General features: G+C 62.5%; 46 protein-coding genes, 1 tRNA gene and 1 pseudogene. 22 read left to right on the forward strand and 26 right to left on the reverse strand.

Annotation, left to right across the window (positions count from 1 at the left end; genetic code table 11):
* Nucleotides 1-272 precede the first annotated feature (272 nt).
* From AC57B6_RS21905 to AC57B6_RS21940, 8 genes are all read right to left on the reverse strand, one after another.
* The gene (locus AC57B6_RS21905; protein WP_030100026.1) at nucleotides 273-1,580 is read right to left on the reverse strand and encodes a solute carrier family 23 protein; all 1,308 of its coding nucleotides are present in this window, start codon (nucleotides 1,578-1,580) and stop codon (nucleotides 273-275) included.
* A 207-nt stretch (nucleotides 1,581-1,787) separates the two neighbouring features.
* Nucleotides 1,788-3,353: a methyl-accepting chemotaxis protein gene (locus AC57B6_RS21910; RefSeq protein ID WP_496422097.1), complete on the reverse strand. Its 1,566-nt coding sequence runs from the start codon at nucleotides 3,351-3,353 to the stop codon at nucleotides 1,788-1,790.
* A gap of 421 nt (nucleotides 3,354-3,774) precedes the next feature.
* Nucleotides 3,775-4,389 (reverse strand): DUF2239 family protein, encoded by a 615-nt coding sequence (locus tag AC57B6_RS21915; protein ID WP_496422098.1) that lies wholly within the window; start codon nucleotides 4,387-4,389, stop codon nucleotides 3,775-3,777.
* A 181-nt stretch (nucleotides 4,390-4,570) separates the two neighbouring features.
* Nucleotides 4,571-6,082, reverse strand: a complete 1,512-nt coding sequence (locus tag AC57B6_RS21920; protein ID WP_183798710.1) for a sensor domain-containing diguanylate cyclase — start codon at nucleotides 6,080-6,082, stop codon at nucleotides 4,571-4,573.
* Between the two features lie 206 nt (nucleotides 6,083-6,288).
* A complete protein-coding gene (locus AC57B6_RS21925) occupies nucleotides 6,289-6,990 on the reverse strand; it encodes an NAD(P)H-binding protein (RefSeq protein WP_028197800.1) in 702 nt (233 codons plus the stop codon).
* The gene (locus AC57B6_RS21930) at nucleotides 6,987-7,157 is read right to left on the reverse strand and encodes a hypothetical protein (RefSeq protein WP_496422099.1); all 171 of its coding nucleotides are present in this window, start codon (nucleotides 7,155-7,157) and stop codon (nucleotides 6,987-6,989) included. Before AC57B6_RS21930 ends, AC57B6_RS21925 begins: the two co-directional genes overlap by 4 nt.
* 46 nt (nucleotides 7,158-7,203) lie before the next feature.
* Entirely contained in the window at nucleotides 7,204-8,079 is an 876-nt protein-coding gene (locus AC57B6_RS21935; protein WP_028197799.1) for an SDR family NAD(P)-dependent oxidoreductase, read from the reverse strand.
* Nucleotides 8,080-8,144: 65 nt separating this feature from the next.
* On the reverse strand, nucleotides 8,145-8,717 hold the full coding sequence (locus AC57B6_RS21940; RefSeq protein ID WP_030100030.1) for a TetR/AcrR family transcriptional regulator: 573 nt from the start codon (nucleotides 8,715-8,717) through the stop codon (nucleotides 8,145-8,147).
* Nucleotides 8,718-9,179: 462 nt separating this feature from the next.
* Here AC57B6_RS21940 and AC57B6_RS21945 point away from each other — a divergent pair, with 462 nt between their 5' ends.
* Nucleotides 9,180-10,910 carry a methyl-accepting chemotaxis protein gene (locus AC57B6_RS21945; protein WP_178369078.1) on the forward strand — a complete coding sequence of 577 codons (1,731 nt, stop codon included), beginning with the start codon at nucleotides 9,180-9,182 and terminating at the stop codon, nucleotides 10,908-10,910.
* Nucleotides 10,911-10,997: 87 nt separating this feature from the next.
* Here AC57B6_RS21945 and AC57B6_RS21950 read toward each other — a convergent pair whose 3' ends face one another.
* On the reverse strand, nucleotides 10,998-13,208 hold the full coding sequence (locus tag AC57B6_RS21950) for a xanthine dehydrogenase family protein molybdopterin-binding subunit (RefSeq protein ID WP_496422100.1): 2,211 nt from the start codon (nucleotides 13,206-13,208) through the stop codon (nucleotides 10,998-11,000).
* A 2-nt stretch (nucleotides 13,209-13,210) separates the two neighbouring features.
* Nucleotides 13,211-13,672 (reverse strand): (2Fe-2S)-binding protein, encoded by a 462-nt coding sequence (locus tag AC57B6_RS21955; RefSeq protein WP_028197795.1) that lies wholly within the window; start codon nucleotides 13,670-13,672, stop codon nucleotides 13,211-13,213.
* 186 nt (nucleotides 13,673-13,858) lie between these two features.
* Between AC57B6_RS21955 and AC57B6_RS21960 the strand changes: the two genes are divergently transcribed.
* The gene (locus AC57B6_RS21960) at nucleotides 13,859-14,803 is read left to right on the forward strand and encodes an AraC family transcriptional regulator (protein WP_042275680.1); all 945 of its coding nucleotides are present in this window, start codon (nucleotides 13,859-13,861) and stop codon (nucleotides 14,801-14,803) included.
* Nucleotides 14,804-14,880: 77 nt separating this feature from the next.
* On the opposite strand, the gene AC57B6_RS21965 is transcribed toward AC57B6_RS21960, so the two are convergent.
* The 5 genes from AC57B6_RS21965 to AC57B6_RS21985 form a co-directional block, all read right to left on the reverse strand.
* Nucleotides 14,881-14,956: transfer RNA gene (locus tag AC57B6_RS21965), tRNA-Ala, on the reverse strand.
* A gap of 88 nt (nucleotides 14,957-15,044) precedes the next feature.
* Nucleotides 15,045-15,395 carry a c-type cytochrome gene (locus AC57B6_RS21970; RefSeq protein WP_496422101.1) on the reverse strand — a complete coding sequence of 117 codons (351 nt, stop codon included), beginning with the start codon at nucleotides 15,393-15,395 and terminating at the stop codon, nucleotides 15,045-15,047.
* Complete coding sequence (locus AC57B6_RS21975; protein WP_028197792.1) at nucleotides 15,392-16,183, reverse strand: BON domain-containing protein; 792 nt, start codon at nucleotides 16,181-16,183, stop codon at nucleotides 15,392-15,394. Before AC57B6_RS21975 ends, AC57B6_RS21970 begins: the two co-directional genes overlap by 4 nt.
* 26 nt (nucleotides 16,184-16,209) lie before the next feature.
* Nucleotides 16,210-16,797 carry a phosphoheptose isomerase gene (locus AC57B6_RS21980; protein ID WP_496422102.1) on the reverse strand — a complete coding sequence of 196 codons (588 nt, stop codon included), beginning with the start codon at nucleotides 16,795-16,797 and terminating at the stop codon, nucleotides 16,210-16,212.
* Between the two features lie 146 nt (nucleotides 16,798-16,943).
* The gene (locus tag AC57B6_RS21985) at nucleotides 16,944-17,387 is read right to left on the reverse strand and encodes a YraN family protein (RefSeq protein ID WP_496422103.1); all 444 of its coding nucleotides are present in this window, start codon (nucleotides 17,385-17,387) and stop codon (nucleotides 16,944-16,946) included.
* Between AC57B6_RS21985 and rsmI the strand changes: the two genes are divergently transcribed.
* Nucleotides 17,386-18,264 carry a 16S rRNA (cytidine(1402)-2'-O)-methyltransferase gene (gene rsmI / locus AC57B6_RS21990; protein WP_030100036.1) on the forward strand — a complete coding sequence of 293 codons (879 nt, stop codon included), beginning with the start codon at nucleotides 17,386-17,388 and terminating at the stop codon, nucleotides 18,262-18,264. The two genes, AC57B6_RS21985 and rsmI, sit on opposite strands and share 2 nt — an antisense overlap.
* Nucleotides 18,265-18,475: 211 nt before the next feature.
* Here the strand turns inward: rsmI and AC57B6_RS21995 are convergent, their stop codons facing one another.
* Nucleotides 18,476-19,078: a septal ring lytic transglycosylase RlpA family protein gene (locus tag AC57B6_RS21995; RefSeq protein ID WP_496422104.1), complete on the reverse strand. Its 603-nt coding sequence runs from the start codon at nucleotides 19,076-19,078 to the stop codon at nucleotides 18,476-18,478.
* A 638-nt stretch (nucleotides 19,079-19,716) separates the two neighbouring features.
* Here AC57B6_RS21995 and AC57B6_RS22000 point away from each other — a divergent pair.
* The 3 genes from AC57B6_RS22000 to AC57B6_RS22010 all read left to right on the forward strand — a co-directional run bounded on the left by AC57B6_RS22000 (nucleotide 19,717) and on the right by AC57B6_RS22010 (nucleotide 21,536).
* Nucleotides 19,717-20,361 (forward strand): MBL fold metallo-hydrolase, encoded by a 645-nt coding sequence (locus AC57B6_RS22000; protein WP_028197787.1) that lies wholly within the window; start codon nucleotides 19,717-19,719, stop codon nucleotides 20,359-20,361.
* Nucleotides 20,358-20,987 (forward strand): 3'-5' exonuclease family protein, encoded by a 630-nt coding sequence (locus tag AC57B6_RS22005; protein WP_028197786.1) that lies wholly within the window; start codon nucleotides 20,358-20,360, stop codon nucleotides 20,985-20,987. The genes AC57B6_RS22000 and AC57B6_RS22005 overlap by 4 nt, the downstream gene beginning before the upstream one ends.
* Before the next feature lie 90 nt (nucleotides 20,988-21,077).
* Nucleotides 21,078-21,536, forward strand: coding sequence for an Lrp/AsnC family transcriptional regulator (locus tag AC57B6_RS22010; protein WP_012431468.1), 459 nt, complete (start codon nucleotides 21,078-21,080; stop codon nucleotides 21,534-21,536).
* Between the two features lie 57 nt (nucleotides 21,537-21,593).
* Here AC57B6_RS22010 and AC57B6_RS22015 read toward each other — a convergent pair whose 3' ends face one another.
* The 3 genes from AC57B6_RS22015 to AC57B6_RS22025 form a co-directional block, all read right to left on the reverse strand.
* Nucleotides 21,594-22,838, reverse strand: coding sequence for a cation diffusion facilitator family transporter (locus tag AC57B6_RS22015; protein ID WP_183798729.1), 1,245 nt, complete (start codon nucleotides 22,836-22,838; stop codon nucleotides 21,594-21,596).
* A 257-nt stretch (nucleotides 22,839-23,095) separates the two neighbouring features.
* Complete coding sequence (locus tag AC57B6_RS22020) at nucleotides 23,096-23,398, reverse strand: H-NS histone family protein (protein WP_028197784.1); 303 nt, start codon at nucleotides 23,396-23,398, stop codon at nucleotides 23,096-23,098.
* 397 nt (nucleotides 23,399-23,795) lie between these two features.
* Nucleotides 23,796-24,458: a HugZ family pyridoxamine 5'-phosphate oxidase gene (locus AC57B6_RS22025; RefSeq protein WP_496422105.1), complete on the reverse strand. Its 663-nt coding sequence runs from the start codon at nucleotides 24,456-24,458 to the stop codon at nucleotides 23,796-23,798.
* 131 nt (nucleotides 24,459-24,589) lie between these two features.
* On the opposite strand from AC57B6_RS22025, the gene AC57B6_RS22030 reads away from it, so the two are divergent.
* Together AC57B6_RS22030 and AC57B6_RS22035 are read left to right on the forward strand one after the other, a co-directional pair.
* Nucleotides 24,590-25,801, forward strand: coding sequence for an MFS transporter (locus AC57B6_RS22030; RefSeq protein WP_496422106.1), 1,212 nt, complete (start codon nucleotides 24,590-24,592; stop codon nucleotides 25,799-25,801).
* A 257-nt stretch (nucleotides 25,802-26,058) separates the two neighbouring features.
* Nucleotides 26,059-27,660, forward strand: a complete 1,602-nt coding sequence (locus AC57B6_RS22035) for a collagen-like triple helix repeat-containing protein (RefSeq protein ID WP_496422107.1) — start codon at nucleotides 26,059-26,061, stop codon at nucleotides 27,658-27,660.
* A gap of 93 nt (nucleotides 27,661-27,753) precedes the next feature.
* On the opposite strand, the gene AC57B6_RS22040 is transcribed toward AC57B6_RS22035, so the two are convergent.
* The 3 genes and pseudogenes from AC57B6_RS22040 to AC57B6_RS22050 all read right to left on the reverse strand — a co-directional run.
* Nucleotides 27,754-28,770 carry a cupin-like domain-containing protein gene (locus AC57B6_RS22040; protein WP_281662663.1) on the reverse strand — a complete coding sequence of 339 codons (1,017 nt, stop codon included), beginning with the start codon at nucleotides 28,768-28,770 and terminating at the stop codon, nucleotides 27,754-27,756.
* Nucleotides 28,771-28,911: 141 nt separating this feature from the next.
* Entirely contained in the window at nucleotides 28,912-30,057 is a 1,146-nt protein-coding gene (locus AC57B6_RS22045; protein WP_028197779.1) for a branched-chain amino acid ABC transporter substrate-binding protein, read from the reverse strand.
* 433 nt (nucleotides 30,058-30,490) lie between these two features.
* Nucleotides 30,491-30,741: pseudogene (locus tag AC57B6_RS22050) on the reverse strand (nitronate monooxygenase); the annotation flags it as partial.
* 67 nt (nucleotides 30,742-30,808) lie between these two features.
* On the opposite strand from AC57B6_RS22050, the gene AC57B6_RS22055 reads away from it, so the two are divergent.
* From AC57B6_RS22055 to AC57B6_RS22065, 3 genes are all read left to right on the forward strand, one after another.
* Nucleotides 30,809-30,964, forward strand: a complete 156-nt coding sequence (locus AC57B6_RS22055) for a hypothetical protein (RefSeq protein WP_496422108.1) — start codon at nucleotides 30,809-30,811, stop codon at nucleotides 30,962-30,964.
* Nucleotides 30,961-31,659 carry a dienelactone hydrolase family protein gene (locus AC57B6_RS22060; RefSeq protein ID WP_106352105.1) on the forward strand — a complete coding sequence of 233 codons (699 nt, stop codon included), beginning with the start codon at nucleotides 30,961-30,963 and terminating at the stop codon, nucleotides 31,657-31,659. The genes AC57B6_RS22055 and AC57B6_RS22060 overlap by 4 nt, the downstream gene beginning before the upstream one ends.
* 85 nt (nucleotides 31,660-31,744) lie before the next feature.
* Entirely contained in the window at nucleotides 31,745-33,265 is a 1,521-nt protein-coding gene (locus tag AC57B6_RS22065) for an amidase (RefSeq protein ID WP_046567097.1), read from the forward strand.
* Between the two features lie 200 nt (nucleotides 33,266-33,465).
* On the opposite strand, the gene AC57B6_RS22070 is transcribed toward AC57B6_RS22065, so the two are convergent.
* The 3 genes from AC57B6_RS22070 to AC57B6_RS22080 all read right to left on the reverse strand — a co-directional run bounded on the left by AC57B6_RS22070 (nucleotide 33,466) and on the right by AC57B6_RS22080 (nucleotide 36,499).
* Entirely contained in the window at nucleotides 33,466-33,777 is a 312-nt protein-coding gene (locus AC57B6_RS22070) for a high-potential iron-sulfur protein (protein ID WP_028197776.1), read from the reverse strand.
* A gap of 201 nt (nucleotides 33,778-33,978) precedes the next feature.
* Nucleotides 33,979-35,085 carry an NAD(P)/FAD-dependent oxidoreductase gene (locus tag AC57B6_RS22075; RefSeq protein ID WP_028197775.1) on the reverse strand — a complete coding sequence of 369 codons (1,107 nt, stop codon included), beginning with the start codon at nucleotides 35,083-35,085 and terminating at the stop codon, nucleotides 33,979-33,981.
* Between the two features lie 436 nt (nucleotides 35,086-35,521).
* Entirely contained in the window at nucleotides 35,522-36,499 is a 978-nt protein-coding gene (locus AC57B6_RS22080; RefSeq protein WP_028197774.1) for an AAA family ATPase, read from the reverse strand.
* A gap of 268 nt (nucleotides 36,500-36,767) precedes the next feature.
* On the opposite strand from AC57B6_RS22080, the gene AC57B6_RS22085 reads away from it, so the two are divergent.
* Both AC57B6_RS22085 and AC57B6_RS22090 read left to right on the forward strand, forming a co-directional pair.
* Entirely contained in the window at nucleotides 36,768-37,271 is a 504-nt protein-coding gene (locus tag AC57B6_RS22085; protein ID WP_030100047.1) for a hypothetical protein, read from the forward strand.
* Between the two features lie 104 nt (nucleotides 37,272-37,375).
* Nucleotides 37,376-38,173 carry an endonuclease/exonuclease/phosphatase family protein gene (locus AC57B6_RS22090; RefSeq protein ID WP_106352107.1) on the forward strand — a complete coding sequence of 266 codons (798 nt, stop codon included), beginning with the start codon at nucleotides 37,376-37,378 and terminating at the stop codon, nucleotides 38,171-38,173.
* 13 nt (nucleotides 38,174-38,186) lie between these two features.
* Here AC57B6_RS22090 and AC57B6_RS22095 read toward each other — a convergent pair whose 3' ends face one another.
* Entirely contained in the window at nucleotides 38,187-39,176 is a 990-nt protein-coding gene (locus tag AC57B6_RS22095) for an aldose 1-epimerase (protein ID WP_496422109.1), read from the reverse strand.
* A 339-nt stretch (nucleotides 39,177-39,515) separates the two neighbouring features.
* On the opposite strand from AC57B6_RS22095, the gene AC57B6_RS22100 reads away from it, so the two are divergent.
* From AC57B6_RS22100 to bcaP, 9 genes are all read left to right on the forward strand, one after another.
* Nucleotides 39,516-40,568 carry a LacI family DNA-binding transcriptional regulator gene (locus AC57B6_RS22100; RefSeq protein WP_028197770.1) on the forward strand — a complete coding sequence of 351 codons (1,053 nt, stop codon included), beginning with the start codon at nucleotides 39,516-39,518 and terminating at the stop codon, nucleotides 40,566-40,568.
* A 111-nt stretch (nucleotides 40,569-40,679) separates the two neighbouring features.
* Nucleotides 40,680-41,699, forward strand: coding sequence for an ABC transporter substrate-binding protein (locus AC57B6_RS22105; protein WP_028197769.1), 1,020 nt, complete (start codon nucleotides 40,680-40,682; stop codon nucleotides 41,697-41,699).
* A 421-nt stretch (nucleotides 41,700-42,120) separates the two neighbouring features.
* Nucleotides 42,121-43,695, forward strand: a complete 1,575-nt coding sequence (locus AC57B6_RS22110; protein WP_496422112.1) for a sugar ABC transporter ATP-binding protein — start codon at nucleotides 42,121-42,123, stop codon at nucleotides 43,693-43,695.
* 49 nt (nucleotides 43,696-43,744) lie between these two features.
* Nucleotides 43,745-44,728, forward strand: coding sequence for an ABC transporter permease subunit (locus tag AC57B6_RS22115; RefSeq protein WP_491564205.1), 984 nt, complete (start codon nucleotides 43,745-43,747; stop codon nucleotides 44,726-44,728).
* 21 nt (nucleotides 44,729-44,749) lie between these two features.
* Nucleotides 44,750-45,709, forward strand: coding sequence for an ABC transporter permease (locus AC57B6_RS22120; RefSeq protein ID WP_496422110.1), 960 nt, complete (start codon nucleotides 44,750-44,752; stop codon nucleotides 45,707-45,709).
* Nucleotides 45,710-46,133: 424 nt separating this feature from the next.
* Complete coding sequence (locus tag AC57B6_RS22125) at nucleotides 46,134-46,904, forward strand: ferredoxin--NADP reductase (RefSeq protein WP_007179649.1); 771 nt, start codon at nucleotides 46,134-46,136, stop codon at nucleotides 46,902-46,904.
* Between the two features lie 428 nt (nucleotides 46,905-47,332).
* Nucleotides 47,333-48,193 (forward strand): sensor histidine kinase, encoded by an 861-nt coding sequence (locus AC57B6_RS22130; RefSeq protein WP_496422111.1) that lies wholly within the window; start codon nucleotides 47,333-47,335, stop codon nucleotides 48,191-48,193.
* A 10-nt stretch (nucleotides 48,194-48,203) separates the two neighbouring features.
* Nucleotides 48,204-48,860, forward strand: a complete 657-nt coding sequence (gene rqpR, locus AC57B6_RS22135; RefSeq protein WP_028197764.1) for a response regulator transcription factor RqpR — start codon at nucleotides 48,204-48,206, stop codon at nucleotides 48,858-48,860.
* A 284-nt stretch (nucleotides 48,861-49,144) separates the two neighbouring features.
* Complete coding sequence (gene bcaP, locus AC57B6_RS22140; RefSeq protein WP_028197763.1) at nucleotides 49,145-50,536, forward strand: branched-chain amino acid transporter BcaP; 1,392 nt, start codon at nucleotides 49,145-49,147, stop codon at nucleotides 50,534-50,536.
* The last annotated feature ends 304 nt before the right edge of the window (nucleotides 50,537-50,840 follow it).

Here is a 50,840-nt window from a genome sequence, read left to right on the forward strand (position 1 = left end):
GGCGGCATTCGACTGGTCCTCAGCCATGAACCAGTTCGCGATTCTGTTTGGAGAGCGTTTTACCAACGCACGCGGGTAACTCCGCTAACCGCCTCGCACACAAAAATGCGGACAGGTTCCCCCGCACAGGGGCAACGCTAATAGACCACTAACAATTCAAGGAAAGGCCAAAAAGACCAACAACAGAACAAACCACGAACCCAGGAAGGCACCGCCAAAAAATCCAGATCAACAACAAACCCGCCGAACGGCCAAAACCAAACCCAAAACCTTCAAGCCACCGGCCCCTGCGCCGGCTTCCTCCTCAAAAGAGCGTAAAGAATAATCGCCCCAAACGTCGCAGTCCCAATCCCCCCCAACCCAAAACCGCCAAGCTTCAAAGAAAAATCCCCAGCCCCAAGCACAAGTGTCACCGCCGCGACAATCAGATTCCGGTTGTCGGAAAAATCCACCTTATTGACGACCCAGATCCGCGCACCGGTCACGGCAATCAACCCAAACACAACAATCGACACCCCGCCCAGAACAGGTCCGGGAATGGTCTGGATCACCGCGCCAAACTTCGGCGAGAACCCAAGCACAAGCGCAATCACCGCAGCAATCACAAACACCAGCGTCGAATAAATCCTGGTCACAGCCATCACGCCAATATTCTCGGCATACGTCGTCACCCCTGTACCACCGGCAAAACCCGACAGCATCGTCGCCAGTCCGTCGCCGAGAAATGCGCGGCCGACATAACGATCGAGGTTCTGCCCCGTCATCGCGCTCACCGCCTTGATGTGCCCAAGATTCTCAGCAACAAGAATCACCGCAATCGGTGCAAGCAAAGTCATCGCCCGCATGTCGAAAACCGGCGCAGTAAAGTGCGGCATCCCAAACCACGCTGCGTTCGCCACAATCGCGAAGTCGATCGGCTTACCCATGCCGAGGCCATTCGTGACGATCGCGTAAATCACATACGCCATCAGCAATCCCACCAGAATCAACAATCGCTGCAGCATGCCACGCGCAAACACCGCAACCGCGCCAACGCACAGCACCGTCACCAACGCCATCCACGAATCGAAGTTGCTGCCGCTCACGCCATGCACCGCGATCGGCGCAAGATTCAGCCCGATCACGCAGACGATCGCTCCAGTCACGACCGGCGGCATCAATGTCTCAATCCACTTCGTGCCGATCGCCGACACGATCAAACCAATGACCGCGTACACCGCGCCGCACGCAATGATCCCGCCCAACGCGACCGGAATGTTCAGGTTCGGACCGTGCCCGCCATACCCCGTCACGGCGATCACCAGGCCGATGAACGCGAAGCTCGAACCGAGGTAGCTCGGTACGCGCCCACCCACCAGCACGAAGAACAGCAACGTGCCGATCCCCGACATGAAGATGCACAGATTCGGATCGAAGCCCATCAGCAACGGCGCAAGCACGGTCGAACCGAACATCGCGACAACGTGCTGAATGCCCATCGCCAACATCTGCGGCCACGCGAGCCGCTCGTCAGTGCCGACAATGCGGCCCTCGGCCGCGTTCGGCTGGACACGCCAGCGTGGGAAGTAAGAATCGGCCATGGCGGGGGTTCTCCTCTATCGGCGTTATGGTGGACGGCGCCGGGATATGCGCCGTCGGTGAATTACGCGCGAGTGTACGGAGAGCGACCAGGCCTGGCAAGGGCGGCAAAATAGGCCGCTCCGGCGCGCGCACGGGCATGACGAACGCCGCCATCGCGGGTGACGGACACGGCATGAAGACCGCGCCTCAGAAAATCGTCACGTGAATCAGCCGTGCCGCGCGTCCAGCGAGAACACCGTGACCGCCGCCTGCAACTGCCTCGCCTGATCCGCCATCGACGCCGCCGCGGCCGCCGCCTGTTCGACCAGCGCGGCGTTCTGCTGGGTCACGTCGTCCATCTGCGCGACGGCGCGATTCACTTCTTCGATGCCGGTACTCTGCTCCTGCGACGCCGATGAAATCTCGCCCATGATGTCAGTCACGCGCTGCACCGCATGCGTGACTTCGGCCATCGTTCGACCGGCCCGCTCGGCCAGTTCGGCGCCGCTGCCCACGCGCGCCGTCGAGCTTTCGATCAGTTCCTTGATCTCCTTGGCCGACACCGCGCTGCGTTGCGCCAATGACCGCACTTCGCCCGCCACCACCGCAAAACCACGGCCCTGTTCGCCGGCGCGCGCCGCTTCGACCGCCGCGTTCAGCGCGAGAATATTGGTCTGGAACGCGATGCCTTCGATCACCGCAATGATGTCGGTCATGCGCTTCGAACCCGCCGCCAGTTCGCGCATCGTTTCGACCACGTCGCCGACCAGGCTGCTGCCACGCGCCGCCACTTCCGAAGCGCCATGCGCGACGCCCCCCGCCTGCTGCGCGTTCTCGGCATTCATCTTCACCGTCGACGTCAGTTCCTGCATGCTCGACGCGGTTTCCTGCAAGGCGGCCGCCTGCTCTTCGGTGCGTTGCGACAGGTCGGTGTTGCCCTGCGCGATCTCGCCCGAGGCCATCAGGATCGACTCGCTCGATTCGCTGATACCCGAGACGATGCCCGCCAGCCGCTCGCGCATGTTGCGCAGCGCAAACAGCATGCTGTCGGTGTCGCCCGCACGCGTGTCGACGCGCACGCTCAGGTCGCCATCGGCGATGCGATTGGCGATGTGCATCGCGTAATGGGGTTCGCCGCCGAGTTGACGCGCGAGTCGCCGCGCGATCACCATCGCGAGCACGGCGCCTGCCGCGATCGCGCTCAGCACCAGCGCGAGCATCACGATGCGCATGTGCCGATAGTCCGCACTCGCCTCCTGTTGAGCGTCGGTGGCTTGCTGACGGCGGTAGTCGATCAGCGTTGTAATGCGATCGCGCAGCGCCTCGCTCGACGCAATCGCGCGACGCACGAGTTCGTTGCCGTCGACGCCGGCCGGAATCGGTTCAAGCCCGATCTGCTGATGCACGATGCCTTCCCAGACGGCCGACTTGCGCAACACGTCGTCGAACATTTCCTGGCCCTTGCTGGTCGCGATCGTAGGGCGATACTGGTCGTAGGCCGCATGCATCTCCTTGAGCGAGGCGACGATACCGTCCTTTAACTTTTGACGACCGGCGTCGTCGGCTGCATAGCCGAGATTCGCGGCGGCAAGATCGGAATCGATCTTGTGGCGGTTCGCCTCTTCCATCCAGTAGAGGCCATTCATATGCTGGTCGCAGATGGCGTTGGTAATGTCATGCATCGACGACAGCGTCTTCAGCGAAGTCCCGCCGATCACAAGACAAAACCCGATCACCACGGCAAACGCCAACAGCAGTTTCCTGAATACGGTCATGCGGTCGAACCACTTCATCTCACCATCCTTCATAAGCCCTTGGGGGACATTCGTGCCTTCGTGCCACCGCGAAACATTTCGCGTTTTTCCGGATACGTGGCGACGCTGTCACCTCTTTTTACGGCGTCCATGACAGAGACTTGACACGATAAATGGCGGGAATAACCGGGACAGGATGATGTAAGGAAAGGTCGATGCGCGGGGCCGGATCGCTACGCCATGCGCGTCGCGCAGCAAGCCCGCGATTGGGATTTGTCTGATATATGGGAGGCGGTTCAACCCGTAGACTTTCTTTGCTGCGTTCGCCCCCATGAGCGCACGCGATGTTGTTGTAACTCTCCGACTTTCCGCTCACGCTCCCCGGCGTGAGCGGCTTTTTTTTGTCCGCATTTCGTCTGCTGGTGTCGTTAGCCATGCGCCCATCAGTGCGCGTTCGAATCTACGGATGCCTGACGAATGCATCAGCGGCAAGACAGAGCGTGTGGTCACGCACATCCTCTGGCCACGCGGCGACGATATCGTCAAAACGCACCTGATCGTCGGCATAGAGCGCGCGCGTGGCATCTTCGTAAGCAGGCAGATTGCCGGCGAGCGCGGTCATGAAGCGATACACCGATTCTTGCGCCGCACGTTTGCGGTCCTTGTCCTCGCCCGCCAGCCGCGCCGCTTCAACCAGTTTGCGCAGCGCGACCGAAGCGCCCCCCGATTGCCCATTGAGCCAGTCCCAATGACGCGGCAGCAGCGTGACCTCCCTCGCCACCACACCAAGCTTGGGCCGGCCGCGGCCACGCGGCGTGTCATCTTCTCCAGCCTCCGCAGCCGGCGCAGGCGGCCCGATAGGCGCCTGACTTGCCAGCCGGGCAAGAATCTCGTCAGGCGTGCCACGCAAATCAAACTCGACCGGACGACTCGTGACCGTGTCAAAAATCAGCACAGGCGCCCGTTCGCCACGCGCCAGCACCTCTCGCACGGCAAGCGCCACCTCGGGCGGTGTGCCCGAGGCGATACGCCGGTGCCCCTCGAAGGCGATGCAGGTAGCAGGATGGGGGGTCATGACAAACTCCAGGAAAATGAATTTGTCGAATTATACCCGGGTATAAATTAAACGCAATAATTTACCCGGGTAAAATTTATCGAGTCGCGCGTGCGCTACGGAATGCGTTATCCGCCCGGGGGTGCCGCCGCCCGCATTGGACGCGCTACACCGACCGGCATGCCGATGAAATGTCGCGGCCTCATCGTGCCGGCGACATCACGTCGCTGCGCCGATCCGCCCGCGCCGGAACCGGATAGCACAGCACGCGGTTGCGGCCAGCGTCCTTGGCCTCGTAGAGGGCTTCGTCCGCGGCGTTGACGAGCGCGCGGCTCGTCGTGAATACCTCACTGCTGGTACACGCAATGCCGACGCTGATGGTCAGCACATGGTGCGAACTCGCGACATGGCGAAGCTCGAGCGCCTGAACCGCGGCGCGGATTTTCTCGGCGATACGCGCCGCTGCGGCTTCGTCCGTATCCGGCAGCAGCACGGCGAACTCTTCACCGCCGTAGCGCGCCGCAGTGTCGCCCGGGCGCCGCACGTTCTGCCCGATGCAGCGCGCTACGGCAATAAGCGCGTCATCGCCGGCCGAGTGGCCGTATAGATCGTTGAAGCCCTTGAAACTGTCGACATCGATCAGCAGCATGGACAACGGCCTGCCATTGCGTTGCGCGCGCCGCCACTCCTCGTCCGCGTGTTCCTCGAAACAGCGGCGATTATTCAGACCGGTCAGCCCATCGGTACGCGCCAGTTCGCGCAACTCTTCTTCGGCCGCGCGCCGCCGCCGCAGTTGTTGCGAGAACAGGATGGCGAGCGCGATGATCGCCACGTCGAGCGCCGCAATGAGCGTACCGATGATCCACGCGCGCCGCCGCCACTCCACGTAGATGTCGTGGGTGGAGAGCGCCACGTCGAGGATCAGCGGGTACATATCGATATGGCGGAACGCGTACCAGCGCTCGACACCGTCGATTGCCGCCGTGCCGAAGAAATCGCCGCTCGGCTCCTTGAGGAAGCGCGAATAGTTCGCGGTGCCGACCAGGCTCCGGCCGATAATATTGGGATCATAGGGGCGCCGCATCAGCATCGTACCGTCGTTCAACATCAGCGCCATCGAGCCACTCGGCCCAAGATTCATCCCGGCGAACAGGCGCCTGAAATACGTGAGTCGCATCGTGCCGACCACTACGCCGCCAAAGCTGCCGTCCGGCCGCGTGATGCGGCGGCTCAGCGCGATGCTCACGTCCTTGCCGGTCACCTTGGGCATGAACGGATGACTGACATACAACCCGACATTGGGCGAATCGCGCTGAACCTTGAAATAGTCGCGCTCGGCAAGATTGATTGGGCGCGGAGGCGTGGATTGCGAATCGAAGATGATGTTGCCAGCGGGGTCGAGGACGAGAAGCGAACCGAGGTCTTTTGCGCTGGCAGCGCCGTCGAACAGCACCATCTGGCGGATCTTCGGCGGCAATTCCAGCACGCCTGGCTGTTTCAGGCCGTCGATGACGGCCCGCAGCGACAGGTCGTAGATCTCGAGATTGCGCGATACGTCGCGTTCGACCAGCAGCGACACATTGAAGACGGAATCCTGCGCGCGGCGCAGTGCGTCATCGCGCATCTGCGCCAATACCCACACCGCAATCGCAAGAATCGCGCTGGCCAGCACGATGCTGATTGCAATCACGATGTTGGGTCGGCGCGTCACCATGAGCTTTTCGTTCGAGCCTGCGCTAGCCTGAGCGCGTGAGAAATAGGCCGTGCCAGGCGGGCGCGTCCTCTGAAAACAGTAGCCTACCAGAGGCTGACACGCATCAAATGAGGGAAAAGGGAGGTTTTTGGCAGGCTGGGCAAGGTCTTCTGACGAGAACGGCCCCGACAAGCCGCCGGAGTTAGCGCGGTTACGGCGCCCCGCGCTCACCCCGCCCGCAAATCGAGCTCCGGCTGGGATGCCGCGCGGCTGAGCGCACGGATGTCGGCCACCTCGAGCACCGCTTTGGGCGCGCCGCGACGCGCGACCTCCAGCATCGCCTGACCGATGTCTACGGTACTCAAAATATGGTTGGGGAAAAGCGCGCGCAGGATCGGCAGGACAAACCCGGCTGCTGCGTAGAACAAGCGGTACGAGCGGGTCTTCGAACGGGCGCCGTTCAGCGGTTCGATCACGCCGGGGCGAAACAGGTAGACCGCTTTGAACGGCAACCGCTGCAACGCGTTCTCGGTTCTTCCCTTGACCCGCGCCCACATGCTGCGGCCGCGTTCCGTGCTGTCGGTGCCCGCACCGGACACATAGACAAAGGTCATCTGCGGATTGAGGCGGGCCAGTGTCTGCGCGGCGGCCAGCGTCAGGTCATACGTGAGCCGCGCATAGTCGGCCTCCTGCATGCCCGCGGACGACACACCCAAACAGAAAAAGCACGCGTCGAAGCCCGTCAATGCCCCCTCAATTGCCCGGTAGTCCATCAGGTCCGGCTGAATCAGCTCGACGAGGCGCGGGTCGAGCTGGCCGGTGCCGGTGCGGCCAACCGTCTGCACCACCTCGACGTCCTGTGCACGCAGGCATTCGCGCAAGACGCCCTGCCCGACCATGCCGGTCGCGCCGAATATCAGAACCTTCATGATGCGTGCTCCATGATCGCGCTCGGCCAGCGCATGTTGAAACGTCCTTCCCAGACATCCCGCAAGCGCGCGGCGACTGCTTTGTCCTGCGCACTGCGGGAGAATTGAGCGTCACCCGGCGAGCGCCCGATCTGACGCGTAATGCCTGCCGTGGTCCAGTTTGCCATGTCGGTCGTCCTCAGGTGACCTTGATCTGAGCTGCCCGCTCAGTGTTCAGGCTTTCGCCGATGCAGCGGGAAACGGCGGCAACGGCGACGGCGCGGAAAAATCGGTCGCGGCGCTGATCGCTCGCCACGCTTCGCCGCTAGCGGCGCGCGCCTTGTCAGCCTCGCCGGCGTAATGCAAGGCATCGCTACCGAGCAGGAGATGCGCCGGCAATGCATCGTGATACGCGAGCTTCAGTACGACTTGCGCGACCTTCGCGGGATCGCCGGTTTCATGACCAATGTGATGGGACAGCATCTCCACCACCGCGCCGATCGACGGCACATAGTCGGGCAGCAAGGTCGGCATCGCAGCGCTCGCCCCCGTGCCCCAGTCTGTTTTCATACCGCCGGGTTCGAGAGCCGTCACGTGGACACCGAACGGCGCAAGCTCCTGACTGATGACCTCGGTGAACCCGCCAACCGCCCATTTTGCAGCCTGGTACGCACTCAATCCGGCAACGCCTACCCGGCCGCCCACCGACGAAATCTGGATGATGTGGCCGGCTCGCTGTTCCCGCATCACCGGCAAAGCCGCGCGCGTGACGTTCACCACACCATAGAAGTTCGTATCGATCTGCGCGCGGAAATCGTCCTCGGTGGTTTGCTCGAACGGCGACAGGTGGCCGAAGCCCGCATTATTCACCACCACGTCGAGCCGGCCGAATGCGTCGACGGCGGCTTGCACCGCGTGGCGGGCCGCCGCCGGATCCGTCACGTCTAGCGCAACGGCTCGAACCTGTTCGCCATAGCGCGTCAACAACTCCGCCAACTGATGCGGATCGCGCGCTGTCGCCACGACGCGCTCACCCGCGCGCAACGCTGCTTCGACAATTTCACGCCCAAGCCCGCGGGCGCTTCCCGTAACCAACCAGACCTTCGACATCATATGCTCCTTGAATTTAAATGAGCAAGCAATCACTCATTAATCGGACAAAAAAACAGAAAAATTTAGTCCTGTGCAATCGCGTGCCAGAACGCTTCAAAGCCGGCCTTGCGATAACGGTCGGCATTGGCCGGTTCGCGAGCGATGAAATCCATGGTGGTTTCGGCCAACGCCCCCATGATCGCCGACAGGAAAGCCGGCGGATGATCACGCAAGGCGCCGCTCGCCACGCTTGCCTGAATCATTGCATTGATGTCCGCGAAGGACTCCATTCCCGTTGCACGCGTGCAATCGCTCAACCGCTCCGACACAGTCAGTTGCGCCATGGCGCGGCGCTTTTGCGGCTGGGCCACGCCCCAGTCGACAAACTTGTTCCACACATGCTGCATGCGATCGTGCACGCTGGCTTGCTTCGGGTAAGTCGTCATCATCACGTCGCGCAGGTCCGCCTTGATGTCCAGGTAGAGCTCGTTCAGCAACTCATCCTTGTTGTCGAAGTAGGTGAACAGCGTGCCTTCCGCCACGCCCGCGAGTTTCGCAATGCGCGCAGTGGGCGCGCCCAGGCCCTGCTCGGCAACGATCTCAGTCGCGGCGGCAAGGATGGCGTTGCGTTTGTCTTCGCTTTTCGGACGGGCCATACGGGTTGTTCTGGCTACAAACAATTAATGAGTGATTGCTCAATCATATCCAGGACAGCTCGGCGGCTCAAGTTATTTTTGTTGCTCGCTTCTGACCAGACCTCCATTGCTTTAATGGGGTACGTCTGAAATGAAATGTTAATGAAAGATTAATGTTTTCATCACATGCCTAAATACGCTTAAAAACCATGCAAGAAGACCCGTTCTTCGTGCATCGCATGCAAATTTAGTAGAGAAATACCCGCAATTACTTCAGCCCGCGAGAATCCGATCCGATAACCGGTAAATGGGATACCCATTTGTTGCCCGACATTCGACGCGCTTTCGTGAGGCGTCTTATGGCAGGCACAAAGGAGAAACCGCGCGGGGCTGCCGGCATGAACGGCAGTCAGATAGACGCTCCCATGTCCGGACCTGAGAGTCCATTACGAACACTTCACGTTTCGTTATTGGAGAAAAAACGTGTCATTAAAAAACCTCACCATTAAGACCAAACTCATTGGCGGCTTCGGCATGCTGTCGCTGATTGTCGTCGCGGTTTCCGGCCTTTCTCTGAAAGCGCTAAGCGATTCGACCGATGGATTCACCAACTTTGTACGTGGCATCAACGCACGCGCCGACATGGTCGTGCAGGTTCGAACCGCCGTCGACCGCAGGGCGATCGCGGCACGCAACCTTGTACTTGTCACCACCCCTCAGGACCTCGAAATAGAAAAAGCCGATGTGACCCGCGCGCACGAAGACGTGGCAGCCGACCTGAAAAAGCTCAACGACATGACCGCGAGCGCGGTCGATACGTCGGATAAAGCACGCAGCCTGGTCGCGGAGATCAACCGGGTCGAAGCGGATTATGGGCCGGTAGCCCTCAACATCGTCAATCTCGCGCTCGCCAACAAGAAAGACGAAGCGATCGCGGAGATGGACGTTCATTGCCGCCCGCTGCTCGCCAAGCTGATTCGCGCGACCGATGCGTATGCCGACTACACACGTTCACGCCAGGAACAACTGGTCAACGAATACACGGCTCACTACGAAAGCCAGCGCAACGTGCTGATCGCGATCTGCCTCATCGCGCTGGGGCTCGCCGTCGGCTCGTGCGTGATGATTACACGCGCCGTGACTGGACCGCTGCGTTTTGCGATCGATGTCGCGCGCACCGTATCGGAAGGCGATCTGCGCACGCAGATCACCGTCGACGGCCGCGACGAAACCAGCAAGCTGCTGAGCGCCCTGCGCGAGATGAACGAACGGCTGACGGCGATCGTCGGACGCGTGCGTGACAGCAGCACCAGCATCGCCGGCGCGGCGCGCCAGATTGCGGCGGGCAATATGGATCTGAGTCAGCGTACCGAGCAGCAGGCCGCGTCGTTGCAGGAAACCGCTTCGAGCATGGAGGAACTCACCTCCACCGTTAAGCAGAATGCCGACAACGCGCAGCAAGGCAGCATGCTGGCGGCGAATGCGTCTTCGGTGGCGCAAAAGGGTAGCGAGGTGGTCGGTCAGGTGGTCAGCACGATGCACGAGATCAGCGACAGCTCGACCAAGATCGCCGACATCACAGGCATCATCGAAGGCATTGCTTTCCAGACCAACATCCTCGCGCTGAACGCGGCCGTCGAAGCCGCGCGGGCGGGCGAACAAGGGCGCGGCTTCGCGGTGGTCGCAAGCGAAGTCCGAAGCCTGGCGCAACGCTCATCGAGCGCGGCAAAGGAGATCAAGGATCTGATCGCTACATCGGTGGACCGGATCCGCGATGGCTCCGCGCTTGCCGGCGAAGCAGGCAAGACGATGGCCGAAGTGACTCAGGCGGTCACGCGCGTGACCGACATCATGTCGGAGATTGCGGCGGCATCCGTTGAACAGAGCCGTGGGATCGAACAGGTCAATCTCGCGATTACCCAGATGGACAACGTCACGCAGCAGAATGCAGCGCTGGTGGAAGAGGCCGCGGCGGCTTCGCGCTCGATGGAAGACCAGGGGCAGCAATTGAATGAAGCCGTGGCGTTTTTTCAGGTGAAGGACGCGCCGCACGTGACAGCGGCTGCAGCGGCTGCGCCGGTTCGGCGGGAAGCGCCGCGGCGCGAGGTTGCGGCTGCCCCCAAGCGCGTTGTGCGGGCTGCGTCAGTTGCACCGATTGCCCCGGTTGCCGCGCTTGCTGCTGTGGGTGCGGATGACGGGTGGGATAAGTTCTGATTCGTGAAAGTGCTGCGCTTCCCGCATGACAGGCACGCGGGAAGCGCAGTTCATCATGACGTGGCGCGTCGTCTTCGCGCCGGCCGGTCAAGCGCTTTTTTCTGCAGCGACAGGAAACGGCAGCGACTGAATCCGCCTGCCGGTGGCGGCGAAGATCGCGTTCGCCACCGCCGGCCCGACCGGAGCGACACCCGGCTCGCCGACACCCGTCGGTGCTTCGCCCGATTGCACGATATGCACCTCGACCTTCGGCATCTCGGCGAACCGCAGCACCTGATAGCCGTCGAAGTTGTTCTGCTCGACCTTGCCGTCCTTCAGCGTAATCGCGCTGTGTAACGCCGCGCCTAAGCCGAAGCCGATGCCGCCTTCCATCTGTGCCGCGATAACGTCCGGATTGATCGGCGTGCCGCAATCTACCGCACAGACGACGCGCTCCACCTTCACATTACCGTCCTTGTCGACGGAAACTTCCGCGACTTGCGCGACGAACGTCTTGAACGCTTCGGCCACCGCGATGCCGCGCCCGCGACCTTTCGGCAACGGTTTGGCCGGGTCCCAGCCCGCTTTCTGCGCGGCGAGTTCGAGCACGCCCCGCATGCGCGGTTCGTGCGCGAGCAGGTCGCGGCGGAAGGCGAACGGGTCCTTGCCTGCGGCGTGCGCGGCTTCGTCGATAAACGCCTCGACCGCGAATGCCGTGTGCGAACTGCCGACTACCCGCCACCACAACACGGGCACGCCGGTTTGCGTGGTTGTCAGTTCGACCGAGAGGTTCGGAATCGCATAGGCAACGTTAGCGGCCCCTTCGACAGACGTCGAGTCGATCCCGTTCTTGACCATCACGCTGGCGAACGGCGTGCCGGCGAGGATCGACTGACCGACAATCCGATGCCGCCAGCCGACCAGCTTGCCGTCGGCGGTGAGGCCCGCGTCGAGCTTGTGGAAGTACATCGGCCGATAGAGACCGCCGTGGATGTCATCCTCACGGGTCCATTGCAGTTTGACCGGCGTGCCGTTCGCACCCAGCGCCTTCGCGATCGACACGGCCTCGACGATATAGTCCGAGCGCGTGTTCGCGCGCCGCCCGAAGCTGCCGCCCGCATACAGCGTGTGAATCTTCACCTGCTGCGGATCGAGTCCGGCCGTGCGCGCGGCGTTGCCCTGGTCGACGGTCTGAAACTGGTCGCCGGCCCAGATCTCGCAGCTGTCCGCGGTGAGCTTGACGACCGCGTCGAGCGGCTCCATCGGTGCGTGAGCGAGGTACGGAAACGTATACGTGGCCGAGATTTTCTTCGCCGCGCCCGCGATTGCCTGGGTTGCATCGCCGTCCTTGCGGGCGGAGGCACCGGGCTGCTCGGCGAGTTGCCGGTATTCGGCCATGATCGCGTCCGAGCTGCGCTTTTCGGCCGCCGAATCGTCCCATTCGATCTTCAGCGCGTCGCGGCCCTGCTTCGCCGCCCAGAAGCCCTTGGCGACCACCGCGACGCCACCCGGCACCTGCACGACCGAGACGACGCCGGGCACCGCTTTCGCGGCTGACGCATCGAATGACTTGACCGTCGCACCGAAGAGCGGCGGACGCTGCAGCAGCGCGACCAGCATGCCGGGGAACGTTACGTCGAGCGTGAACTGCGCGGTGCCGTCGGTTTTCGCTGGCACATCGACGCGCGGCACCTGCTGGCCAATCAAACGAAAATCTTTCGGCGACTTGAGCGCGACCGTCTCCGGTACCGGCAAGCGGGCCGCGGCCGACGCAAGCGAGCCATAGGTCGCGCTCCGGTTGGTGGCCGCGTGATGAATGCTGCCGTCGCGCGTCGTCAGCTCGGACGCGGGCACCTGCCACTGCGCGGCGGCTGCGGAGACCAGCATCGCGCGCGCTTTCGCGCCGGCTTCGCGCAATTGCATCCACGAGTTGGCCATCGCCGAGCTGCCGCCCGTACCCTGGATCGTGCCGAACGCCAGATTCGCATAGCGCTTCGCGTCGGCGGGCGCGCTTTCGACACGCACGTCCTGCCAGTTCGCATCCAGCTCTTCCGCGACGATCGTCGCGATGCCGGTGTACGCGCCCTGGCCCATCTCGACGTGCTTCGCGATGACCGTGACGCTGTTGTCCGGCGCGACGCGCAGGAACGCATTGGGCGCGAACGTCGCGTCGGGCATGGAGGCGGCGAGCGCGCGGCGGCCCGTGCCCGCCCATTCGAAGCCGATGGTAAGACCGACTGCCGCGACGGCGCCGGCTGCTTTCAGGAAGGTCCGGCGCGACGGGCGTACCGCATCCTTGAGATCGAGATCGGTCGTCATGGTCAGGCCTTCAGGGTGGCAGCGGCTTCGTGGATGGCCGCGCGGATGCGGGTATAGGTCGCACAGCGGCAGATGTTGCCGTTCATCGCAGCGTCGATGTCGGCGTCGGTGGGCGTGGCATTATGTTCGAGCAAGGCTGTCGCGGACATGATCTGCCCGGACTGACAGTATCCGCACTGCGGTACCTGCAGCTTGACCCATGCGGCCTGGATCGCTTTGGCGGGCCGGCTTTCAATGCCTTCGATGGTCGTGATGCGCTTGCCGGCAATCGCCGCGATCGGCAGCACGCACGAACGGGTGGCCTCGCCTTCCAGATGAACCGTGCAGGCGCCGCATTGCGCCATGCCGCAGCCGAACTTGGTGCCGTGCAGGCCCGCGTCCTCGCGGATTGCCCAAAGGAGCGGCGTGGTGGGATCGGCATCGACCGTAACGTTCTTGCCGTTGAGGACAAACGATGTAGACATGGAACCTCTCCGTGGGGAAAGCCCGGACTTGGCGCCGGGTGTACGCGGCAGTGTGTACCGGGTGCCGGCTGTTGTGCTTACACAATCCTGCAAATTTATTGAACAATGCTGCAAATCCAACAGGCAAGCCGCGCCTGCCCGGCAGCGGTTGGGTATGCTCGATTCCGTCCACGGATTTCCATGCGCATGAAACAGCACTCCTCCCGGCTCGATCCTTCGGCGGCGCGTGAAGCGGCGCGCTGCGAACTCGCCGCGCTCATCAGCCGCTTCGCGCCCACCGACGGCACCCACCAGACGGCGATCCCGTCGCTGACGTTCTATCGCTACTCACAGCCCGTGGATCTCGGCTGCGGCGTGACGAACTCCGCATTCGTGTTCGCGGCGCAGGGCGCCAAGCGGGTCATGGTCGCGGGGCAGGCGTACGTCTACGATCATCTGCATTGCCTCGTGACGTCGGTCGATCTGCCGGTGATGTCGCAGGTGACCCGGGCGTCGCCCGACGCGCCTTATCTGTGTGTGAAATTCGCACTCGATCCACAGCGCATCGTCGAGCTGGCGACGCAGTTACGCCTACCCGAACCGGATGCCGCATCCGCAGGCGAAGGCATCGCCGTGGGGTCGTTGTCGGCACCGGTTTTCGATGCGGCACTGCGGTTAGTACGATTGCTCGATACTCCGGGTGACATTCCCGTACTCGCACCACTCATCGAAAAGGAATTGCTCTACCGGCTGATGACGAGCGAGCAGGGAAAACGGCTGCGGCACGTCGCGGTGAACGGGAGCCAGACCTACCGCATCGCGCGGGCGATCGAGTGGATCCAGACGCACTACACCGAGCTTTTGCGAATGGAGACGCTGGCACAGGCGGTGAACATGAGCGTGTCGTCGCTCCATCATCACTTCAAGAACGTCACGACGCTGACTCCGCTGCAGTATCAGAAGCAGTTGCGGCTACACGAAGCCCGCAGATTGCTGCTCCGGCAGACTGGCGATGTCGGGTCGGTGGCGATCCGGGTCGGGTATGACAGCCCCTCGCAGTTCAGTCGCGAATATAGCCGGCACTTCGGCGCGCCGCCGCTACGCGACATTGCGCAATTGAGGCGTTTGGATGGGGTGGAGTTTCGGGAGTAGAGGTGGAAATAAAAACCCCGCGAGCCTTTCGGCTGCGGGGTTTCTGGACTTTCCTGGACAAGCTTGGATGTGATCTTTGGTGGAGAGGAGGAGGATCGAACTCCCGACCTTCGCATTGCGAACGCGACGCTCTCCCAGCTGAGCTCCCCCCCCAACGTCCAAACAATTCTAGCACAGGCATTTTGCGTTTTGCCAAGCCCCCGCAGGGGTAAAACCCGGCGGCAAAACGCGTGGCAAAACATCACCTGGGCGGCGCGCCAGCCAGCACCCAATCCACTACTGCACGGATATCCGCATCGCTCATCGATTGATGCGCTGGCATCGGAATCATGCCCCACACGCCGGAGCCGCCATCCCTCACCTTGCGCGCCAATTTCGCCGGCGCTTGCGCATCGCCCTTGTACTTTGCAGCGATCTGCTGGAACGACGGCCCGACCAGTTTGCGGTCCACCGCGTGACATCCCATACAGGCGTTCGAGTTAGCAACGATCTGACCGCGCGGCGCATCGGCCGCATGCGCCGAAGACGCAAACGCACCACCCAACGCGCTAACCGTCAATACTGCGGCAATGAAAGTGGCGCCCCGCTTCATGGCGTGGTCGCCGCCGGATTACCCGGATGCACTGAGTTCGAGTTGCTGACCGGTGCCGGCGCCTGCTGCTCGAGCGGACGCGAACTCACCGAAGAGTCAGGAATCGCACCGACGGTCGGCGCATTCGCGTCCGGCTGCGCGGCGACTGCCGGCGTGCTGGCCGCAGCGGCCGCCGCAGCCGCTTCCTGCGGCTGGATGTACTGGAACACCTTCACAACCTGGACCACGCCTGGCACGCGGCTCGCAACGTCGGCGCCGCGATTGCCTTCGTCCATGGTGACGAGGCCCATCAGATACACCGAGCCGCGCTCGGCCACGACCTTGAAGTTGTTCGCCGAAATGTTCTTCTCGGCGATCAGTGCAGTCTTGACGCGCGTTTCCAGGTACGTGTCATTGGTACGCGACGAGAACGAGCTGGCCGGCATGATCGCCAGTTCGTTGACGATCGTGTTGACGTTATTCAAGCCACGCACGATGGTCTCCGCCCGCTGCTTCGACACATCCCCGGCCACCTCGCCCGTCAGCAGCACACGGCGATTGAACACCGTCACGTTGACGTGCGCGTTGTCGGGCAGGTTCTGGCTGATCTGCGACAGCGCCTTTACCTGCAATTCACGATCCTCGGTCTGCGCGCCGAGCGTGCGCCGGTCGGTCGCCACCAGCGCGCCGCCGCCCGCCGCGCCGGCGACGGCCAGAAAGCAACCCTGCAACGTCGCGGACAATCCCGCCGCGAACCCAACCACCAGCACGGTTCTCACCAGTGTCTTCTTGACGCGGAATACGCTCATCAACTAGCTCTCCTTCGGAATCAATCTCAGTCTTCGCCCAGCAACATGGCATCGATGCCGTCGCACAGACAATGGATGGTCAGCAAATGCACTTCCTGAATACGCGCGGTGCGATCGGACGGCACACAAATATGGATATCGGTATCGCTCAGCACTTCCTGCATGCGGCCGCCGCCCTTGCCGGTCAGCGCCACCACGATCATTTCACGCTCGTGCGCGGCCTCGATCGCGGCCAGCACATTGGCGGAATTACCGGACGTGGTGATCGCCAGCAGCACATCGCCAGGCTGGCCAAGCGCCCACACCTGCTTCGAAAAAATCTGCTCGAATGAATAGTCGTTAGCGATGGCGGTGAGCACCGACGTATCCGTACTCAGCGCGATCGCGGGCAAGCCTGGGCGCTCGCGCTCGAAGCGGCCGATCAGTTCGGCGGCGAATTGTTGCGCGCTGGCCGCCGAGCCGCCGTTGCCGCACGCAAGAATGCGGCTACCGTTGGCCAACGCGGCGAACAGCGTGTCGATCGCGGCGGCAATCGGCATCGACAGGGTTTCGAGGGCTTCGAGTTTGACTGCCGCGCTGTCGCGGAAGTGTTGTTGAATGCGTTCGACTGACATCGAGTCTCTGTTTTCTACCGCGAATGGACCGCAATGCGCGGTCGTGTTGTGAAGTCGTGCTGTGAAGTCATCTTGCGAGCCGTACCGGCCAGGCCCGTACGCGAGCGCAAGTTTATCGCACTCACGCGCGTTCTCCGCGCACTGCGTCAGACTTCGTCCGCGCGAAAAGCATCGCGCAGCCATACGAGCCGGCCGGCTTCGAACGCAATCACGTCGAAACGGCAGGCAGGCTCGTCGTGCGAATGCCTGCAGCGGGTAGCCAGATAATGCCGCGCAGCACGCACGATACGCTGCTTCTTCTGCCACCCGATGCTCGCGGCCGCACCGCCGTAATGCCGCTGCGCACGCGCGCGAACTTCAACGAACACCAGCGCACCGTCACGGTCGCGCATCACCAAGTCGATCTCACCGCCCCGGCACAGCACATTGCGCGCGACGAAGCGCAAACGCTGCCGTTGCAAAAACTCCATCGCGCGCGCCTCGAAAGCCGCGCCGACGAGTTTGGACCCGGCTGGTCTCGAAAAGTTGTGCGGCCGGATTGGGTGGCACAATGTCGGCCTCGTTCCGTCTGTCTGCGTTTTCTGCCTCATGACTCCTCTCTCCGAACTCGCGCAAGGGCAGCAGTACCCTGCCGCCGCGCTTTATGTGGTGGCCACGCCGATTGGCAACATCGCCGACGTGACGCTGCGTGCGTTGCATGTGCTCGGACTGGTGGATCGCATCGCCGCCGAAGACACCCGCAACACGGGCCAGTTACTCGCGCGCTACGGCATCTCGAAACCGCTCGTCGCGGTTCATCAGCACAACGAGCGGGCCGCGGCGCTACGCCTGATCGAACATCTGCAAGCGGGCGAACGGGTGGCGTATGTATCCGATGCGGGCACGCCGGGCATCTCGGACCCCGGCGCGAAACTCGTCGACGCGGTGCGCGAAGCCGGTTTCCCGGTGATTCCGCTGCCTGGCGCAAGCGCGCTCGCCACCGCCTTGAGCGCGGCCGGCGACTGGGTCGCAACGTTCTCGTTCCTCGGCTTCCTGCCGCCGAAGGCCAAAGCCCGCGCCGCCGCGCTGCAACCGCTCGCAAAGCATCCTCATGCCATGGTGTTCTACGAGGCGCCGCATCGGATCGTCGAAACGGTGCAGGCATTGGCCGACGCATTCGGCGGCGAACGCAAGCTGCTGATCGCACGCGAATTGACGAAGTTACATGAAGCGCTGCACCGCGGCACCCTGGCCGAAGGGCCAGCGTGGCTCGCCGCCGATCCGAACCGGCAACGCGGTGAGTTCGTTCTGGTGGTGGAAGGCGCACAGCCGGAAGCCGTCGGCGAACACGATCACGACGCGCTGCTGGGCATCCTGCTAGAAGAATTGACGGTGAGCAGCGCGGCAAAGGTCGCGGCGACCCTCACCGGCGCGTCGCGCAACGCGCTCTATACGCGCGCGTTGGCGCTGAAGAAAGACGAGGAATAAGGCGCGAGAAGGAATGTCCGCTGGCAAATCGGACTCGCGGCGCGAACCCTGATCGCCGGGATCCAAGGGCGGCATGCATTCACCTGCTGTTGACGAACAATAGAAAAGGGCCGCGCGATGCGGCCCTTCGTCTTTCGGCTGACACGACATGCGTTGCCGCCGTGCAGCCAGGCGTTACGAATGCGCTTGCGGCGCGCCCGCAGCCACTAAATTATTTCTCCGCGTTCGGACCGGAGTTCGACGCCAGCGTTTCATTCATCTCAGCGCGAGCTTCCTGTCGCGTCAATCCTTCGATCTTGACGCGCGCCGTACCGGCGTGGCGCATATCGAGCGCGTTTGCGGCGGCCATCGACAGGTCGATCACCCGGCCGCGCGCATACGGGCCACGGTCGTTGATACGAACGACGACCGAGCGCGAAGTGGCCGGATTGGTCACGCGAACATACGAGCCGAGCGGCAACGTACGATGCGCGGCCGTAAGCGCGTGCATGTCGTAGCGTTCGCCGTTGGCGGTGCGGCGGCCATGGAAGCCTCGGCCGTACCATGAGGCGCGCCCGGTTTGCTCAAAGTCCGAAATGTCCGAACCTTCGTCCGTTAGCGGCTTGGCATCGGCCAGCAACGGGCTTTTGGCGGCGGCATCGGAGGCCGGCGCGCTGCCAAAAGCTTGTGGGCCGAAGGAGCCTGCTTGCACTTTCTTCGTGCTCAGCGGAGCGCCGCTATCAGCCGTAGTGTTCGCGCCCGGAGGCGTAGCACAACCGGCCAGCACAAAAAAGGCAAAAATAGTCCCCAGACCACGGGATAACCGAGTTTTCATAAGACGTGCAATCAAATTGTCGAGCCGCATCACGCGAAAAGTTGAGCGTGTTGCCTGCGACTCCGGCGGCAATGGACGACAACGCGCCGCGCGGAAAAGCGCAGTACGTCAAAGCCCGGATGCGGCTCATACAGCCGCTACCGCACGGTTAATTTTCACGTCTGGCGCAACCTGTCCCCGGCAGCCTGACCAGACCCCACATGCCGCCATCGAACGTGGCAAACACGTTCTTGCGCGCGTAACTCAGCGCACAGGAACAGCGGCGTAGGCCCCACCCAGCGTCACGGCACTTAAGTCCGTTGCAGGCGCGCGGCGCCTGGCTGGGTAAGACGTGTGCATCGAAAGCATCGATACTTGACGGCTGCAAAAACTGCTGCAGCCCATACTTGAGTGGCAATCCGCGTGCCCATTTTTGATGGGGACGCATCGCCTTGTGGCATGCACAATTCCTTGTGCATGGACCGCATTATACCCAAAACAAATTTTTGGGATGACAAGCGACTGAAAACCTTGAAGAATTTTCACTCGTGCTGCAAAAATGGGCACCCGAAAGCCTGCTGTGACGGGGCTTCAGCGCCCTCGGCGAGTATCGACGAGACGCCGGTACAATCAACGTTTTTCCAGCGGCGCCGTCACCCATGAAAGTCACCTTGATCCCCGTCACGCCATTCCAGCAGAACAGCTCGCTGCTCGTTTGCGAGGCAACCGGACGCGCGGCCGTCGTCGATCCGGGCGGCGACCTGGATGTCATCCAGGGTGAGATCGCGCGTCAGAATGTGACAGTCGAAAAAGTGTTCCTCACGCACGGCCACATCGACCACTGCGCCGGCGCAAAGACGCTCGCCACGCATTACGGCGTGCCGATCGAAGGCCCACATCCCGACGAAAGCTTCTGGCTCGACAAGCTGCCGGATCAAAGCACGCGCTTCGGCTTTCCCGCTGCCGAGGCGTTCGAACCGGACCGCTGGCTGCAAGACGGCGAGACCGTGCAATTCGGCAACGAAATCCTCGAGGTCTATCACTGCCCCGGCCACACACCGGGCCACGTGGTGTTCTTCAGCCGCGCACATCGGCTCGCGCTGGTGGGCGACGTGCTGTTCGCCGGTTCGATCGGCCGTACGGATTTTCCGCGCGGCAATCACGCCGACCTGATCCGCGCGATCCGCGAAAAGCTCTGGCCGCTCGGCGACGACGTCACCTTCGTACCGGGCCACGGCCCCACCTCCACGTTCGGCGCCGAGCGCCGCACCAATCCGTACGTGGCCGACGGAGTCGTGGCATGAGCGGCGAAATCTATGTGAGCACGGATGTCGAAGCGGACGGCCCGATTCCCGGTCCGCATTCGATGCTTAGTTTCGCCTCCGCCGCGTACACGGAGGACAAGCAGCTGATCGCCACCTTCTCGGCGAATCTGGAGCTGCTCGAGGGCGCCACGCCGCATCCGGTGCAGGAAGCATGGTGGAAGACGCAGCCGGAAGCGTGGGAGGCCTGCCGCAAGGATTTGCAGGATCCGCAGGCCGCCCTCACAGCCTACGTCGAATGGGTCGAGGCGTTGCCGGGCAAACCGGTGTTCGTGGCGATGCCGGCGGGTTTCGACTTCACCTATATGTTCTGGTACATGATGCGCTTTGTCGGCCGCTGCCCGTTTTCGTGGTCGGCGCTCGACATCAAGACGCTGGCCTTCGCGCTGACCGGCCTGCCGTACCGCAAGAACATCAAGCCGCGCTTCCCGAAGCACTGGTTCGATGAACACCCGCATACGCATGTCGCGTTGGACGATGCGATCGAACAGGGCGCCCTGTTCTGCAACATGCTCAAGGATCTGCGCGCAATTCAGGCAGCCATGCCGGCGGCGAGTCAAGAAGGGGACGGCACAGGACAAAACCCCGCTGAGGAACCGGCAAATTAGGTAATCTCCCTCCTCGAAGCCGTTTTACATTGCGTTTCGTTTTCGAGACCTCTACCATGCGTTGATAGGGCGACGCCAACGGAGGCGCAGTTGACACTCGATACGTTCTCACAAAAAATCCTGCGCCTGCTGCAGCTCGACGCACGCCGGTCCGTGCAAGAGATTTCTGACCAGGTCGGCCTCTCGAGCACTCCATGTTGGCGCCGTATCAAGGACATGGAGCAATCTGGAGTGATCCAGCGCTACACGGCCTTGCTCGACCGCGAAAAGCTGGGTCTGCACGTCTGCGCGCTCGCCCATATCCATCTCACGCGCCATACCGAAGGCGGGGTCGAGCAGTTCGAACGGGAAATCGCCACCTGCCCGGAAGTCACCGAGTGCTACAGCACGACCGGCGAATCCGACTACATCCTCAAGATCGTCGCGCCGGACATTAAGGCCTACGACAGCTTTCTGCACGAACGCATCTTCAAGATTCCCGCCGTTGCTCAGGTGCGCACGAGCGTCGTGCTACGCGAAATCAAATTCGATACGCAACTGCCACTGTGAAGTGGTAGAGCGGCGGTTCAGGCATTCCGAACGGTTTTTCGATTCGCGCGACGCCACTCAGGCGTTGCCGTGCGGTTCCGCGGCCTTGATCCGGGTTGTGGCCTGATCCAGCCTGGCTTCCGTCGAGGCGTCGCTCCTGTCCGTTAATAGGTCCAACCGTTGTCGCACCTCCAGCTTGCGGGCACCCAGACTGCGCCTGAGCGCGTCCAGATCGACGCCGGCAAGGGCAGGTGCATCCCGCTGGGCAGCGCGCGAATCCGACGCCGGCAAAACCACTTCGACATCGAGCCCCGTGCTCAAGTAGTGCAGATTGACCGACTCGGCCTTCGCGCCGCCCGCGGCCAGCGCCGCCTTGACTTCGGCGACGATTCGCTCCCGCGCCGGCAGATTGACAGGCGGGCGGGCGATCGCGTCATTCTCCGGGTCGACATGGATCAGCGCGTCGAGCACACGGTTGTCGGTCAGCAAGCGCAAGCGCGCTGATTCGGCGATGTAGTGCCCTTCCGAGACCGAGATCAGCGGGTCCACCAGAATATGCGCGTCGACAAGCGCGAAGTCGCCCATCTTGCGGGTACGCATTTCGTGCACGTCGCGCACGCCGGGTGTCGCGAGCAACAGCGCGCGCATGTCGGCGGAGGCGGCTTCGTCGAGCGCCCGGTCGGACAGATCCTGCAACGCGTCCCAGCCGAACGTCCAGCCCATGCGCGCCACCATAAAGCCGACAATTGCCGCGGCGATCGGATCGAGCAGGCGCACGCCCGCAAGACTCCCGACAATGCCGAGCGCGACGACCAGTGACGAAGCGGCGTCCGAGCGGGCGTGCCAAGCGTTCGCAATCAACATGGCTGAACGCACGCGTTGCGCTTCGCGCAGCATGTAGCGAAACAGGCTCTCTTTGGAAATCAGCACCAGCACCGCGACCGCGAGCGCGCTCATATGCACGGCGGGAATGCTTTGCAAATCGGCGAGACGTGTTCCGGCGCGCCACAACATACCGACGCCGACCACAATCAGCAGCGCGCCCAAAAACAATGACGCAACCGTTTCATAGCGGCTGTGTCCGTAATTGTGATCCGCGTCAGGCTTGGCGCCACTGTGCCGATTGGCGATTAGCACGACAAAATCGGAAATCAAATCCGCCAACGAATGGATACCGTCGGCCACCAGCGCCTGGGAATGGGCAAACACCCCGATGACGATTTGCAGCGCCATCAGCACCGTATTGAGCGCAATACTGACAAAAGTGCTTTTACGCGCGACGCGATGTTTCTCGGCGGACTGAACGGCGGCGGTGGAGGGCATCTTTGAATCGAATGAAAAAGTTCAATGCCTGCATTCTACCCGCGGCACCTCGATATGCGCTGGGGAGAGACAAAAAAATCCTTTTAAATCAGTTGCTTATCTAAACGAAAAGCATTCGCGTTCCAGTTTCATGGAGTACCTGCGACAAAGAACCGCAACAATTTTCAGGGCGAAAAAAAAACCGCGCCCTGAACGGTACGCGGTTTTTTCTGGCAAACAGCAGACGCTATAAGCGTGGCTGATTGACGGTACTGGTATTACTTCTGGATCAAAAACTTCTCGCGATCCAGACCTGCAATCCAGCGCGGCGGCTTGCCACGGCCCGACCACGTGCTGCCGCTATCCGGGTCGCGATACTTCGGCGCGACACCAGCGCGCGGACGACCGGCTTTAGCAGCCTTGGCACCACGGCCACCGCCGAGTTCAGCCAGAGTAATGCCGTAATCGGCCATTTTCTGCTTGATCTCATTCAGCACTTCAGCGTATTCACGTGACTTTGCTTCTTCGATCTGCTTTTCGAGCTTCTCGCGCTGGGCGAGTAGTTCCTTGTATGACGACATAGGTTCCCTTGTGGTTTGGATAAATGACTGCCAGTCTTAAGCCAGCTTGCCCTTTGAAGGTGATCATGCCTCGGAATTTGATGGCGAGATTAACACAAAATAGAAAGACTGCAAAAGGACCGTCGAGAAATTAATCCGAATTCGTTTCAAAAAATTTCAAGCGACGGCGATGTTACGCGGTCCCTTTCAAATAGCTAATTTTCGCATTTTGCTGAAAACAGCAGCCTCGCATCAGTAATGGCTGAATTAACTATCAAAAAATGAAATTTAAGATAAAGAAATCACACCAACATTTCATGCCATGAAAGCTTTTACATGAAACATCGGAACATATTGCTGCGTCCACGCTGCATTGTTATTGCAGCATGAGTGTTTTCCCCAAAACAGCAATCAAGGCCTAATTAGCGTGGCGCTGGATGCAATCTTCAAGCGCCGCATGCAAGGTTTCGGTACTGCGTTTCGCATCGTCAAAGGCAAAACGGGTGCGCACGCCGTCCCGCTTCAGATCGGCGCCATATCGGTCGATGCCGAGCAACTGAAGTCCCCGGGTGCCTGACGAACGAGCGGTGAAGTGCTCGAGCAGCGCATTTTCTTCGTCAAAATCGAGTGGCGGCAGAGGATCGAGTTTGGCGCCGGCCAGCCAGCCCATCGCGCCAAAACCGCCGATGTAGCGCAACCGTTCGAGCCGCATCGCCCAGAAAGTGAAATCGCCGAGAAGCAGGTACCGCTCCGCGTCCGCGTGATAGCGCAGATAGCGCTGCACGACGTCGGGAGTCGAGTCGACCGGTTCGAACGTACCGAGCAAAGTGACGCGCTCTCCGCTCAGCACGTCGTCCTCAGGCGCGTCGACTACCAGAAAGCCGGCGCGCGGATCGGCGTGCAGATTGTGCGTATGCTCGGCGAGCCGGCTTACGAGAATTGTCGGGCGGTGTTGCGGGTCCGGCGCGAACGGCAGCACTGAAGGATAAGGAAAACCCTCCGGCTGACGTGCGTGGGTGGCGAGCGTACCGATAGCCGCCTTATGCAGCAGATGTAGCGGAGCGTGAGCGGGAATGTTCACGTGCGCGGTCCTCGATAGATAAGTGTTGGATCAATTCGCTTCGAGCCTTCAAGCATAAGGTAGCGAGCTTCGTTAGAATCGGAAATTCGCTTACAAGGCGCTTTCTCACGCGTCGCTTCCACGAGATTTCAGTGTCCGACCGTTCGTCCGAATTCGCCTCCCTTCCCGCCGCTCATCGCGATCTCTCCGACACCGCACGCCAGCGCGCCCGGATTGCCACGATGGCGGTGTTCTTCATTGCCGGCATGATGTACGCGTCGTGGGGGGTGCATGTGCCAACCGTGCGCGACCGCTTCCATCTGAATCCGGCGATGCTGTCGTTCGCGCTGCTGGCCGTGGCCGGCGGCTCGATCGCCGCGATGGCGGCGAACGCTCCGTGGATCGCCCGGGTCGGGACACGCCGCGCCTGTCTGACCGGCGGCTGTGTGATGACCGCGTGTGCGGCGCTGATCCTGATCGTACCGGCTTACTGGATGCTGCTGATCGTGCTGGCCGTGTTCGGCGCCGGCATGGCCACGCTCGACGTCGCAATGAACGCGGAAGCCAGCGCTGTCGAGAAGGCGCTCGGCAAGCCGATCATGTCAGCGCTGCACGGCATGTTCAGCCTCGGTGGGATGTTTGGCGCGGCAGCAGGCGGCGCCTTGCTGGCGCGCGGCATGGCGCCGGCTGTCCACCTCGCGCTGGCTGCCGCCGTCAGCACACTGGTGCTGATCGCAGCGTGCCCATCCGTGCTGCCACATGTGCCGCACGCCGATGATCCCGACGCAGCCACGCCGCGCGCCAATCGCTGGCGATCGCCAGCCTTGTGGGCGCTCGGTGCGATTGCGCTGGTCGCGTTAATCGCAGAAGGCGCGATGTACGACTGGGCCACCGTGTACATGCGCGACGTCGTGCTGTCTACGCCGGCTCTCGCGAGCGCGGCGTACGCGGCGTTTTCCGGCGGCATGGCCGCGGCGCGTTTCGCCGGTGACGCCGTGCGTGCCCGCTTCGGCGCACCGCAACTGGTGATGGCGAGCGCGTCGCTTGCCTGCACCGGGATGGTCGGCGCGCTATTGCTGCCACATCCGGTTGCCGCGCTGATCGGCTTCACGCTAATGGGTCTTGGGCTCGCGAACATGATGCCGGTGCTGTTCGCCGCAGCGGCGAGCGTCAAAGGCATTCACGCGGCCGAAGGACTCGCGCATGTTGCCGGATTGGCCTACTTCGGGCTGCTGTTCGGGCCGGTCATGATCGGCGCGGTGACCCAGGTAACCAGTCTGCCGATCGGGTTGTCCGTGGTAGCCGTGTGTTCGGCGCTGATTGCGATCACTGGTCCAAAGGTGTTGCGGCGTTTGAAGATCTGACGCAGACGTGCACTGCGGCTCCATCGGCTGAACTCGCGCCATACGAAAACGCGCAACCTTGCGTTACGTTACGCGAGGCCTGCACACTGACGTGTTCCCCACCACATCGGCGGCCTCAACGCGCTTTCCGCCCCTCTCCAACTCAACCAAATCATTGATTTGTATGAGTTTATTCGACAATCTAGTCGTCCAAGCGAGAATGGCATAAGCCTTGCAGTTAGCTTCCCAGCAGTTTCCAAATTACGGGGGAGCAGACCATGAATCGCAATTTCAAACTGTCGGCGATCGCCATGTGCGTGACGTCGATGATTTTACTGACCGGGTGCGGAACCTCGACGCTCAACCCGGGCCTCTCGAGCGGAGGGGCAGGCGCCGGAGCAGGCGGCGGTGGCGGGACACCGACACCTACCCCGACACCCACGCCGACGCCGACTCCGACTCCGACTCCGACTCCGACTCCGACTCCGACTCCGACTCCGACTCCGACTCCGACGCCTACTCCAACGCCAACCCCAACGCCATCGAGCGCCAATCCGATCGGAGTCGTCGTCCAGAACACCGGCAATGTAGTCAGCACGACCGGCCAGACCGTCTCCGCGATCGGCAACCAGATCGGCCTCACGCCGATCCCCGGCGCGAACCCGGCCACCACGACCGCGCTCGGCAACGTTGTCTCGAATCTCGGTGCAGGCGTCACAGCGCTCGGCACGGGCACGGCGAACGGCCTCGGCCAGCTCGGCAACGCCAAGGACCCGCTTGGCACGACGCTGGCGAGCAGCGGCAATCTGGTTTATGACGCGGGCCAGGCTGTCAACAGCGCCGGCCAGCTCGTGACGAGTCTCGGCACCGGCCCCACCGCGCCGCTCAGTCCGTTGACCACACCGCTCGGCGCCACGGTCTCGACGCTCGGCAATACAGTCAGCGGCCTCGGCACGCAACTGACCTCGCAGTTGACGAACGGCCCGATCCAGCAAGTGACGCAAACCGTCAGCACCGCGATCACGCCGATCACCACCACGCTGGCGCAGACGACCCAAACCGTCGGCGATACGACGGGTCTCGGCGCGCCGCTGAACGGTCTGCTATCGACCATCGGTCATGGCCTCGACAGCGCGGGCAGCCAGGTGAGCAGCGCGACGAACAATCCGATCGGTCAGAACCTCGGCAATGTCGTGAGCAAGCTCGGCGACACCGTCACGTCCGCCGGCGGCCTGCTGACGGCAGGTGGTTCGAGCAGCGGCAACCCGCTAGGCGGTCTCACCGGAATTCTGAATCCGGGCGGCAGTGGCGGCACGAGCGGCAATCCGCTCGCGCCTTTGACGAGCATTCTCACCGCGCTGCCCGGCACCTTGAGCGGCGGCCTGACCGGCGGCAGCGGCTCGAGCAGTCCGCTTGCGCCGCTGACCAACATCCTCAGCACGGTGACCGGCAGTCTCGGTAGTCTCGGCGGCGCCGGCGGCAGTTCGGGCAGCCCGCTTGCACCGCTAACCAACGTTCTCAGCACAGTGACCGGCAGTCTCGGCGGACTCTCCGGCGGCACCGGCGGCTCGGGCAGTCCGCTCGCACCGCTAACCGGCGTGGTCAGCTCGGTCACCGGCGTCCTGAGCGGCGCGGCCGGCAGCAGCGGCAATCCGCTGGCACCGGTGACGTCGGCGGTCTCGTCGCTGACAGGCGCGCTTGGATCGGCGGCAGGTTCGGGCGGCACCGGTGGAAGCGGGGGCGCCAGCAATCCGCTGGCACCGATCACCGGTCTGCTGAACACCGTCACCGGCGCATTGACCGGTACGGCGGGCTCGGCGGGCGGCACGACAGGGGGTGGTTTGCTCGGCGGTCTGGGCGCTCTGGCGCCGAAGAAGTGACGAATAACGACAGCAAATAACGACGCGGCAAAACAAGCGTTGAAGGGGGGGCAGCGAGCCGGGTCAACCGGCTCGCTGTTTTTTATCGCTGTATCACACCTCGTGGTACGTCGCGTAATCGCGCGAGAAGTCGTTACCTTGCAGAAAATTGGTGTAGGTCATCGTCACCGTTGCATCCAGCCCTTCTACGTAATGCCACCAGCCGATCGGCAAAAAGAGTAATTCGCCGGGTTCGAGCGTGCAGTCGATCAAATGAGCATTGCGCATCGACGGGAAACGCTCGTAATCGATCGCACTGCCGTCCACCTGCGAATAGCAATGCAGCATATTCACCATATGCGGCGTATCGGATAACGGAACCAGCTTGATCCGTTTTCGGCCAATCACCTGCGCCATGAAGTTATTGGTCAGATCATGGTGAAACGGCGTCTTCGTTCCAGCCGGCCCCATCCAGAAGAAGCCGGTATCGGGCGACCCGGCATCGAGATATTCGCCGATAACCGGCACATCGGACCATAACGCCGCCAGTGCCGCGCGATTGTGCGAGGTGTTATTGGCGGTCATGTAGAAATCGTTAGTCGGGCCGCTGCGCTCGACGAGATCGGCATAATCGGCGAAACGCATCATGCGCTTGAGCTTCGGCTGATTGATTTCATAATCCGCGTCCGACTCGCGCCCGAACTGCACTTCGACTTCGCAATCCCCACAGCGCTCGCGAAAGTAATCGAAGCTCCACTGCGTTCGCGCCGGCCAGAAATCGAAAGCGCCGGTGATGATCACCGGCCGGTTCTGAAAGTAGTACTGCTCAAAGAATTCGTTGCGCGATAAGCGCTCGCGCCGTTCGATCTCGCCGCTTCCGGCACGCATGCGATTGAGCGCGCCGTACACCGACAATATCCATTCGCGTTTGCGCAAACGATTGCGCAAACGCGCGGCACCCTCGAAGTAAGGACTCGCGAGCGCGGTCTCGATTTCGTGTGCGGCTTCGGCCGGATCGAAACCATGCCCGACCAGCGCACCGTGCACAGCAGGGGGCGGCGCATCGAGCAGCAGATTCTCAGTAATCCAGCGGCGCCAGCTATTATCGATCGAATGGATCGCAGTGGTCACGGCATTCTCCCAAACAATGTTCCCATACCCGCCAGCTTCGCAGCCCGCACTCCAAAAGAAAAGGCACGCTAGCCATGCGGCGCGCGTGCCTTTTAACTGCTTGACCGAAGACCCACAAAGCTGTCTCCGGTCATGCGGTTCTTACATCTTGACGACGTCGAGCAGCGTCTTCTTGCCTGCCTTGTAGTTGTACAGCGAGATCACGCCGTGTTGAAGGTCGCCCTTCGAGTCGAACGTGGTTTCGCCGATCACACCCTTGTAGTCGGTCGACGGCATCGCTGCCAGGATCTTCGCCGGATCGGTCGAGTTCGCACGCTTCATAGCGTCGACGATGATGTACACAGCGTCATACGTGAACGGAGCGTAGATCTGGATCGGCTGACCGAAACGCTTCTGATACTTGGCGAGGAACGCCGGGCCGCCAGCCATCTTCTCGAGCGCCATACCGGCTTCCGAGCAGACGATGTTGTCGGTTGCGTCGCCAGCCAGGTCCGACAGCTTGTCGGTACACACGCCGTCGCCAGCCAGAACCTTCGCGCGCAGGCCGAGTTGCTTGGCTTGCTTGGCGAACGGGCCGCCGGTTGCGTCCATACCGCCGTACATGATCGCGTCCGGATTTTCGCCCTTGATCTTCGTCAGAATCGCGCGGAAGTCGACAGCCTTGTCGTTCGTCGCGTCATGCGACATCACGTTCAGGCCCAGCGACTTGGCGGTCTTTTCGAATTCGTTGGCGAGACCCTGGCCGTAAGCGGTCGAGTCGTCGACGATCGCGACGCTCTTCATCTTCATGGTCTTGGCGGCGTAGTTAGCCAGTGCCGGACCTTGTTGCGCATCGGTCGCCACGACGCGGTACGTCGTCTTGAAACCCTGTTGCGTGTAGGCCGGGTTCGTCGCCGACGGCGAGATCTGCACGATGCCCGCATCGCTATAGATCTTCGAAGCCGGGATCGAGGTGCCCGAGTTCAGGTGGCCGACCACTGCGACGACCTTATCGTCAACCAGCTTCTGCGCGACTTGCGTAGCCGTACGCGGGTCAGCTGCGTCGTCTTGTGCATCCAGTTGCAGCGTGATCTTCTGGCCGCCGATCGTCAGGCCCTTGGCGTTGATTTCCTCAACTGCCAGACGCGCGCCGTTTTCGTTGTCTTTACCCAGGTGAGCGATGCCGCCGGTCAACGGTGCAACGTGGCCGATCTTGACGACCTCGTCCGCCACCGCGCCGGTTGCCAACGACGCAAACAGCATGGCCGCGGCGCTGATCGGCAACAGCTTTTGAATCTTGATGTTCATGTAAGTCTCCAGTTTCGGTCCCAAAAACAACGTAATCGCCCTGTGCCCCCGCTTCCCTACACGTGTCGCTCAGTCCCGTGGACGACCACGCCGGTTGCATCGTTCATGCACTTGGCCAGCACGTTCACCGGACTGTTTGTGACAGGCGGCAAACCGTACTTGCGCGCAAGTGTAGGCCAACAAATTAAATTGTGGGACTTTTTTGAGGAAGTGGGATGAACACTAATAGCGTTTATCCACCAGGAGCCGATTCAAATCGGAAGGATAGGCTGGAAAGCACCAGCCCATGCGGGTTTCCGCCAGGTGAGCCGTTCGTCTAACAACACGCCCTAAAGCTTTTGGCGTGTTGAACCGTTAATGTTTCGAATAGGCTTTGTGCTTAAAAACGAGGCGCTCCGCAGTGTGCTGGGAGACGCCAGTGAACTAGTTTGAATCAAGCTTCGAAGGCCGCGATCCGCGTGGCCGCGCCCTGCCATTCCTCTGCGAGCCGCCGGACCCGTTCCGCGACCCTGAGACCTTGCCGCCGCTTCCGGCCAAGCGGCGCGCCTTGGCCTGACCATAGAGACAGATAGTCGCTTTTCTCCGCACGGCTCGCGATTTGCCGTAGTTCCTGCGTCAAGGCGTTTGCACCGGATAAGGCGCGACCTTATTCATCGACTCGCTCAAGCGCAGCATCAACGGATTGCATGTGAGCGCGAGAAAATGAATTATCAAGAATGTTTCAATCGCCTTACGAGATCAGCAGCGCACCATGAGCGCCGCAAGCGTCACCGGGCCACACTCGGGCTCGCTGCAGGGCGTTTCTTTTGATGGCAAACTGACCGGCCCGCTTAAGGCATTCACGCCTCTGGCATTCATTCAGATCGACCTCACGCATCAACGCACTGGTAAATGGAGAGCAACATGAGCACGACTTCCCGCTGGATCGACATTCCCGCCGGCAACGATAGTTTCGGCGGCTATCTGGCGCTGCCCAAAGGCGGCAAGGGACCGGCCGTCATCATCATCCAGGAGATTTTCGGCGTGAACAGCCATATTCGCTCAGTCGCGGATCAATACGCGCAAGACGGCTACGTCGCGCTCGCACCGGATGTGTTCTGGCGCGTCCAGCCGCGCGTCGAATTGACCTACGACGGCGCGGATCGCACGAAGGGCATCGAGCTGATGCAGAAGACCAACGTCGAGCAGGCCGTGGCCGACATCGGCGCAGCGGCTGCGGCCTTGCGCGCCATGCCGGAAGTGACCGGCAAGATTGCGGCGATCGGCTTCTGCTTCGGTGGCCAGCTCGCGTATCTGGCGGCCGCGCAAGGTTCGCTCGACGGCGCGGTTGCGTACTACGGCGGCGGCATCCAGAACAAGCTCGAAGAGGCGGCGAAGATCAAGGTGCCGATGCAATTCCACTACGGCGAACTCGATGCGCATATTCCGCTGTCGGCCGTCGGCCAGATTCAGGAACGCTTCGCCGGGCGCACCGATGCGGAATTCAACATCTATCCGAACGCCGATCATGGCTTCAACTGCTCGGACCGCGCGTCATATAACCAGCACGCCGCGGCGCTCGCGCATGGCCGCACGCTGACCTTCCTTGGCGAGCGCCTGTAATTCACGGCAGGGTCGGAACGCCCGCTTGTAGTCCGAGGCTGCAACCGGCAAACTCGACATTCAAAATAGAGAGGGCCCTAGCGTCGTGCAATCAGACTATCTCGCCCATGACGCCATCGGCCTCGCCGAACTGGTTCGAAGCCGCGAAGCAAGCGCTCGCGAATTGCTGGACATCGCGATCTCCCGCACGGAGGCCGTCAATCCCGCGATCAATGCGATTGTTCTGAAGGACTATGACGCCGCGCGTCAGCGTGCCTCGCGCGATGACGCGAGCAGAACAGAACGCGCGAATCATCCGGACCGTGAAAGCGCGCAGGCAGCGCTCGCGGGCGTGCCCTTTCTGATCAAGGATCTGGGTGCGGCGGTGGCCGGCTTGCGCATGTCGATGGGCAGCCGCCACTATCGCCACTTCATCCCCACCGAGGACGCCCCGGTCGTCGCACTGGCGAAGGCGGCGGGCCTCAATATTTTCGCCAAGACCAGCACGTCCGAACTCGGCCAGATGCCTTATACGGAGCCCGAACTGTTCGGCCCGTGCCGTAATCCCTGGAGTCTCGATCACACGCCCGGTGGCTCGAGCGGCGGCGCGGCCGCGGCGGTCGCCGCGGGCATCGTGCCGCTTGCGCACGCGTCGGACGGCGGCGGCTCGATCCGCATTCCCGCGTCATGTTGCGGATTGTTCGGGCTCAAACCTTCCCGCGGACGGGTGCCGCGCGCGGCGCCGACCGCGCCGGTCGGCGAACTCGGTGTCGATCATGCGGTATCGCGCAGCGTGCGCGACAGCGCATTACTGCTCGATCTGCTGGCGGGCAACGCCGATAGACCGCTCGGCGCGCCGGGCACTTTCCTTGGCGCAAGCCGCGAGCCGTGCAAGCCGCTGAACATTGCCTACGTCACCGATTCGATGCTGGCGCCTTCGCTCTCCACCGACTCGCGCGCCGCGCTCGAAGACGCTGCACAACTCGCCAGTTCGCTGGGACACAACATCGAGCCGGTATCGCTCGGGATCGATTTCGCGGCAGTCCGCCATGCGTTCCTGATGCTCTGGTCGGTGACGGCGGAAGAAATGGTGCTGAACGCCGACCGCATCACGGGCCGCAAGCCGCTGCGCGACGAATTCGAGATCTCGACATGGGCCATGGCGCATGTCGGCCGCAAACTTGGCGAACGTGGCCTGCCGAGCGCACTGGAAGAACAACGCCGTATCACTGAACGCCTTACCGATTTGCTGAACCGCTACGACGTGCTTCTGTGTGCGACGCTTGCGGGCGCGCCGATCAAGATCGGCGAAATGCACCCTACCTCCGCGGAACGCATGCAGATGCGCGCCGTCACGGCCATGCCGCTCGAACCGCTGATGAAGAAGCTGTTGACTGAAGCGTCGAACAAGGCATTCGCGTGGGCGGGATGCACGGAGCTGTTCAATCTGAGCGGACAACCGGCGATGTCGGTGCCGCTCTACTGGAACGCGCGCGGCTTGCCTATCGGCGTGCAGTTCGCCGCACGCAATGGCGGTGAAGCAACGCTGTTGCGGCTAGCCGCGCAGCTCGAAACGGCTCGGCCATGGTTCGACAGGCGGCCGCCGCTGATGCAGGCACGCAGCTAGACGAGGAGGAGGCTCGCGGCGTATCGGCCCAGTCGGGCCGCTTCATTCGCCTGACCGCAAAGGTCGGCAGATCGCTCACCAACGAAAAAGGCGTCTGCCGCGCAGAGCGGCAGACGCCTCGATGATCGGACCGTAGCCCGGCGCTGCCATGTTGCAGCGCAGTGGCCGCGCCACTGAATGTGCGCGCGGCTGAAACGAAATCAGGCCTTCTTGTTATATGCGCTGCACCAACCCTTGCTCGCGACCTGCTTGCCCGCGAACATCGGGCAGCCCGCGTACGGGTCGGTCGGCTTGCCTTGATAGAAGCTGCAGTTGCCGCAATCCTGGCCGGCTGCATACTTCGCGAACTTCGCCTTGTCGACTTTGCTTGCGTCCGCCTTATAGCCGAGCGCCTGAGCGGTCGGATCGGTTTCGGCAACCTTCGGTGCGTCGGCGAAGGCCTGGCGCGACAACGCGAGAGTCGATGCCACGCCAATGCTGGTGATCAAAAACGTACGACGGGAAGATTTCATGGGGGACTCACTCCATTTATATTGAACTGATCGCCGTTCTGGTGACAGCGGTCCCCAAGGATAGCAATGAAGCCGTTACGCGTGACGACCCAAATGATAGAGATAAGCGAATCGGTACGACACCGCGCCCGAAAATCGAGCGCGGGGTGCCGGTTAATCGCATGAGCGTGAGAATCTGAGTGAAAACCCGAAGTGCGACGATTAGGCGCGCCCGCTCAATTCGCAAACGCGTTGCGCAATTGCCAGCGAGGCGGTCAATCCCGGTGACTCGATACCGAACAGATTGACGAGCCCGCGCACGCCATGAGCGGCCGGCCCCTGAATCACGAAATCGGCGGCGGGCTCGCCTGGGCCGGAAAGCTTCGGACGAATTCCCGCATAAGCGGGCTGCAGCGCATGGTCGGGAAGCGCGGGCCAGTACGCGCGAATCGCCGCGTAAAAGGCATCCGCGCGATGCGGGTCGACGTCGTAATTGATCGCATCGACCCATTCGACGTCCGGACCGAAGCGCGCCTGGCCGCCCAGATCGATAGTCAGATGCACGCCGAGCCCGGCTTCGTTCGGCATTGGATAAATCAGCCTGCTGAACGGTGCGCGCCCCGAGATGCTGAAGTAGTTGCCGCGCGCGAGATAAAGCGGCGGCACATGGCGTGCATCGAGGCCGCGAATCGTGCGGGCCAGCGCGTTCGCCTGCAAACCGGCGCTGTTGATCACGCAGGCAGCGCTGATCGTGGTCGGCGCACTGCCGCCCACCTTGATGATGAAGCGGCCGTTGCTCGCCTCGATCGCCTCGACCGGCGCGTGGAACGCACACACCGCGCCGTCGCGCTCGGCGTCGCCCTGTAGCGCCAGCATCAACTGATGACTATCGACGATGCCTGTCTGCGGCGAAAACACCGCTTCCACACATTCGAGCGCGGGTTCGAGCGCTTGCGCCTGATCGCCGTTGATCCGCATCAGGTCGAGCACGCCGTTCTCACGCCCTTTCGCCATGATGCTTTCGAGCTGAGGAATCTGATTGCGCGAGGTGGCCACCAGCAGTTTGCCGCAGCGCGAATGCGGCACGTTGTGCTCGGCGCAGTATTCGTAGAGCATCTCGCGGCCGCGCACACAGAGCGCCGCTTTTAGCGAGCCGCGTGGGTAGTAGATCCCCGCGTGAATCACTTCGCTATTGCGTGAACTGGTGCCCACACCGATCGCCTCGGCCGCTTCCAGTACGATTACTTCGCGCCCGCGCGCCGCGAGAGCGCGCGCCACGGCGAGGCCAATCACGCCTGCGCCGATCACTACACATTCGATCTGATCCATGTCCCTTGACGCGGCCAACCTTGCCGCGCGCTGCCTCGTTCACCCGATAACCATGAAGACAGGGTGCGGCTATCGAGAACCGCACACCGCTCGCTGTCGAACGCTCCTGGCCTTCCGCAACCGTCTGGAAAAATTGCACGACGCTGCACAGACACAAATGCCCGCAGTCGGAACTGCGGGCATTCGGTCTCGAACAGGTCTAAAACGCATGCTTCGGACAGGATCAGTGTACGCCGCCGACGGCCGCCGCGCTCGACTCTTCATGCGGGCCGGATGCACAACGGCGGCGCGAACAGCATGTGCCACGACGCAATCGCACCTCGTAATTAGCAACAATTGCCGAAGCATTCACCTTATTTTCGGTATGGATACCCGATTTGCAACCTCAATAAACTCCGTTGAAGGGGGTTTTCACACAAAAACGGCGCAAAAAACCTCAAAAACCGATCGGTTTTCGGCGATTTCCGTAATCCAGCCTGATATCGCTGGCTTCAATTCCATCGCGCCCGTCAATGCGCGCCGCGCCGAAGCCATTCAGAATCGCCCGCCGCATTTCACGGGGCGACGCCAGCTTCAGCGCATCGAGCGCGGCGTCGCCGAGGGTTTCCGGAAAGCGCAGCCCCCAGTTATGCGCCGAGCGAATCTCGTGATAGATCGATTGGGCGATACGGCGCGCGCCGTCGTGATCCGGCGGCGGAATCTCGTACACGTTCATCCGGTTCAGAATCGGCTCGGGGATCGAGCGCTCGTCGTTCGCCGTTGCAATCCAGATCACGTGGCCGGCATTAATGGGGATCTCGGCGAATTCGTCGATAAAAGCCTGTGCCGTGTCGTGTTCCAGCAGCGCGTAAAGCGCGCCGAGCGGATCGTATTGCGAATCGCCGGTGGCCTTGTCGATTTCGTCGACCGTGATTACGGGGTTCGCGTAACTGCCGTTCACGAGCGCATCGAACACCTTGCCCGGCTTGGCGTTCTTCCATTGCGACGAGGCACCCGACAAAATCCACCCTGCCGTCAACGAACTCATCCCAACATACTGGTAGGCGGTACCGAGCAGGCGCGCCAACTGCTTGGCAAAGTGAGTCTTGCCGATACCCGGGTCGCCCAGCAGCAGGATCGGCATGAGTTCGAGACGGTCCTCGGTCTCGAGACACAGGGCGACCTGCTTGCGGATGTCGTCGAGTGGTGCTGAAAAGTTGGGCAGCGCGTCGATCAGATCGTCGATCGAGGGCATCCGGTTCGGCTTGACGCAGAAGCGCAGATTGCCGGTTTTCAGCATCTTTTCGTATGTGGCGCGCAGTGCCTCGTTCGCGCCTTCACCGAGATCGTTCAGTGCGTGCTCGACCTGATCGAGGTCGTACACCTGGCTGAAAGATGCTACGGCGATTTCCTGTTTGACCATGGCTGTTGTCATCGCTCACCCCGTCTGGCTGGCCTTGCTGCTGCGGCGCCTGATGGGCGCCGTTCCAGTTTCAGTGTAGCGATGACATATTCGTGTGCAAGCCAGCAGTCGTGCGGCTCTGCTGCTAACAACGGCTTGTTTTCGGTGATACCTCGCCCCACCTGAAATACTGTATTGCTGAACCCGGCCCTGTTTGAAATGTCAGAAAGGCGTTCAGCGCATCAGGCGTAAGATGGCCTTCTGTCTAACCTGCCGGATGCAGTGACCGGAGATTTTGTTTATGTGGAAAACCAGTATCGCCGCGGTGCTGACCGCCGCGCTGTTCGGCACCTCACTGCTTGCCAACGCGCAAGGGTCGGCGCAGCAGGTCGTGCAATGGCAGCTGCAGGTCATGCGCGACGGCCAGCAGATCGATTCGTTCGACGGCACTACGACCGTCGGCCAGGCGCGCACGGACACGCATCACAAGGTGGTGCAGCACAACGTCGGCTGTAAAGACCAGCCTGGCGGCAGCATCGATCTGGCGCGCACGCTGACGGTCTCGCCGCTGCGGGCGGATGCGAGCGCGGTCACGTTGTCGATCGACGCGCAGGAAACGTTCGAGGAAGACACGCCGCAGCAGACCGACACCGGCTGCAAGCTGCCGCCGCAACCGCGTCAGGTGAGCGCTAGCCATCCCGGTCTGACAGTGCCGGCCGGCCAATGGGCCACCTGGACGATCGTCGACAAGGATCCGAAGCTGGTCTATCGCGTGCGTGCGAGCCTTGCAAACAGTCCTGATTAGACCCGAGCCTGCGCTGGAGCAGTCGCACCAGCGCAGGTCCAGGCAACCTCGAGCAAACTCAAGCGAACAACCGAAGCCTCAACAGAACACGTGGACAACGCGGCATGCGAAACCCAGAAGAATTGATCCGCGAGAGCGCAGCGCCCAAGGATTTCATTGCGGTGAGCTGGAATCTGCACAAAGGCCGCACACCGCTCGGTTTTCAGGCGTGGCAGGCCATGCAGCGCTGGGTTCAGTCGACCCACGCGGACGCGTATTTTTTACAGGAAGCGATGGCGCGGCGCATGCCCTCGCCGATGCTGGCGAGCAGCTTCGGCTCGCCGCTCGCCGATCCGTTAAGCGATGTCTGGCATTGCCAGGCCACAGAGATCGCACGCGCGGCCGAACTCGAAATTGCGCTTGGACCGAACGTGTTCAAACCGTCATGGCGGCATGGCAATGCGATTCTGTCGCCGCATCCGCTCGACCTCGGCGGACGCTGGGATATCTCCGCGCACCGCTTCGAAAGGCGCGGGCTGCTGGTGGCGCGAGCCACCTTCGGCGGTCATTCGGTCACGCTGCTGTGCGCGCATCTCGCGCTCACGCGCTCGGCGCGCTTGCGGCAGATGAACTGGATCGCGCACTGGATCGCGAAAGAAGCACCGGACGGTCCGCTGGTGCTGGCCGGCGACTTCAACGACTGGCGCAACGACTCCGTACCGCTCTTCGCCGAACACGGTCTGCAGGAAGTGGCCACATTGCTCGGCGAATCCGCTCGCACGTTCCCGGCCTTCTCTCCAGCGCTCGCGCTCGACAAGATGTTCGTGCGTGGAATGCAACCGGTCGAATGGATCCAGCCGACGCAGGAAACCGCGTGGCTCTCGGATCACCTGCCGTACATGGCGCGCTTGCGGGTGGAGTGAACCCCGCTCCGAACTAGCCCCTGCGCGGCGTCCAGTTCAGCGCCGCGGCAATCTCCTCGCCCGGCTGCAGCACGCAACCGCCCACGTGCTCCCGCATGCCGACCGCGTTGAAACAATCGGTGGTGTTGGTCACCGGTTCCACGCACAGTTGCGTATCGTTGGCGGGCGCGAATACCACCATATGATCGAAGGGCGCATCGGCGGTCATCGTCAATTGACGGTGTTCGTCGGGCCACGCAATCGTCGCCTCGCGCGACCAGTTGGCGAAGTTGTTGTCGAGCGCGAACGCATCCGGCGACATGCCGTGAAGCAGCGCCTCGACCGCCGGGTGCGGACCGAGATGCGTGGGCAGCACGTTCGCGTCCGCGTGCCACATGCCTTGCACATTGGCGTAGACACGGGTCTGCGCAGTGCGCGGATAGTACGGATGATGGCCCATGCCGAACGGCATCGGCCGCTCACTCAGATTCTGCGCGGACATCGCGATACGCAGCGCGCCGCCGATCAACTCGATGTGTTGCCGCGCGCGATAACGGAACGGCCAGTCACCGGGCCGCTGCGAATCCGGCTCGTGTTCGAAGTGCAACTCGACCGAGCGCTCCGTGCGCGCCCCTACCTGCCAGGGACTCCGCCACGCATTGCCGTGCAGCGCGTGCGCAAAACGCTTGTCATTGCCGTTCAGATCGACCGTGACGCCGCCGAACTGAAAGCGCGCGTCGCGAATCCGGTTGCAGTAGGGAAAAAGCGGGAAGCTCGCCATGCGCAGCGGATCGCGTTCGTCGAACGCTACCTGCGTGGCTGGGCGCAACCAGTGCAGCGGGCCTGCGGGCGTCGACTCGTAATAAGCTGCCAGCGCGCCGCCGATTTCAGGCGCGACCACCACGCGTGTGGCGCCTGAAGTCAGCGTGACAAGCGTCGGCGCGATCGCGGGGTCGTCGAGCCACGTGAGTTCGGTGAGTTCATGGCCGAAGGGCCGGACCGGATTCAAGGAAACGTCGCGCATGGTCAGAAAAGGCCGGGCCTCAGGCGGATGGCGGCATGAACGCCCATCGATGTCTCCCTATGGCATGCCGCGCACAGCGCGCAGCCGGCGAACCGTCGAGGTTCGCGCGACCGAGAATCGCACGCCAAAGCACATCGGTCAATATTATTAGTAATAAATTTGTCTGATTTGACCCATCCACGTGTTGTTAGAAGCTCCCAAATGGCGGGTTAGCGCGCGTTGCTGCGTGCATATTATTAGTGGTACCGTCGCACCACGAATGCCACCGGCATGCCCCTGTTTTTGCGCCGCTGCAACGCGGCCCGCACAATGAAAAAATCGACTCAACGCCGTCCGACCATGACCGACATCGCCAAGCTCACCGGCGTGTCGCAATCCACGGTCTCGCTGGTCCTGAACAACGCGACCGGCGCAAAATTCTCCGAGACCACCCGCAACAAGGTGCTGAAGGCCGCGCACGACCTGGGCTACCGGCTTTCGCTGCGCGAACCGGTGTCGGCTTCGAACGACGAGCGCAACCTGATCGTCTATCTGGCCGACGAGATTTCCACCAGCCCCCACCCGGTCGTCAACATCGACGGCGCGCGCGATGTGGCTTATGCAAACGGCAAGATGCTGGCCGTCTACTCGACGCACGGCAACGCCGACATCGAAAAGCAGGTGCTCGACGCCACACTGTCAAACCCGCACGTATTCGGCGTGATCTACGCGACCGTCTACACCCGCAAGGTCACACTGCCCACGGCACTCTCGCAGGTGCCCACCGTATTGCTGAACTGCTATACGAGCGAAAGCGCGGTGTCGTCGGTGGTGCCCGCCGAGGTCGCGGGCGGCCATCTGGCGACCGACTATCTGCTGCAGGCGGGACATCGGCGGATCGGCTACATCAACGGCGAGCCGTGGCAGGACGCCTCGAAAGACCGCCTCAAGGGCTATCGCACCGCCCTCGCCACCGCCGACCTGCCGTTCGCGCCGGAACTGGTGCGCGACGGCGACTGGAGTTCGGGGCTCGGCTTCGAAATGACCCTCTCCCTGATGCGCGAAGCCCATCCGCCGACCGCCATCTTCTGCGCCAACGACCTGACCGCGCTGGGTGCAATCGAGGCTTTGAAGCAACTCGGCCTGCGCGTGCCCGAAGACATTTCCGTACTCGGCTATGACGACCAGGAAATTGCCCGTCACACGCATCCGCCGCTGTCGACGGTGGTGCTGCCGAACTACGAACTGGGGCGCTGGGCCGTCGAAACCCTGCTGCAGGAAGAGCACAACCGCGCGGCCGGCGCACCGGTGCGGCACCGGCTGGTGAAACTCGACGGACCGCTCATCGAGCGCGGCTCGGTCAGGGTAATTACCGAGGCAAAAAAGCCGGCAATTAATATTATTAGTGATTGACCGATAATAATTCTCGATGAAATAATCGGCACGTGCGGTCGGGGTGAAGCAACCCCGCCGCCAGGAGAAACACTAAAAGCAAATACATCTCATCGGTACTGGAGGAAGACAATGGCGTCGCTCAACACGCAGTCGCGCAAGCACGTGCGCAAGCAACAGATTCGTCCGCTGGCAGGTTCGCTGCTGGCTCTGGCAATCGGGTTCGGCGTCGCCACTGCGCACGCCGACGACGCGTTGCCGAAGTTGCCCAACAAGACCCCGCTGAAAGTCGGCTTCGCGCAGACCGAAAGCAACAATCCGTGGCGTCTCGCGGAGACCAAGAGCTTCAAGGACGTCGCCGCGAAGTGCGGCTGGCAACTGGTCATGACCGACGCCAACAGCTCGAACGCGAAACAGGTATCGGACATCCAGAACATGATCGCGCAGCACGTCGATCTGCTGGTGTTCCCGCCGCGCGAAGAAAAGCCGCTCGCACCGGTCGTGCTGCAGGCCAAGAAGGCCGGCATTCCGGTAATCCTGGTCGACCGCGACGTCGACCAGTCGGTCGCCAAGGCAGGCCGCGACTACATCACCTTCATCGGCTCCGACTTCATCGATCAGGGCCATCGGGCCGCCAACTGGCTGGTCAAGGCCACCGGCGGCAAGGCGAAAATCATCGAACTCGAAGGCACCACCGGCGCGTCGGCGGCGAACGATCGCAAGAAGGGCTTCGACGAAGTCATCGCGAAGAATCCGGGCATGACGATCATCGCCTCACAAAGCGGCGACTTCGCGCGCGACAAGGGGCGCCAGGTCATGGAAACGCTGTTGCAGGCACATCCCGACGTGACCGCCGTCTACGCGCATAACGACGAAATGGCGCTCGGCGCGATCGCCGCGATCAAGGCGGCCGGCAAGCAGCCGGGCAAGGACATCCAGATCGTCACGATCGACGGCACCAAGGGCGGCATGGATGCAATCGCCGCCGGTGAACTCGGCGCAAGCGTGCAATCGAGCCCGTTCTTCGGCCCGCTCGCCTGCGACGTCGCCCAGCGTTACGCGAAGGGCGAGAAGATCCCGACGTGGGTCAAGGTGTCGGACCGCTTCTACGACAAGAGCAACGTGCAGCAGAACATGCAGTACGGCTATTGATCGACAGGCGCGCCGTCGTACACGCGGTTATGCAGCTTGAGGACTATGCCTGAACGGCGTGGTCCACGCGCTCCATACCGCGCGGCAAGCCTCTTCAGGGCAGTGCCCGCAGGACGTCCCCGCTCCGGATCAGTCTCCTCGGGGAGCGGGTGGCGAGAAGGGTTCGGAGCGACGCGCTCGTGGCAGCACGGGCCGTCGCTTCGCTTTTCATGAGCCGCCGCTTGACTTTGGTGCGGCGTAATATGGTTCGGCGACACCGTCGGCAGAGCGCCCGAACGAATGGTCACAGCGGCTCACACGTGCGTCCCACGCTGCAGGCTCAGCCGGCACGTGAAGCAGCACACGCATCAGGAGGACATCCGTGACGGAATCCGGCACGCAGACGCCACACGCCCCCCTCACCCGCACGCCGCTACTGGAGATGCAGGATATCGGCATCAGCTTCGGCGGCGTACCCGCGCTGCGCAGCGCCAATCTGAGCGTGGCGGCCGGCGAAGTGCACGCGCTGATCGGTCAGAACGGCGCCGGCAAATCGACCATGATCAAGATCCTGACCGGCGCTTATCGGCGCGGCTCGGGCAGCGTGCGCTTCGAAGGCCGCGAAGTCGATTTCCGCACGCCAAAACAGGCGCGCGAAGCGGGCATCAGCACCATCTATCAGGAGATCAACCTGGTGCCGTTCCGCTCCGTGGCGGAGAACATTTTCCTCGGCCGTGAGCCGCGCCGTTTCGGTCTGATCGACTGGCGCGCGGTGCATACGCGCGCCGCCGCCCTGCTCGAATCGTTCGGCTTGCAGATCGATGTGAAGAAACCGGTCGGCCGCTATTCGACCGCGATCCAGCAGATGGTGGCGCTGGCGCGCGCCGTCTCGTCGGATGCGAAGATGGTCATCATGGACGAGTCCACCTCGTCGCTCGATGAACGCGAAGTGGAACTGCTCTTCACCGTGGTGCGCAAGCTGCGCGACGACGGCCGCGCGGTGATCTTCGTCTCGCACCGGCTCGATGAACTGTACGCGCTGTGCGACCGCGTCACCGTGATGCGCGACGGCCAGACGGTCGCGCAAAGCACGATGGCGGAGATGGACAAGCTGCAACTCGTCACGACGATGCTCGGCCGCACCCTCGCCGCCGTCGTGCAGGAAGATGCCGCCGCGCGCGAAGCGAATCTCGCGCGGCGCGGCAAGCAGGCGATCGCCGCGGTGCATCTGGGCACGCATCCCAAGGTGAGCGATGTGTCGCTCGCAGTGCATGCGGGCGAGGCGGTCGGTCTCGCGGGCCTGCTCGGCTCGGGCCGCACCGAAACCATGCGCCTGATGTTCGGCGCCGATCCGCTTGAACAAGGCTCGTTGTCGATTGGCGGCGAGGCGGTGGCATTGAAATCACCACAGGATGCCATCGCGCGCGGCCTCGCATACCTCACCGAGGACCGCAAGGCCGAAGGCATCGTTCCCGAACTCTCGGTGCGCGACAACCTCACGCTCGTCTGCTTGCGCGCGCTGGCGAAGAACGGCGTGGTGGACGTGAAGAAACAGCAGGCGATTGTCGGGCGTTTCATCGCGTCGCTCGGCATCAAGCTGCGCTCGGCCGATCAGCCGATTCGCGAATTGTCCGGAGGTAATCAGCAGAAGGTCCTGCTCGCCCGCTGGCTCGCCGCTGAGCCTTCGCTGCTGCTGCTCGACGAGCCGACGCGCGGCATCGACGTCGGCGCGAAAGCCGACGTCGCGAAGATCGTGCGCGAACTGCGCGATGCGGGCCTTGCCGTGCTGCTGTCCGCTTCCGAGCTCGAAGAACTGACCGCCGTGGCCGACCGCGCGGTGGTGATCCGCGACGGCCGCACGGTCGCCGAACTGAACGGTGCGGACATGAGCGAGACCGCGATCATGGACGCCATCGCCTACGGCAGCGACGGCCAGTCGCAACTGGTCGAAGCCGCGCAAACGGCAAACGCCGCCCATATCGAAGACGCGTTGGAGGGCGACCGTCATGGCGCTTAAGTTGCACACCGAGTCGTTGCATACGCAGCCCACCCAAGCGACGCAGCCGATGCCGCAGCCGGATAACGCCGCGCCGCGCGCCACGGCGGCCTCGACAGTGAAGAAATGGCGGCACCTCGCCATGCAACGCGAAGTGATCGTGCTGCTCACGATGGTGCTGTTCAACCTGATCTTCACCCCGCACTTCTGGTCGCTGCAAACCTTCAACGTCAACATGACGCAGGTGGTGACGATCGTGATCGTCGGCATCGGCATGACGCTGGTGGTGGCGACCGGCGGCATCGATCTGTCGGTGGGCGCGTCGATGGCGATCTCGGGCGCGCTCGCGCCGATGCTGTTCCTGAACATTCCCGGACCGGGCGGCATTGCGCTCGCGTTCGTGCTGCCGGTGCTGGCGGCAGCCGCGTGCGGCGTCTTCAACGGCTTGCTGGTGACGAGGCTATCCGTCCAGCCAATTGTCGCGACGCTGGTGCTGTTCATCGCCGGGCGCGGCATCGCCCAGGTCGTCACCGACGGCAGCCTGCAGGCGTTCAATACGCCCGCCTTCCAGTGGATCGCCCTGGGCAAGGTCGCCGGCGTGCCGTTTCAGGTGCTGCTGATGCTCGCGCTGGTCGTGCTGTTCGCATGGATCGTGCGCAAAACGCTGTTCGGCCAGTATCTGCTGATTACCGGCGGCAACGAAAAGGCCGCCTACCTGTGCGGGGTGCCGACGGCCACCGTGAAACTCATCGCCTACACGCTATGCGCCGCGCTTGCGGGGCTGGCCGGGCTGATCTCGATCTCGGTGAACTCGTCGTCGGATGCGAATGTGGTGGGACTCGGCGTCGAACTCGACGCGATCGCCGCGGTGGCGGTCGGCGGCACGGCGCTGACGGGTGGCAAGGCGTACATCGGCGGCACGCTGATCGGCGCGCTGATCATCCAGATGCTGCGCTATACGCTGCTCGCGCACGGCATTCCCGACGCGGCGGCGCTAGTGGTGAAAGCCGGCATCATCATCGCGGCGGTTTATGTGCAGCGGCGCTCACGGTAAGACACTCCCGGATTCGATGCGATGAAAAAGAACCTCCCCATCCTGATCGCCCTCGTCGCGCTCGTCGTGCTCGGCCTCGTGCGTTACGACCATTTCGGTTCGGCCTACAACATCACCTCGTTCTGGCGCTACAACTCGATGTTCGCGCTGATCTCGATCGGCATGGCCTTCGTCATCATCACGGGTGGGATCGATTTGTCGGTCGGCACGGTGGCCGCTCTGGCCAGCGTCGTCGCCGCGTTGACCAGCGTGTACGGCGGCTGGGTCGCCGTTCTGGCCGGTTGTGCGGCGGGCGTGGCCGTCGGCGTGCTCAACGGTCTGATCATCACGCGACTGAAAATCCTGCCCTTCATCGTGACGCTTGCCACCAGTCTCGGCGCGCACGGGGTCGCGCTGCTGCTCGGCAAGAACGATGCGGTGTCGATTGCCGCCGACTCGAACTTCGGCAACTTCGGTCAAGGCGATCTGTTCGGCCTGCCGATCCCGGGGATTGTGGCGGTGGTGGCGGCGGTAGCCGGCTGGCTCGCGCTGCGCAGCACGCGCTTCGGGCGGCATTCGCTGGCCATCGGCGGCAGCGACGAAGCGGCGCGGCTGATGGGCCTGAACGTCGACCGCACGCTGGTGATGGCTTACGCGGTCAGCGGCCTGCTCGCCGGCATGGCCGGCGTCATCCTCGCCGCGCAGTTCGGCGCGGGACAGCCGAACGAAGGCGTCGGCTGGGAGTTGTTCGCGATCTCGGCGGTGGTGCTCGGCGGCACCTTGCTCACCGGTGGCGAAGGCTCGATTGCGATGACGATCGCCGGGGTGCTGCTGCTCGGACTGGTGTTCAATCTGCTGAATTTCGAGAATGGGCTTGGGTTCATCAGCCTCTCGGCGTACTGGCAATCCGTGATTCGCGGGGTTTTCCTGCTGCTGGTGATCGTGCTGCAGGCCAGGGTCCTGAGGCAGCGCGGCAAGAAGCGTGTGACGGCCCCGGCCTGAGCGGCGACGCGCCGCGCGCGGTGCTTTGCCAGTTTTATCAGCAGGGTCAATGCTGCGGTGCACGGCAGGTTTCGGTATCATCCTGAAAATGTTGCCCGCGCGGGGCGCCTATCCGGCGCATGCCGGACAACCGGTGGCAGCCGCCCAGCGCGGTTTGCGCCCGTCGCCGTACCCCTGCTGAAGCGCGGATATCACCACGCCAACGTACTTCGCGGCGCCAATCGTGCCAACTGCCGGCGCCGCCGCTTCCAGGTCCGGTAATCCGCTTCACCGCGCTAAACCGCCGCGCCGCAGCCCTCTGGCAGCGAGCGCGGTAAAATAGCAGATTGCGCGTGATTCCCGAGCTCGGGTTAGCGCAGCATTGCCCTTGCCGTGCCGGCCGGCTCTAACGACTGGCCGCCTTTTTCGCACTATCCAAGAAGCCATGAGCAACCTGAATTCACAAACCGTCCTGAGCGTCCATCACTGGACCGATACGCTTTTCAGCTTCACCTGCACGCGCGATCCGTCGTTCCGTTTCGAAAACGGCCAGTTCACGATGGTGGGCCTCGAGGTGGACGGCAAGCCGCTGATCCGCGCCTACAGCCTCGCGAGCGCGAACTATGAAGAGCACCTCGAATTCCTGAGCATCAAGGTGCAGGACGGCCCGCTCACGTCGCGTTTGCAGCATTTGAAGGTCGGCGACGAAGTCCTGATCGGCAAGAAGCCGGTCGGCACGCTGATGGCCGACAACCTGCTGCCGGGCAAGACGCTGTGGCTGCTGTCCACCGGCACCGGCCTCGCGCCGTTCATGTCGATCATCAAGGATCCGGATATTTACGACCGCTATGAGCGCGTGGTCCTGACCCATACCTGCCGTTTCGTCGACGAACTGGCGTACAAGGAATACATCACGGACCACCTGCCGGCGCACGAGCATCTGGGCGAACTGGTGCAGGAAAAGCTGCTGTACTACCCGACCGTGACGCGCGAAGCGTTCCAGAACCGCGGCCGCATCACCGAGCTGATCGAAACCGAAAAACTGTTCGCCGACCTCGGCGTGCCGGGCTTCTCGCTCGAAAACGACCGCGTGATGCTGTGCGGCAGCCCGCACATGCTGCGCGACACGCGCAAGCTGCTCGACGACCTGGGCTTCCAGGAAGGCAGCAACAATGCGCCGGGTCACTACGTGGTCGAAAAGGCGTTCGTGGGTTAAGCGGACACCTGGATTGAGCGGCCAGCACCGCGCATCAGCAAAAAGGAGCCTCCGGGCTCCTTTTTTGTTGCGCAGTTACAAATTAGTGCCATTGTTTTAACATTTGGCGTCGGTATTATTCCTACAGATCGACCGTTGCAGAACATCAACCATTGCGTGAAATATACGCGCTAACCCTTGGTGTACCTGCATTTTTTCTTTTTTTAAGATATCATCGCGGCGCACGATCGGTCGGTTTGCACACCATCCGTGGCATGACCTGCATGTTACTGAATGTAAATTTCGTTACGCCACAGCGTAGCAATTTGTCCGTCGCGCACAACGCTTCAAAGACATCACTGGAGGCCAGAGACTCGCATGCGTTCTTTTGTCTTCGCGCCGATGCGCACCCGCTTCGCCGGCCACACTGCTTCCTGAGAGGGAAAGTCATGGATACGTCGGTTGTCGTCCCGGTTGTTGCCCCGGTTATCGTCCCGTTTGGCACTCACACTACGCCCTCACTCGCTCACGCCGCGCCGCAATCCGCTGCTGAGCGCGAACTCGCGCTGCTGCGCGCGCGCGTGCGCGAACTGTCGGCCGAACTCGTTCAGGCGCAGGAAGCGGCTTGCCGCCATGTCGCGCGCGAACTGCACGACGGCGTGGGCGCCGAGCTGACCGCGACGCGTTTCGCCCTTGCCGGCGTCGAAACCTGGCTGCCCGCCGATGCGCCGCAGCAATGCGCGGCGGCGCTGGCCGTCGCGAATCGTTCGCTCGACGCCGTGTGCGCCGCCAGCCGCCAAGCCGTCGCGGAACTGCATGCGCCGTCGCTCGAAGCGGGGATCGTCGGCTCGCTGTCGCAATGGACTCGCGACTTCGCCGCACGCACCAACCTGCGCACGAGTTTCGTCTGCGCCTCAGACGCACGGCTCGCGCGCCTGCCCACCGACGCTGCGCTGGCCGTGTTCCGGGTCGCCCAGGAAGCATTGAACAACATCGCGAAGCATGCGCGCGCCGAATCCGCCGACGTGCGGATCGAAACCGGCCGTCGTCACCTGACGCTGATCGTCAGCGACGACGGCATCGGCGTGACGCGCAACGCGCGCGACCGTCGTGGCCACTTCGGCCTGAGCGGCATGCAGGCGCGCTGCGCCGCTTTCGACGGCACCCTGCGCATCAGTGCCCGGCGGGTGGCGTCGCGCCGCAACGACAGCGGTGAAACGTCGCGCGGCACGCTGGTACGCGCACGCTTTGCGTGGGATGCGATGCTGGCGAGCGCACCGGGCGCTACGCGTCGCGCGCTGCAATCGTGAGCACGCCATCATGAGCCTGCGCATTCTGCTCGCCGACGACCATGCGGTGGTTCGCCAGGGCGTCCGCCAGTTGCTGCTCGACCGCGGCATCGCGCGCGAAGTCACCGAGGCGCAAAGCGGCGCCGAGGCGCTCGACGCCGTCGCCCAGCACAGCTACGACGTGGTGCTGCTCGACATTTCGCTGCCCGACATGAACGGCGTCGAAGTGCTCAAACGCCTGAAACGCAAGGCGCCGCGCGTCGCCGTGCTGATGTTCTCGATGTACCGCGAGGACCAATACGCCGTGCGCGCGTTGAAAGCGGGCGCCGCCGGCTACCTGTCGAAAACCGTCGATGCCGCGCAGATGATCGGCGCAATCCAGCAGGTCGCGGCGGGCCGCAAGTACGTCAGCCCGGCCATGGCCGAAGCGCTGGCGGACTATGTCTCTTTCGACGGCGAACAATTGCCCCACGAAAAGCTCTCGGACCGCGAATACCAGACGCTATGCATGCTGGCGTCCGGCAAGCGGCTGACGGACATCGCCACGACGTTATCGCTGTCGGTGAAGACAGTCAGCGTGTACCGCACACGGCTGCTCGAGAAGATGAAGCTGCGCAATAACGCCGAGTTGACCTTTTATGTGATGAGCAACCGCCTCGTCGACCTGAATCCGGCGATGGCCGGCTGAGGTTTCTTCTCCGGCGCTCGCTGCAGAGCATGCGAGCGCTACGGGCAGAACGACGAGAGAGCTATTCCCATCCTGATTGGCGGTGCAGCGGGCGAAAATCTTTCCCCCGCGCGGCTTCTCCAGACAAATGCCTCGCCCGGCACCCGTTCCTCAAGTATTTTCCGCCCGCCGCATCGCCGCCAGAAACACCGTCCCAAAATGGTGCGTGAGCGCGCATCCGCTAAAATCGAGGGTTTTCCGACATTCGGCGCGCAAGATGCGTGCACTACTGGAGACCACCGCCAATGTCCCTGTTTCGCAAGAAGAACGTCGAGCACATGATCGCCGCGAGCGTTCAGAACGCCGGCCTGAAAAAAGCGCTTGGCGCGCTCGATCTGACTTTCCTTGGCGTCGGCGCGATTATCGGCACCGGCATTTTCGTGCTGACCGGCACGGGCGCCGTTCAGGCCGGCCCGGCGCTGATGGTGTCGTTCCTGATCGCGGCGGTTGCCTGCGGTTTCGCTGCGCTCGCCTATGCCGAGTTTGCGTCGACCATACCGGTCGCGGGTTCTATCTATACGTATTCATACGCGACGCTCGGCGAACTGGCTGCGTGGATCATCGGCTGGGACCTGATGCTCGAATACGGGCTGGCGACGTCGGCGGTATCGGTCGGCTGGTCGGGTTATCTGCAATCGCTACTGTCGGGTTTCGGCGTGAGCCTGCCCGTTGCGCTGACCGCGGCGCCAGGCGCGTTGCCGGGGCACGAGACACTGTTCAACCTGCCGGCTTTCCTCGTGATGATGGCGATTACGGCGTTGCTGTCGATTGGCGTGCGTGAGTCTGCGCGAATCAACAACATCATGGTGGCGATCAAGGTGACTGTGGTGCTGCTGGTGATCGGCGTGGGCGTTTTCCACGTGACGCCGGCGAACTGGCATCCGTTCATGCCGAACGGCTGGAACGGCGTGTTCGGCGCGGCGGCGGTGATGTTCTTTGCGTTTATCGGGTTCGATTCCGTGTCGTCCGCGGCGGAAGAAGTGAAGAATCCGAAGCGTGATTTGCCGATCGGGATTATTGCTTCGCTGGGTGTGTGCGCGGTGCTGTACGTCGCTGTGGCGGCTGTGGTGACCGGCATTGTGCCGTCGGCGCAATTCGCGAATATTTCGCATCCGGTGTCGTATGCGTTGCAGGTAGTGGGCGAGAAGTGGGTCGCGGGATTTATCGACCTTGGCGCCGTGCTGGGCATGCTGACGGTGATTCTGGTGATGGCCTATGGCCAGACGCGGGTCATTTTCGCGATGTCACGGGATGGCTTGTTGCCTGCGAAGCTTTCGAAGGTGCATCCGAAGTTTGCTACGCCGTTCTTTACGACTTGGCTGGTGGGGATTTTCTTTGGGTTGATTGGCGCGCTGGTGCCGTTGAATGTGCTGGCTGAGTTGATCAACATCGGCACGTTGGCCGCGTTTTCGATGGTGTCGATTGCGGTTCTGGTTTTGCGTAAAACGCATCCTGAGTTGCCGCGGGCGTTCCGGTGTCCGGGTGTGCCGGTTGTGCCGGTGTTGGCGGTCGCTTCCTGCCTGTTCTTGATGGTTAATCTTCAGGCGGTGACCTGGATCGCGTTTGTGGTTTGGTTGCTCATTGGGATGGTGATTTATTTTGGGTATTCGCGGCGGCATTCCAAGCTGGCTAAGTGAAGATTGAGTTGTTTGCCTAGGCGGCTGGCGGTTTTTTTTGGGGCGTTGCCGGGTAGTTGGTTGTTGGTCGTGCGCTTTTGGGCTTTTGCTTGCTGTGCTCGTGGTCTGGTCTGGTGTTGGTCTTTTGGCCTTTCCTTGATTTGTTAGTGGTCTATTAGCGTTGCCCCTGTGCGGGGCGGCACTGGGCCTGTCAGTAATTTCGTGTTTGAGGCATAACATGTCGCCAAGGAGTGACTATGCCTCGCAAACCGAAAGCCAAGCCGGTAGACCTGCCGGCAATTCCCGCCGAGCTGCTTGAACAGTT

It is taken from the genome of Paraburkholderia sp. BGA-UO-ETr-F12, from assembly GCF_059567945.1.

Coding starts and splice junctions, on each gene's coding strand:
- AC57B6_RS21905 (WP_030100026.1), bottom strand. CDS start 1,580: ATGGCCGATTCTTACTTCCCACGCTGGCGTGTCCAGCCGAACGCGGCC.
- AC57B6_RS21910 (WP_496422097.1), bottom strand. CDS start 3,353: ATGAAGTGGTTCGACCGCATGACCGTATTCAGGAAACTGCTGTTGGCG.
- AC57B6_RS21915 (WP_496422098.1), bottom strand. CDS start 4,389: ATGACCCCCCATCCTGCTACCTGCATCGCCTTCGAGGGGCACCGGCGT.
- AC57B6_RS21920 (WP_183798710.1), bottom strand. CDS start 6,082: ATGGTGACGCGCCGACCCAACATCGTGATTGCAATCAGCATCGTGCTG.
- AC57B6_RS21925 (WP_028197800.1), bottom strand. CDS start 6,990: ATGAAGGTTCTGATATTCGGCGCGACCGGCATGGTCGGGCAGGGCGTC.
- AC57B6_RS21930 (WP_496422099.1), bottom strand. CDS start 7,157: ATGGCAAACTGGACCACGGCAGGCATTACGCGTCAGATCGGGCGCTCG.
- AC57B6_RS21935 (WP_028197799.1), bottom strand. CDS start 8,079: ATGTCGAAGGTCTGGTTGGTTACGGGAAGCGCCCGCGGGCTTGGGCGT.
- AC57B6_RS21940 (WP_030100030.1), bottom strand. CDS start 8,717: ATGGCCCGTCCGAAAAGCGAAGACAAACGCAACGCCATCCTTGCCGCC.
- AC57B6_RS21950 (WP_496422100.1), bottom strand. CDS start 13,208: ATGACGACCGATCTCGATCTCAAGGATGCGGTACGCCCGTCGCGCCGG.
- AC57B6_RS21955 (WP_028197795.1), bottom strand. CDS start 13,672: ATGTCTACATCGTTTGTCCTCAACGGCAAGAACGTTACGGTCGATGCC.
- AC57B6_RS21960 (WP_042275680.1), top strand. CDS start 13,859: ATGAAACAGCACTCCTCCCGGCTCGATCCTTCGGCGGCGCGTGAAGCG.
- AC57B6_RS21970 (WP_496422101.1), bottom strand. CDS start 15,395: ATGAAGCGGGGCGCCACTTTCATTGCCGCAGTATTGACGGTTAGCGCG.
- AC57B6_RS21975 (WP_028197792.1), bottom strand. CDS start 16,183: ATGAGCGTATTCCGCGTCAAGAAGACACTGGTGAGAACCGTGCTGGTG.
- AC57B6_RS21980 (WP_496422102.1), bottom strand. CDS start 16,797: ATGTCAGTCGAACGCATTCAACAACACTTCCGCGACAGCGCGGCAGTC.
- rsmI (WP_030100036.1), top strand. CDS start 17,386: ATGACTCCTCTCTCCGAACTCGCGCAAGGGCAGCAGTACCCTGCCGCC.
- AC57B6_RS21985 (WP_496422103.1), bottom strand. CDS start 17,387: ATGAGGCAGAAAACGCAGACAGACGGAACGAGGCCGACATTGTGCCAC.
- AC57B6_RS21995 (WP_496422104.1), bottom strand. CDS start 19,078: ATGAAAACTCGGTTATCCCGTGGTCTGGGGACTATTTTTGCCTTTTTT.
- AC57B6_RS22000 (WP_028197787.1), top strand. CDS start 19,717: ATGAAAGTCACCTTGATCCCCGTCACGCCATTCCAGCAGAACAGCTCG.
- AC57B6_RS22005 (WP_028197786.1), top strand. CDS start 20,358: ATGAGCGGCGAAATCTATGTGAGCACGGATGTCGAAGCGGACGGCCCG.
- AC57B6_RS22015 (WP_183798729.1), bottom strand. CDS start 22,838: ATGCCCTCCACCGCCGCCGTTCAGTCCGCCGAGAAACATCGCGTCGCG.
- AC57B6_RS22020 (WP_028197784.1), bottom strand. CDS start 23,398: ATGTCGTCATACAAGGAACTACTCGCCCAGCGCGAGAAGCTCGAAAAG.
- AC57B6_RS22035 (WP_496422107.1), top strand. CDS start 26,059: ATGAATCGCAATTTCAAACTGTCGGCGATCGCCATGTGCGTGACGTCG.
- AC57B6_RS22045 (WP_028197779.1), bottom strand. CDS start 30,057: ATGAACATCAAGATTCAAAAGCTGTTGCCGATCAGCGCCGCGGCCATG.
- AC57B6_RS22055 (WP_496422108.1), top strand. CDS start 30,809: ATGAGCGCCGCAAGCGTCACCGGGCCACACTCGGGCTCGCTGCAGGGC.
- AC57B6_RS22060 (WP_106352105.1), top strand. CDS start 30,961: ATGAGCACGACTTCCCGCTGGATCGACATTCCCGCCGGCAACGATAGT.
- AC57B6_RS22070 (WP_028197776.1), bottom strand. CDS start 33,777: ATGAAATCTTCCCGTCGTACGTTTTTGATCACCAGCATTGGCGTGGCA.
- AC57B6_RS22075 (WP_028197775.1), bottom strand. CDS start 35,085: ATGGATCAGATCGAATGTGTAGTGATCGGCGCAGGCGTGATTGGCCTC.
- AC57B6_RS22080 (WP_028197774.1), bottom strand. CDS start 36,499: ATGACAACAGCCATGGTCAAACAGGAAATCGCCGTAGCATCTTTCAGC.
- AC57B6_RS22085 (WP_030100047.1), top strand. CDS start 36,768: ATGTGGAAAACCAGTATCGCCGCGGTGCTGACCGCCGCGCTGTTCGGC.
- AC57B6_RS22090 (WP_106352107.1), top strand. CDS start 37,376: ATGCGAAACCCAGAAGAATTGATCCGCGAGAGCGCAGCGCCCAAGGAT.
- AC57B6_RS22095 (WP_496422109.1), bottom strand. CDS start 39,176: ATGCGCGACGTTTCCTTGAATCCGGTCCGGCCCTTCGGCCATGAACTC.
- AC57B6_RS22100 (WP_028197770.1), top strand. CDS start 39,516: ATGACCGACATCGCCAAGCTCACCGGCGTGTCGCAATCCACGGTCTCG.
- AC57B6_RS22105 (WP_028197769.1), top strand. CDS start 40,680: ATGGCGTCGCTCAACACGCAGTCGCGCAAGCACGTGCGCAAGCAACAG.
- AC57B6_RS22110 (WP_496422112.1), top strand. CDS start 42,121: ATGCAGGATATCGGCATCAGCTTCGGCGGCGTACCCGCGCTGCGCAGC.
- AC57B6_RS22115 (WP_491564205.1), top strand. CDS start 43,745: ATGCCGCAGCCGGATAACGCCGCGCCGCGCGCCACGGCGGCCTCGACA.
- AC57B6_RS22120 (WP_496422110.1), top strand. CDS start 44,750: ATGAAAAAGAACCTCCCCATCCTGATCGCCCTCGTCGCGCTCGTCGTG.
- AC57B6_RS22125 (WP_007179649.1), top strand. CDS start 46,134: ATGAGCAACCTGAATTCACAAACCGTCCTGAGCGTCCATCACTGGACC.
- AC57B6_RS22130 (WP_496422111.1), top strand. CDS start 47,333: ATGGATACGTCGGTTGTCGTCCCGGTTGTTGCCCCGGTTATCGTCCCG.
- rqpR (WP_028197764.1), top strand. CDS start 48,204: ATGAGCCTGCGCATTCTGCTCGCCGACGACCATGCGGTGGTTCGCCAG.
- bcaP (WP_028197763.1), top strand. CDS start 49,145: ATGTCCCTGTTTCGCAAGAAGAACGTCGAGCACATGATCGCCGCGAGC.